Origin of the sequence: Latilactobacillus fragifolii, from assembly GCF_905332535.1 — a bacterium.
GTDB classification, from domain to species: domain Bacteria; phylum Bacillota; class Bacilli; order Lactobacillales; family Lactobacillaceae; genus Latilactobacillus; species Latilactobacillus fragifolii.
Window position 1 is genome coordinate 1 of sequence record NZ_CAJOCF010000007.1, and the last position, 57,671, is coordinate 57,671.

59 protein-coding genes (1 of these 59 running past the window's edge) are annotated in these 57,671 nt (G+C 42.2%); 35 read left to right on the forward strand and 24 right to left on the reverse strand.

Annotated features, from left to right (window positions below; all coding sequences use genetic code 11):
- Positions 1-442: 442 nt before the first annotated feature.
- The 8 genes from J7Q78_RS08165 to rpmH form a co-directional block, all read right to left on the reverse strand.
- Complete coding sequence (locus J7Q78_RS08165; RefSeq protein WP_154242956.1) at positions 443-2,068, reverse strand: ABC-F family ATP-binding cassette domain-containing protein; 1,626 nt, start codon at positions 2,066-2,068, stop codon at positions 443-445.
- A gap of 124 nt (positions 2,069-2,192) precedes the next feature.
- Entirely contained in the window at positions 2,193-4,085 is a 1,893-nt protein-coding gene (gene mnmG, locus J7Q78_RS08170) for a tRNA uridine-5-carboxymethylaminomethyl(34) synthesis enzyme MnmG (RefSeq protein WP_208422957.1), read from the reverse strand.
- A 30-nt stretch (positions 4,086-4,115) separates the two neighbouring features.
- Positions 4,116-5,504, reverse strand: coding sequence for a tRNA uridine-5-carboxymethylaminomethyl(34) synthesis GTPase MnmE (mnmE, locus tag J7Q78_RS08175; RefSeq protein WP_208422958.1), 1,389 nt, complete (start codon positions 5,502-5,504; stop codon positions 4,116-4,118).
- Positions 5,505-5,662: 158 nt separating this feature from the next.
- Positions 5,663-6,385 carry an RNA-binding cell elongation regulator Jag/EloR gene (gene jag / locus J7Q78_RS08180; RefSeq protein ID WP_208422959.1) on the reverse strand — a complete coding sequence of 241 codons (723 nt, stop codon included), beginning with the start codon at positions 6,383-6,385 and terminating at the stop codon, positions 5,663-5,665.
- Positions 6,386-6,481: 96 nt separating this feature from the next.
- On the reverse strand, positions 6,482-8,275 hold the full coding sequence (locus J7Q78_RS08185) for a M3 family oligoendopeptidase (RefSeq protein WP_208422960.1): 1,794 nt from the start codon (positions 8,273-8,275) through the stop codon (positions 6,482-6,484).
- Between the two features lie 188 nt (positions 8,276-8,463).
- Positions 8,464-9,243, reverse strand: a complete 780-nt coding sequence (yidC, locus tag J7Q78_RS08190) for a membrane protein insertase YidC (protein WP_173011612.1) — start codon at positions 9,241-9,243, stop codon at positions 8,464-8,466.
- A gap of 67 nt (positions 9,244-9,310) precedes the next feature.
- The gene (gene rnpA, locus J7Q78_RS08195; protein WP_154242950.1) at positions 9,311-9,673 is read right to left on the reverse strand and encodes a ribonuclease P protein component; all 363 of its coding nucleotides are present in this window, start codon (positions 9,671-9,673) and stop codon (positions 9,311-9,313) included.
- Positions 9,674-9,738: 65 nt separating this feature from the next.
- Positions 9,739-9,879, reverse strand: a complete 141-nt coding sequence (gene rpmH, locus J7Q78_RS08200) for a 50S ribosomal protein L34 (RefSeq protein WP_004265830.1) — start codon at positions 9,877-9,879, stop codon at positions 9,739-9,741.
- A 570-nt stretch (positions 9,880-10,449) separates the two neighbouring features.
- Between rpmH and dnaA the strand changes: the two genes are divergently transcribed.
- The 12 genes from dnaA (at position 10,450) to dnaB (ending at position 24,988) form a co-directional block, all read left to right on the forward strand.
- A complete protein-coding gene (gene dnaA, locus J7Q78_RS08205) occupies positions 10,450-11,796 on the forward strand; it encodes a chromosomal replication initiator protein DnaA (protein ID WP_208422961.1) in 1,347 nt (448 codons plus the stop codon).
- A gap of 176 nt (positions 11,797-11,972) precedes the next feature.
- Positions 11,973-13,112, forward strand: coding sequence for a DNA polymerase III subunit beta (dnaN, locus tag J7Q78_RS08210; RefSeq protein ID WP_154242948.1), 1,140 nt, complete (start codon positions 11,973-11,975; stop codon positions 13,110-13,112).
- Between the two features lie 237 nt (positions 13,113-13,349).
- Positions 13,350-13,577, forward strand: coding sequence for a S4 domain-containing protein YaaA (gene yaaA, locus J7Q78_RS08215; RefSeq protein ID WP_154242947.1), 228 nt, complete (start codon positions 13,350-13,352; stop codon positions 13,575-13,577).
- 6 nt (positions 13,578-13,583) lie between these two features.
- On the forward strand, positions 13,584-14,717 hold the full coding sequence (gene recF, locus J7Q78_RS08220; protein WP_208422962.1) for a DNA replication/repair protein RecF: 1,134 nt from the start codon (positions 13,584-13,586) through the stop codon (positions 14,715-14,717).
- A 45-nt stretch (positions 14,718-14,762) separates the two neighbouring features.
- Positions 14,763-16,724, forward strand: coding sequence for a DNA topoisomerase (ATP-hydrolyzing) subunit B (gene gyrB / locus J7Q78_RS08225; protein ID WP_208422992.1), 1,962 nt, complete (start codon positions 14,763-14,765; stop codon positions 16,722-16,724).
- Positions 16,725-16,782: 58 nt separating this feature from the next.
- The gene (gene gyrA, locus J7Q78_RS08230) at positions 16,783-19,350 is read left to right on the forward strand and encodes a DNA gyrase subunit A (protein WP_208422963.1); all 2,568 of its coding nucleotides are present in this window, start codon (positions 16,783-16,785) and stop codon (positions 19,348-19,350) included.
- 243 nt (positions 19,351-19,593) lie between these two features.
- Entirely contained in the window at positions 19,594-19,890 is a 297-nt protein-coding gene (gene rpsF / locus J7Q78_RS08235; protein WP_208422964.1) for a 30S ribosomal protein S6, read from the forward strand.
- Between the two features lie 39 nt (positions 19,891-19,929).
- Positions 19,930-20,442 carry a single-stranded DNA-binding protein gene (ssb, locus tag J7Q78_RS08240; RefSeq protein ID WP_208422965.1) on the forward strand — a complete coding sequence of 171 codons (513 nt, stop codon included), beginning with the start codon at positions 19,930-19,932 and terminating at the stop codon, positions 20,440-20,442.
- 30 nt (positions 20,443-20,472) lie between these two features.
- On the forward strand, positions 20,473-20,712 hold the full coding sequence (gene rpsR, locus J7Q78_RS08245) for a 30S ribosomal protein S18 (protein WP_004265822.1): 240 nt from the start codon (positions 20,473-20,475) through the stop codon (positions 20,710-20,712).
- A 220-nt stretch (positions 20,713-20,932) separates the two neighbouring features.
- Positions 20,933-22,963, forward strand: a complete 2,031-nt coding sequence (locus tag J7Q78_RS08250; protein ID WP_208422966.1) for a DHH family phosphoesterase — start codon at positions 20,933-20,935, stop codon at positions 22,961-22,963.
- A gap of 21 nt (positions 22,964-22,984) precedes the next feature.
- Positions 22,985-23,437, forward strand: a complete 453-nt coding sequence (gene rplI / locus J7Q78_RS08255; protein WP_154242941.1) for a 50S ribosomal protein L9 — start codon at positions 22,985-22,987, stop codon at positions 23,435-23,437.
- A gap of 147 nt (positions 23,438-23,584) precedes the next feature.
- Positions 23,585-24,988: a replicative DNA helicase gene (dnaB, locus tag J7Q78_RS08260; protein WP_173011591.1), complete on the forward strand. Its 1,404-nt coding sequence runs from the start codon at positions 23,585-23,587 to the stop codon at positions 24,986-24,988.
- A 56-nt stretch (positions 24,989-25,044) separates the two neighbouring features.
- Here the strand turns inward: dnaB and J7Q78_RS08265 are convergent, their stop codons facing one another.
- Positions 25,045-26,391, reverse strand: coding sequence for a nucleobase:cation symporter-2 family protein (locus J7Q78_RS08265; protein ID WP_407929563.1), 1,347 nt, complete (start codon positions 26,389-26,391; stop codon positions 25,045-25,047).
- Positions 26,392-26,759: 368 nt separating this feature from the next.
- Between J7Q78_RS08265 and rsmG the strand changes: the two genes are divergently transcribed.
- From rsmG to J7Q78_RS08310, 9 genes are all read left to right on the forward strand, one after another.
- The gene (rsmG, locus tag J7Q78_RS08270; protein WP_208422967.1) at positions 26,760-27,500 is read left to right on the forward strand and encodes a 16S rRNA (guanine(527)-N(7))-methyltransferase RsmG; all 741 of its coding nucleotides are present in this window, start codon (positions 26,760-26,762) and stop codon (positions 27,498-27,500) included.
- Complete coding sequence (gene noc / locus J7Q78_RS08275) at positions 27,500-28,378, forward strand: nucleoid occlusion protein (protein ID WP_208422968.1); 879 nt, start codon at positions 27,500-27,502, stop codon at positions 28,376-28,378. The genes rsmG and noc overlap by 1 nt, the downstream gene beginning before the upstream one ends.
- Before the next feature lie 12 nt (positions 28,379-28,390).
- Positions 28,391-29,158, forward strand: coding sequence for a ParA family protein (locus J7Q78_RS08280; protein WP_004265824.1), 768 nt, complete (start codon positions 28,391-28,393; stop codon positions 29,156-29,158).
- Complete coding sequence (locus J7Q78_RS08285; RefSeq protein ID WP_208422969.1) at positions 29,148-30,023, forward strand: ParB/RepB/Spo0J family partition protein; 876 nt, start codon at positions 29,148-29,150, stop codon at positions 30,021-30,023. Before J7Q78_RS08280 ends, J7Q78_RS08285 begins: the two co-directional genes overlap by 11 nt.
- 18 nt (positions 30,024-30,041) lie before the next feature.
- Entirely contained in the window at positions 30,042-30,290 is a 249-nt protein-coding gene (locus J7Q78_RS08290) for a DUF951 domain-containing protein (protein WP_208422970.1), read from the forward strand.
- 23 nt (positions 30,291-30,313) lie between these two features.
- Complete coding sequence (gene ychF / locus J7Q78_RS08295) at positions 30,314-31,414, forward strand: redox-regulated ATPase YchF (protein ID WP_154242935.1); 1,101 nt, start codon at positions 30,314-30,316, stop codon at positions 31,412-31,414.
- Positions 31,415-31,436: 22 nt separating this feature from the next.
- Positions 31,437-32,114 carry a DUF1129 domain-containing protein gene (locus tag J7Q78_RS08300; RefSeq protein ID WP_208422971.1) on the forward strand — a complete coding sequence of 226 codons (678 nt, stop codon included), beginning with the start codon at positions 31,437-31,439 and terminating at the stop codon, positions 32,112-32,114.
- A 39-nt stretch (positions 32,115-32,153) separates the two neighbouring features.
- The gene (locus J7Q78_RS08305) at positions 32,154-32,918 is read left to right on the forward strand and encodes a prolyl oligopeptidase family serine peptidase (RefSeq protein WP_208422972.1); all 765 of its coding nucleotides are present in this window, start codon (positions 32,154-32,156) and stop codon (positions 32,916-32,918) included.
- 371 nt (positions 32,919-33,289) lie between these two features.
- The gene (locus J7Q78_RS08310; protein ID WP_208422973.1) at positions 33,290-33,967 is read left to right on the forward strand and encodes an HAD hydrolase-like protein; all 678 of its coding nucleotides are present in this window, start codon (positions 33,290-33,292) and stop codon (positions 33,965-33,967) included.
- Here J7Q78_RS08310 and nrdI read toward each other — a convergent pair.
- Positions 33,964-34,431, reverse strand: a complete 468-nt coding sequence (gene nrdI / locus J7Q78_RS08315; RefSeq protein ID WP_208422974.1) for a class Ib ribonucleoside-diphosphate reductase assembly flavoprotein NrdI — start codon at positions 34,429-34,431, stop codon at positions 33,964-33,966. The genes J7Q78_RS08310 and nrdI overlap by 4 nt on opposite strands.
- Positions 34,432-34,533: 102 nt before the next feature.
- Here nrdI and J7Q78_RS08320 point away from each other — a divergent pair, with 102 nt between their 5' ends.
- The gene (locus tag J7Q78_RS08320) at positions 34,534-35,394 is read left to right on the forward strand and encodes a hypothetical protein (protein WP_208422975.1); all 861 of its coding nucleotides are present in this window, start codon (positions 34,534-34,536) and stop codon (positions 35,392-35,394) included.
- Positions 35,395-35,423: 29 nt separating this feature from the next.
- Here J7Q78_RS08320 and J7Q78_RS08325 read toward each other — a convergent pair whose 3' ends face one another.
- Together J7Q78_RS08325 and J7Q78_RS08330 are read right to left on the reverse strand one after the other, a co-directional pair.
- Entirely contained in the window at positions 35,424-36,050 is a 627-nt protein-coding gene (locus J7Q78_RS08325; protein ID WP_208422976.1) for a DUF421 domain-containing protein, read from the reverse strand.
- 10 nt (positions 36,051-36,060) lie between these two features.
- Complete coding sequence (locus J7Q78_RS08330; RefSeq protein ID WP_154242928.1) at positions 36,061-36,504, reverse strand: DUF3290 domain-containing protein; 444 nt, start codon at positions 36,502-36,504, stop codon at positions 36,061-36,063.
- A gap of 110 nt (positions 36,505-36,614) precedes the next feature.
- Here J7Q78_RS08330 and J7Q78_RS08335 point away from each other — a divergent pair, with 110 nt between their 5' ends.
- Both J7Q78_RS08335 and J7Q78_RS08340 read left to right on the forward strand, forming a co-directional pair.
- Positions 36,615-36,980, forward strand: a complete 366-nt coding sequence (locus J7Q78_RS08335; protein ID WP_235688089.1) for an iron-sulfur cluster biosynthesis family protein — start codon at positions 36,615-36,617, stop codon at positions 36,978-36,980.
- Between the two features lie 108 nt (positions 36,981-37,088).
- Entirely contained in the window at positions 37,089-37,949 is an 861-nt protein-coding gene (locus J7Q78_RS08340; protein ID WP_208422978.1) for a DegV family protein, read from the forward strand.
- A 39-nt stretch (positions 37,950-37,988) separates the two neighbouring features.
- Here J7Q78_RS08340 and J7Q78_RS08345 read toward each other — a convergent pair whose 3' ends face one another.
- The 11 genes from J7Q78_RS08345 to J7Q78_RS08395 form a co-directional block, all read right to left on the reverse strand.
- Positions 37,989-39,314, reverse strand: coding sequence for a hemolysin family protein (locus J7Q78_RS08345; protein ID WP_407929564.1), 1,326 nt, complete (start codon positions 39,312-39,314; stop codon positions 37,989-37,991).
- Between the two features lie 270 nt (positions 39,315-39,584).
- The gene (locus tag J7Q78_RS08350) at positions 39,585-40,436 is read right to left on the reverse strand and encodes an aldo/keto reductase (RefSeq protein ID WP_154242924.1); all 852 of its coding nucleotides are present in this window, start codon (positions 40,434-40,436) and stop codon (positions 39,585-39,587) included.
- A 116-nt stretch (positions 40,437-40,552) separates the two neighbouring features.
- Positions 40,553-41,761, reverse strand: coding sequence for a DUF2075 domain-containing protein (locus tag J7Q78_RS08355; protein ID WP_208422980.1), 1,209 nt, complete (start codon positions 41,759-41,761; stop codon positions 40,553-40,555).
- 80 nt (positions 41,762-41,841) lie between these two features.
- Positions 41,842-42,207, reverse strand: a complete 366-nt coding sequence (locus J7Q78_RS08360; RefSeq protein ID WP_208422981.1) for a hypothetical protein — start codon at positions 42,205-42,207, stop codon at positions 41,842-41,844.
- A gap of 25 nt (positions 42,208-42,232) precedes the next feature.
- Complete coding sequence (locus tag J7Q78_RS08365) at positions 42,233-42,892, reverse strand: ABC transporter permease (RefSeq protein ID WP_208422982.1); 660 nt, start codon at positions 42,890-42,892, stop codon at positions 42,233-42,235.
- A complete protein-coding gene (locus tag J7Q78_RS08370) occupies positions 42,889-43,824 on the reverse strand; it encodes an osmoprotectant ABC transporter substrate-binding protein (protein WP_154242920.1) in 936 nt (311 codons plus the stop codon). The genes J7Q78_RS08365 and J7Q78_RS08370 overlap by 4 nt, the downstream gene beginning before the upstream one ends.
- A 10-nt stretch (positions 43,825-43,834) precedes the next feature.
- Positions 43,835-44,461 (reverse strand): ABC transporter permease, encoded by a 627-nt coding sequence (locus tag J7Q78_RS08375; protein ID WP_208422993.1) that lies wholly within the window; start codon positions 44,459-44,461, stop codon positions 43,835-43,837.
- A gap of 17 nt (positions 44,462-44,478) precedes the next feature.
- On the reverse strand, positions 44,479-45,639 hold the full coding sequence (locus J7Q78_RS08380) for a betaine/proline/choline family ABC transporter ATP-binding protein (RefSeq protein ID WP_208422983.1): 1,161 nt from the start codon (positions 45,637-45,639) through the stop codon (positions 44,479-44,481).
- Between the two features lie 157 nt (positions 45,640-45,796).
- Positions 45,797-46,984, reverse strand: a complete 1,188-nt coding sequence (locus J7Q78_RS08385; RefSeq protein WP_235688090.1) for an MFS transporter — start codon at positions 46,982-46,984, stop codon at positions 45,797-45,799.
- A gap of 12 nt (positions 46,985-46,996) precedes the next feature.
- On the reverse strand, positions 46,997-48,154 hold the full coding sequence (gene queG / locus J7Q78_RS08390) for a tRNA epoxyqueuosine(34) reductase QueG (protein ID WP_208422984.1): 1,158 nt from the start codon (positions 48,152-48,154) through the stop codon (positions 46,997-46,999).
- A 44-nt stretch (positions 48,155-48,198) separates the two neighbouring features.
- Complete coding sequence (locus J7Q78_RS08395) at positions 48,199-48,987, reverse strand: tyrosine-protein phosphatase (protein WP_208422985.1); 789 nt, start codon at positions 48,985-48,987, stop codon at positions 48,199-48,201.
- Positions 48,988-49,107: 120 nt separating this feature from the next.
- Between J7Q78_RS08395 and J7Q78_RS08400 the strand changes: the two genes are divergently transcribed.
- The 10 genes from J7Q78_RS08400 to J7Q78_RS08445 all read left to right on the forward strand — a co-directional run bounded on the left by J7Q78_RS08400 (position 49,108) and on the right by J7Q78_RS08445 (position 56,026).
- Positions 49,108-50,052 carry a magnesium transporter CorA family protein gene (locus J7Q78_RS08400; protein WP_154242915.1) on the forward strand — a complete coding sequence of 315 codons (945 nt, stop codon included), beginning with the start codon at positions 49,108-49,110 and terminating at the stop codon, positions 50,050-50,052.
- A gap of 106 nt (positions 50,053-50,158) precedes the next feature.
- The gene (locus J7Q78_RS08405) at positions 50,159-50,647 is read left to right on the forward strand and encodes a universal stress protein (RefSeq protein ID WP_208422995.1); all 489 of its coding nucleotides are present in this window, start codon (positions 50,159-50,161) and stop codon (positions 50,645-50,647) included.
- Positions 50,648-50,721: 74 nt separating this feature from the next.
- Positions 50,722-51,261 carry a DNA-3-methyladenine glycosylase I gene (locus J7Q78_RS08410; RefSeq protein WP_208422986.1) on the forward strand — a complete coding sequence of 180 codons (540 nt, stop codon included), beginning with the start codon at positions 50,722-50,724 and terminating at the stop codon, positions 51,259-51,261.
- Positions 51,262-51,351: 90 nt separating this feature from the next.
- On the forward strand, positions 51,352-51,843 hold the full coding sequence (locus J7Q78_RS08415) for a hypothetical protein (RefSeq protein ID WP_208422987.1): 492 nt from the start codon (positions 51,352-51,354) through the stop codon (positions 51,841-51,843).
- 23 nt (positions 51,844-51,866) lie between these two features.
- Positions 51,867-52,703: an ATP-binding cassette domain-containing protein gene (locus J7Q78_RS08420; RefSeq protein ID WP_208422988.1), complete on the forward strand. Its 837-nt coding sequence runs from the start codon at positions 51,867-51,869 to the stop codon at positions 52,701-52,703.
- Positions 52,690-53,424: a hypothetical protein gene (locus J7Q78_RS08425; RefSeq protein WP_208422989.1), complete on the forward strand. Its 735-nt coding sequence runs from the start codon at positions 52,690-52,692 to the stop codon at positions 53,422-53,424. The genes J7Q78_RS08420 and J7Q78_RS08425 overlap by 14 nt, the downstream gene beginning before the upstream one ends.
- 129 nt (positions 53,425-53,553) lie before the next feature.
- Positions 53,554-54,489 (forward strand): 2-dehydropantoate 2-reductase, encoded by a 936-nt coding sequence (locus J7Q78_RS08430; protein ID WP_208422990.1) that lies wholly within the window; start codon positions 53,554-53,556, stop codon positions 54,487-54,489.
- Between the two features lie 17 nt (positions 54,490-54,506).
- Positions 54,507-54,974: a universal stress protein gene (locus J7Q78_RS08435; RefSeq protein ID WP_154242907.1), complete on the forward strand. Its 468-nt coding sequence runs from the start codon at positions 54,507-54,509 to the stop codon at positions 54,972-54,974.
- 24 nt (positions 54,975-54,998) lie between these two features.
- On the forward strand, positions 54,999-55,727 hold the full coding sequence (locus J7Q78_RS08440; protein WP_208422991.1) for a hypothetical protein: 729 nt from the start codon (positions 54,999-55,001) through the stop codon (positions 55,725-55,727).
- Positions 55,728-55,810: 83 nt separating this feature from the next.
- On the forward strand, positions 55,811-56,026 hold the full coding sequence (locus J7Q78_RS08445) for a P8 family protein (protein WP_154242905.1): 216 nt from the start codon (positions 55,811-55,813) through the stop codon (positions 56,024-56,026).
- Between the two features lie 93 nt (positions 56,027-56,119).
- Here the strand turns inward: J7Q78_RS08445 and J7Q78_RS08450 are convergent, their stop codons facing one another.
- On the reverse strand, positions 56,120-57,310 hold the full coding sequence (locus tag J7Q78_RS08450) for an SAM-dependent methyltransferase (RefSeq protein ID WP_154242903.1): 1,191 nt from the start codon (positions 57,308-57,310) through the stop codon (positions 56,120-56,122).
- 155 nt (positions 57,311-57,465) lie between these two features.
- On the opposite strand from J7Q78_RS08450, the gene J7Q78_RS08455 reads away from it, so the two are divergent.
- Positions 57,466-57,671, forward strand: partial view of an AI-2E family transporter gene (locus tag J7Q78_RS08455; RefSeq protein WP_154242902.1) — the 5' end (the start) only. The gene runs 835 nt beyond the window's last position; only the first 206 of its 1,041 coding nucleotides appear in the window; it begins with the start codon at positions 57,466-57,468; its stop codon lies beyond the right edge, outside the window.

Consider the following 57,671-nt stretch of genomic DNA (forward strand, 5'->3'; position numbering starts at 1 on the left):
TCTTGTTTTGTTACTTAATTTATTTGCTAGCGAAATTGACTTCGCAAATATGTTTTGTGCCCCGAAGGGCGACCCTACACATTTGGTTTGTCGAAACTTTGTTCAGTTTTCAAAGGTCTACTGTGTTAAAACAGCTTTTTAAGTTTATCACAAAACTTGATAGCCGTCAACATCTTTTTTATTAACAATCACTTAGAAGTTATGACTTCGTAAGCAACATATAATATGTTATCACATCTCTAATTAAATAACAAGCGTTTCTCAAAACTTTTTATTTAATCGACGATACCGTTTATCACTAATCAGATCGCTTTTGACAACTTTATTAGTATACCAACTTACAGCCCGCGATGCAAGGATTTTCTGTAAACAAATAACCATTATCTTATAACAAAAAAGGACCCTAGCTATGCTAGCGTCCTTCCCTTCAATTTTCTACTATTTAAACGTAGAGATTTTTAACTTGTTTTTGTAATTCTGGATGTGCTAAAAATTCATCATAGTTCGTTTCAGCACGTTCGACAACGCCATTTGCTGATACTTCAATGATATGATCCGCAATAGTTTGAATAAACTGATGATCATGTGATGTAAAAACTAACGCACCCTTAAAATCAATCAAAGCATCATTCAATGAAGTAATTGATTCCAAGTCCAAATGGTTAGTTGGATCATCTAATAATAATGTATTAGATTTTTGCAACATAATCTTTGATAGGATACACCGGACTTTTTCTCCACCTGAAAGGACATTAATCTCTTTTGTCACTTCATCCCCTGAAAAGAGCATCTTTCCTAAGAAACCACGTAAAAAGGTATTGTCGTCTTCACCTTTAGCGGCAAATTGACGTAACCAATCTAAGATGATGAGTTGATCATCATTAAAAGCCGAGTTCGTATCTCTTGGTAGATATGATCGTTGACTCGTCACACCCCATGTCACCGTTCCTTCGTCAGGTTGTACTTCACCGGCTAAAATCTGCATTAAGACAGCAGTAGCAACGTCATTCCGTGACACAATGGCTGCTTTTTCGTCCGGTTTCACTGAAAAACTAATGTTATCTAAAACTTTAACACCGTCGATTGTTTTTGAGACATTTTCAACCCGTAAAAGGTCATTTCCTAATTCGCGTTCAAAATCGAACTTAATGAATGGGTATTGACGGGAAGAAGGTTGAATATCTTCTAATGTAATCTTCTCTAATTGTTTCTTACGAGAGGTCGCTTGTTTTGATTTTGAAGCATTTGCACTAAAACGCGCGATAAATTCTTGCAATTCTTTGATTTGTTCTTCTTTTTTGGCATTAACGTTTGATTGTAACTTAGCTGCTAACTTACTTGATTCTAACCAGAAGTCATAGTTCCCAACAAACAGCTTGATGCGCCCAAAGTCGACATCACACATCATTGTACAGACTTGGTTTAAGAAATAACGGTCATGGGAAACAACAATTACGATATTCGGGAAGTCTGCTAAGAAATCTTCTAACCATTCAACTGAGGCACTGTCCAAACCGTTCGTTGGTTCGTCCAATAATAGAATATCCGGTTTCCCGAAGAGCGCTTGACCAAGTAAAACCTTAATCTTTTGCCCTTCCATTAATTCACTCATTTTCACATGGTGTAAAGATTCATCGATGCCTAAGGCTTGGAGCAATTGAGCAGCTTCTGATTCAGCATCCCAACCGTTCATTTCTGCAAACTCAGCTTCTAAATCAGCAGCCTTCATCCCATCTTCTTCAGTGAAATCAGCTTTAGCGTATAAGGCATCCTTAGCTTGCATTACTTCATATAACTTCTTGTGACCTTGGATCACCGTCTCTAACACTTCGAATTCTTCAAAGGCGTAGTGATCTTGATTCAAACTCGACATCCGTTCATTAGGACCCATTGAGATGTGGCCTGATGATGGCTGTAACTTACCTTCTAATAATTTTAGAAAAGTTGACTTACCCGCACCATTGGCACCGATTACGCCATAACAATTTCCAGGTGTAAACTTCAAATTAACATCTTCATATAACTTACGCCCAGAAAGCGTTAAGCTCATTTCACTAACAGTTATCACTTAATTCCCTCACTTTTCTTCCATGACTCTAAAAAGCCAACCGTTTCATGTGAAACGGCTGGCTTTCTACCATTGACAATATATGCTTAACTCTAACATATCTAATGACTAGTTATCAACTGGCCTATTTGACTTTGGCAATCTTGCCTTGTTGAATGTATACACTTAAAATCCCGATATCGGCCGGATTGACACCACTAATTCGGCTGGCTTGTGCGAGTGTTTCGGGTTGAATTTTTTGTAATTTTTGGCGACCTTCTGTGGCAAGTCCTTCAATCGCATCATAATCAATATTGGCTGGAATTTTCTTAGCTTCCATCCGTTTTAACTTCGCAATTTTAGCTTTTTCTTTATCGATGTAACCAGCATATTTGATTTGAATTTCAACTTGTTCCACAACCCGGTTGTCGATTCCTTCGACTGCTGGGATAAATTGAATTAAATCAGCATACTTCACTTCTGGTCGTTTCAAGAAATCACTGGCTAAAACACCATCTTTAAGTGGCGCTTCCCCTTTAGCAGCTAAAAAGGCTTGGATTTCTGGCGTTGGTTTCAACCGAATGGTTGCTAAACGCGCTAATTCGGCTTCAACCGCTGCCTTTTTCACTTTATAACTATTAAAGCGATCATCGTTAATTAAGCCTAATTCATGCCCCTTTTCAGTTAAGCGCAAATCAGCGTTATCGTGCCGAAGCATCAAGCGGTGTTCCGCACGTGATGTTAATAGTCGGTAAGGTTCATTAGTTCCCTTAGTAACCAAGTCATCGATTAACACACCAATGTAAGCTTCACTACGGTCTAAAATGAATGGCTCACGACCCATTTGTTTAAGGGCCGCATTGATGCCGGCCATCAAACCTTGGCCAGCAGCTTCTTCATAACCGGAGGTCCCATTCATTTGACCTGCTGTATAAAGGTTTTCGACTACTTTAGTTTCAAGGGTTGGTTTTAATTGCCATGGTTCAACAACATCATATTCGATTGCATAACCTGGACGCATCATTTGAGCATTTTCTAAGCCTTCGATGGAGTGAATCATCTTGTGTTGGATTTCTTCCGGCATTGACGTTGAGAAATCACCAACATAATATTCTTCTGTTTCACGACCTTCTGGTTCCAAGAAAATTTGGTGCCGTGGCTTATCCGCAAAGCGGACGATTTTATCTTCAATTGATGGGCAGTAACGTGGCCCCACTCCTTCAATCACGCCGGTAAACATTGGTGCGCGGTCGAGGTTGTCGCGAATCACTTGATGCGTTGCATCATTCGTATACGTCATCCAGCAAGAGAGCTGATCTTTAAGATAGGCACTATCAGGTGTTTCGAAACTAAAGTGGTTCGGTTCCTTGTCACCGGGTTGTTCTTCCGTCTTCGAAAAATCGATGGTTGTCCCGTCCACTCGTGGCGGTGTCCCTGTTTTAAAACGGGTCAACACAAAGCCATTATCTTCAAGACTTTCTGAAAGTTTAATAGAAGGAATTGAATTATTCGGACCAGATGAATATGTTAGTTCCCCGATAATAATCTTTCCACGAGAAGCTGTCCCGGCCGTTAAGATAACACTATCAGCACTGTAACGGGCCCCTGTATTAGTGATAATCCCTTTGCAAACACCATCTTCAACAATTAAGGATTCGGCAATCCCTTGACGAAGTGTTAAATGTTTCGTTGTTTCAATTGTCCGTTTCATCGCCCGGTGGTAAGCATGCTTATCGGCTTGGGCGCGTAACGCGCGGACAGCTGGACCTTTCCCCGTATTTAGCATCCGCATTTGAATATAAGTTTTATCAATGTTGCGCCCCATTTGTCCACCCAAGGCATCAATTTCACGGACTACAATCCCTTTAGCAGGCCCCCCCAATGATGGGTTACATGGCATGAAAGCCACCATGTCTAAGTTAATCGTTAATAGTAATGTTTCACGGCCCATTCGTGCAGCAGCCAAAGCCGCTTCAGAACCTGCATGGCCGGCGCCAACAACAATTACGTCGTAGTGCGCTGCATCATATTCTCGCATGTTTTGTTCTCCTTTAATATGGTTCTAGTTCTATTTCCCTAAACAGAATTGACTGAAAAGTTCCGTAATTAATTCATCTGGTGCTGAGTCACCAGTAATTTCACCAAGCTTGTCCCAACAATTAGTCATATCGATTTGCACTAGATCAACTGGCATCCCAGCAGCGATGCCACTGATGACTTCATCTAACGATTGTTGTGCTTGATTTAATAAACCAATCTGGCGGGCGTTGGTAATCATTACCGTACTTTGACTATTTTCAATGCCACCAAAGAAGCGTTTGGCGATTTGGGCTTCCAGATCAGTTACCCCCTCACTTGTTAAAATTGAGGTTTGAATAATTTCGTCTGCGCTCACTAGTGTCTTAAGTTCATTTAAATCTAACCGGTTTGGTAAGTCGGTTTTATTCAAAATAATAATTCGTTTCTTATCAGTTGTCGCCGTAATTAACTCGCGATCTTCAACTGTCAAGGGCTCGCTTTGGTTTAAGACCAGTAAAATCAGATCGGCCTTGGTAATTGCTGCGCGACTTCTTTCGACCCCAATCTTTTCAACCTTATCTTCGGTATCATGAATCCCTGCTGTATCAACAAGTTTCAATGGTACCCCACGGACGTTAACGTATTCTTCCAAAACATCACGCGTGGTTCCGGCAACATCTGTCACGATTGCCTTATCTTCATGTAACAGATGATTTAGTAAGCTTGATTTACCAACATTAGGCCGGCCAACAATTGCCGTTGCCAATCCTTCGCGTAAAACCTTACCTTGTTGCGCTGTTTGAAGTAGTTCACCAATCCGCCCTTTAACCAATTCAGCTTTTTCAAGTAAAACGCGCGTTGTCATCTCATCAGTATCGTATTCTGGATAATCAATATTGACTTCGACTTGCGCTAATACTTCTAAGATTTCTTGACGCAAGTTCTTAATCAGGTGTGCTAAACTCCCGTCCAATTGGTCTACAGCGACTTGCATCGCCCGATCAGTTTTAGCGCGGATCAGGTCCATCACAGATTCGGCTTGCGTTAAATCAATCCGCCCGTTTAAAAAGGCCCGCTTCGTGAATTCACCAGGTTCAGCCATTCGAGCACCGTAGCTCATCAATAATTGTAAAATGCGATTTGTTGCGACGATGCCACCATGACAGTTAATTTCAATCACGTCTTCGCGGGTAAACGTTTTGGGAGCCCGCATCACGGAAACCATAACTTCGTCAACAACTGCATTGGTTTTAGGATCAATAATGTGGCCATAATTAATAGTGTGGCTTGCCACTTGATCAAGATCTTTGCCACGATAAATGCGTTTAATAATGGCTAAACTCTCATCCCCTGAAAGACGCACAATTGAAATCGCCCCCTCACCAGGCGGTGTTGAGATCGCCGTAATCGTATCAAATTCTGTGACTGTCGTTGGCATTTTAAATGCTTCCTTTCCAAAATAGTTGCATAAAAAAAGCGCTTAGCGTCCACTCCTCCCGTCATTCCGTAAGGGGTGGACAAAGCACTTTCACTACTTTATCGATATTTAATTAATTTCATTATACACGATTTTTTTAGAGCGTCAATTCACAACACCTAAAATGGCCGCGCTAACTCCACTACGATTGACCGGCGATTGCCTTGGCCCTCAGAATGGGTTTGAACATGGTGATTGGCAGCTAGATGACCATGCACAATTTTTCGTTCAAAAGCTGGCATTGGTTCTAAAAAGACTGGTTTACCAGTCGCAACAACTTCACGAGCCGCTTTATCGGCAAGGCGACTAATAATTGCGGCTCTTCGTTGACGGTAATCACCGACTTCTAAGATAATCGTTTGTTTCCCCTTCATGTGATGGTCAAAATAGGTCTGTGCTAAGTATTGAAGCGCGTTGATTGTCTTACCGTGCTTGCCAATCAATAGACCTTCTTTATCAGTTTTTAAATGATAAGTCGTACTGTGATGATCGTGGGTCACATGAATGCTAACCGGGGTGCCAATTTGAGCCGTGATAGCTTCCAAATAGGCGCTTAATTTTGTTTCCGTTTCCGCATCACTTTTCTGTTTTTGCGGCGTAGTGGTTGAATGGTCAATTGGGGTTGGTTCAACTGGGGCGGAAACTGGGGCGGGAACGCTTTGTTTAGGCTGACTTTGTTCATTGGGCGTCAGCCGGACAACTGCTAGGCGCCGGCCAAAACCGAGAAACCCTTTTTTACCGGCTTCTAATACATCAACACTCACTTCTTCCCGCGTTAGGTGCATGGCTTGTAACCCTTCATTTATCGCTGCTTGAATATCGCTACCTTCATATGTTGGCATTTCAAAACCTCCAATCAATTTGGGCACTCTAATTAGTGTGAGCGCCCGATTCCCGTTTATTATACCATGATATACCAATTTAAAAATAGCATGGCATTATCCAAGGTAAGCCGCTGTTAAAACTAAGAATTGTTGCACATCTGCTGCGATACTATCTGCCGCTGCTTGCCAAAAAGTACGCTGCGTTAAATCAACACCGAGATGTTTTTGTGCTAATGCTTCAGTTGACATATTGGCAGTATCACGTAACAGTGCAATATAATCTGCTTCAAAATTGGGCATCGTCTGGGCTTTGGTGTAAATCCCCATTGAAAAGAGATAACCAAACGTATATGGGAAATTATAAAACGGTACGTCATCAAAAAAGAAATGCTGTTTATCCGCCCAGAATAATGGATCATAATCACTCAACGCCTCCGCATAGGCTTCTTTTTGTGCTGCTAGCATTAGTGCCTTTAAATCAGCAGTGGTTTGCAACCCGTTTTGGCGCGCTGTATAAAAACGTTCCTCAAATAAAAAGCGCGCATGAATATTCATAAACATATCAATCGCATTCGTGATTTTTTGATCCAATAAATTAATCTTAGCTGCTGGGCTTTGCGCCGCTTTAACCGCCGCATCGCTGACAATTAGTTCCGCAAAGGTTGAAGCTGTTTCTGCAACATTCATCGCGTAATCTTGTCGCCAACTTGGCAAATCATTAATCATCATCGTATGGAACCCATGCCCTAATTCATGTGCCAATGTGGCGACACCGTTTGGGGTCCCATCAAACGTCATAAAAATCCGAAAATCATTAGTTTCAGGTAAATCGGTCATATAACCACCAGGTTGTTTACCTGGCCGATTTTCAGCTTCAATCCAACGATTTTCAAACGCAGTTTGCGCCACTGAAGCCATTTGGGGACTGAAAGCTTTAAAATTCTGCATGATAAAAGCGGCAGCTTCATCATACGTGTAGGTTTGTGGGTGGAAATCCCCCACAACCACTGGGGCCCACGTATCATACCAAGCAAGCTGATCTTTTCCCATCAACGCCGCCTTCCGGTTTAAAAAATCAACAAGCGGCTTTTTATTTTGACTAACGACCGACCACATCGCTTCTAAGGTTGCGGGTTGCATGCGACTTGCTGCTAACGGTTTTTTCAAAAAGTCTGTCGTCCCGTGTGCTTGATAATCCGTTAAGCGGAAACCAGCCAAATGATTTAAAGTGCCCGTTAATAATGGTGAATAGCGATCCCACATCTGATACCACTTTTGAAATACTCGTTGGCGAACCTTAGGATCTGGATCAGATTCAAACTTATTCTGTGCTTGCCCCGCCGACAAAGTCGTCTCACCATCTTGCACCTGAATTTCAGCAACCAATGCGTCGTAATGTTCACTCCAACCGGTTAGCCCATCCAATGCGAATTGCTTGATTAATCTTTCCGTTGTTTCATCTAAAAGTTCAGCGCCGTTCGTTCGTTTTTCACTTAAATTGAACTGAATCGCCTGGAATGCAGGTGTCGCTAAAACGGTTTTAAAGTCAGCATCCGTCAATGCGACTAATTTTTTAGTGAGTGCAACATCAATTTGGTTGGCTTGGTTAGCAAGCGCATTGATTCGTCCCATCATCGGTGCGACTTGCGGGTTACGTTCGTCCGTTGATTGAATCATATTTACGAAACTACCCGTTTGTTTTAACCCGGCTTCAATGGCTTGTAATTGGGTCGTGATTTGGGTCAGCATTGTAAATTCGGGCTGATCGTCAGCATACGTCCAACGCTGGACCGATGCTAATAACGGGGCCATTTGCGCAGTCAAATCCGCCAATCGTTGCGCCAACGCGGGTGAAGCAAGCCCCCCTGCAAAAATTGGTTCTAAATGCCATTGTTCTGAATAGGTCATCTGTTTGTCCTCCACTTTTAAATGATTGCGCTTATTATAGCGAAAATTCATATCAAGCGCGATTAATTCACCTAAACCCATTAAATATTTTGACTATTAAATCAGAAATATAAACAACTATGATAACGCGCCCAATATTGAACCACCAAAAAAAGCCGGTGCCCAATATTGGGCACCGGCTCTTTTGTCTAACGTTTTTTCATTGCTTTCTTACGTGCTTTAGCAAGTGCTTTTTCACGCGCACGCTTCTCTTTTTCTTTGGCTTCACGTTCCCGACGAATCTTGAATGGATTTTGAATAACCATTGTTTGACCCACTGAAAAGGCGTTCGTTACCACCCAGTAAATTGAAACGGCAGACGCGATATTCATTGCCATCACAAAAATCATGATGGGCATTACCCATAACATTGCCGATGAGGCAGCGTTCTTCGTTGGTTGAGCCATCATTGTTAAATAAGATGTCCCAAACGTAAAGACGGCTGCTAAGATAGCCATAATAAAGTAAGGATCAGCTTTACCAAGTTGCATCCATAAGAACGTGCCACTCTTTAAAGCAGCGGTCCGATAGATAGCTTGGTACAAAGCAATCAACACTGGCATTTGGACCACTAGTGGTAAACAGCCCACAACTGGATTAACGCCCGCTTTTGCGTATAGCTTTTGCGTTTCTTCACGTAATTTTTGTTGTGTCTCGGCATCTTTAGAAGCATATTTCTTTTGAAGCGCTTGAATTTCTGGTGCAACTTCTTGTTGTTTGAGCATGCTCTTGCTTTGCCACCAAGTTAATGGCAAGATAATCACCCGAATGATGATGGTGAAGGCCACAATTGCCCAACCATAACTGCCACCAAAGATGTCTGCTAACCATAAAATAAAGCGGGAAAAGTTATAAATAACATAATGATCCCAGAAGCCAGTACTGCTACTGTCAACCGGTGATGTACTACATCCCGCTGCGATTAGCATGAATAAGACCAGACTGGCCACTAATAATAGCCGTTTGCGATTTTTTGAACTCACTGTAATCCCTCACTTATTTAGAAGCGGAATCTGCTTCTTCCTTTAATAGCTTTGCTAATTTTAAGACATGCACTAAATTCTGTTTGGTTTCCGCCATTGTTAGTTGATTAGCGCCACGTCTTGCGATCACTAAAAAGTCGACAGTCTGTGGTAACTCTGGCTTCAACTCCAACAAGCTCTGGCGAATGTAACGTTTAACCCGATTACGCATTACTGCGTTACCCACTTTTTTACCTACGGACAGGCCCACTCGAAAATGCTTTTGACCCGGTTTTTCCAATTGATAAACCACAAAATTACGGTTTGCAACTGAATGACCGGCTTCAAAAACCGTTTGAAACTCCTGTTCTTTTTTGACGCGGTACGACTTTCTCATAATTCACTCCGGCATTTCATTTAATTAATTGAGGATAATAAAAAAACCACTGAAGCATCAGTGGCCTATGCAGATAATACTTTTCTGCCTTTAGCACGGCGTCTTGCAAGTACCTTGCGACCGTTCTTAGTATTCATACGTTTCATGAAACCATGAACACGTTCTTTATGGCGTTTCTTTGGTTGGAAAGTTCTCTTTGTAGTCATTATATTGGCACCTCCTAATTGACTATGTCTATTGTTCCCATATCTGAGAAACAACGGATGATAAATACCACCTACGACATTCACTAAAATATAATAGCATATTTCAATAAAAGTTAAAACACTTTCCATAAAAAAACAGGATAAATATTCTTATCCACAAAAAAATAAATCATCGACTTTCTTGTGGATAACTATTTATCACAAACCAGGCGCATTTTGCCATGCACAGATTACTGGGTGATTTATCCAGAAAATCACAGGGTGTTATTATGTTATCCACAAGTTGATTTTAAGGTGTGTATAAGTTGCTGAAATCTTTTATTAGTGAGCATTGAATGCCCACATACTTTTGTGGATAAGTATCAAAAATGCCATTTTTTTTTGTTTTCCACAGTTGCTTTTAAAAGTTATCCCCGGCAGTGTGTTCAAGTGGATAACTTTTAAATTGATTCTTGTGGATTTTGTTCTTGTTGTGGAAAACTTTTTTTTAGAATGCTAGAATGTAGATAGTCTTTCTTTATTGAGCTTTTTTCAATAAAGTGGTTATTTTACGTAAGGAGGACACGCTACATGCCTGATCTTCAGGAACTTTGGAACTATTTGCGGGAAGAATTCCAAAATGATTTAACCCCCGTCGGTTTTAATGCTTGGATTAAAACTGCCAAACCGCTTGCTTTTAGAGCCAATGAAATACTGATCGAAGTGCCATCTCCTCTACACAAAGAGTACTGGGAAAGTAATTTGGCCACTAAGGTCGTTGAAGGGGCCTATGAATTCGCAGAAATTGAATTGACCCCTATTTTTCTGTTACCAACCGAAGCCGAGCAACTTCAAGCTGAAAAACCAGCTGAAGAACGTAGCCTGACCAAAGCTGAAACCCCAACCTTTTTACGCGAAACGCATTTAAATAATAAATACACGTTCGATACGTTTGTCACTGGGAAAGGTAATCAGATGGCTCATGCGGCAGCACTCGTTGTTTCAGAAGAGCCCGGCGTTTTATATAATCCCCTCTTTCTATATGGTGGTGTTGGTTTAGGTAAAACCCATTTGATGCAAGCTATCGGTCACCAGCTATTACTCGCTAAACCTGATACAAATGTCAAATATGTGACAAGTGAAGCTTTTGCCAATGATTTCATCAATTCGATTCAAACTAAGAATCAGGAAAAATTTCGTCAAGAATACCGTAACGTTGATTTATTATTGGTCGATGACATTCAATTTTTTGCTGATAAAGAAGGGACGCAGGAAGAATTTTTCCATACCTTCAATGATCTTTATAATGATAAAAAACAAATCGTCTTAACATCTGATCGGTTGCCTAATGAAATTCCTAAGCTCCAAGAGCGGTTAGTTTCACGCTTTAAATGGGGCTTGTCCGTCGACATTACTCCCCCTGATTTGGAAACCCGAATTGCCATTTTACGAAATAAAGCCGACACAGAACGCCTCGAAATTCCAGAAGATACTTTAAGCTACATCGCTGGTCAAATTGATTCTAACGTCCGCGAACTTGAAGGTTCACTGGTGCGCGTCCAAGCTTATGCAACAATGCAAAATGCTGAAATTACAACTAGTCTTGCCGCCGATGCCCTTAAGGGTTTAAACCTCAATGGTAAATCGAGTCAACTCTCAATTGCTAAGATTCAATCCGTAGTCGCTAAGTATTACAGCCTTTCAGTCACTGATTTAAAGGGGCGCAAACGCGTTAAAGAAATTGTGCTCCCACGACAAATTGCTATGTACTTGGCCCGCGAAATGACCGACAGTTCGCTTCCCAAAATAGGCCAAGAATTTGGGGGCAAAGATCACACCACGGTTATGCACGCACACGAACGGATCAGCCAAGCTTTAACAAGCGATCAAAATCTAAAAGATGCCATCTTAGATTTGAAGAATACCTTAAAAGGCTAAATGGGGGCTGTGGATAAAGCCAAAAGTTATCCTGAGAGTTGTCCTCAACTTATCCACAAGTGGAAAACTACTAACTCTTTTGCTTTTCGCCGTTATCCACAAGTTTCACAGGCCCTACTACTATTACTTAAAATTCTTTTATAATATATATATATTCTTTCGGAGGTTTAACATCTATGAAATTCTCAATTAACCGCACCCTATTCATTAAATCGCTTAATGATGTGCAACGAGCCATTTCAGCTAAAACGACGATTCCTATTTTGACAGGGTTAAAACTGGTTCTTTCCCAAGAAGGACTTACTTTAACCGGTAGTGATGCGGATATTTCAATTGAAGCAACCCTTGCTAGCAATGATGAAAAAAATCAATTGATCGTGGAACAAACCGGTGAAATTGTTTTACCAGCCCGCTTCTTTAGTGAAATTGTCAAAAAATTACCTGAAGATCAGATGACGGTGACTGTTGGTGACAACTTCCAAACAACGATTCGGTCAGGTAAATCAGAATTCACGATTAATGGCTTAGATGCGAATAGTTATCCACACCTACCGGAAATTGCCGGGCAAAATCCGTTTAGTATCAGTACTGACGTGCTCAAACAAGTTATTCACCAAACCGTCATTGCCGTTTCTAACCAAGAAAGTCGGCCAATCTTAACAGGGGTTCATTTGGTTTTAAACGATGGCGAAATGTTAGCCGTGGCGACAGATAGTCATCGTCTTGCACAACGGAAGCTAACTGTTTCGGTGCCAAGTGATGTGAACTACGATGTCATTATTCCTGGAAAGAGCTTAATTGAACTTTCAAGAACATTAGCAGACGATGTTGAAACCGTCGAAATTCGGATTGCTGAAAATCAAGTGCTCTTCAAGGCTGGTAACTTAGCCTTCTATTCTCGTTTATTAGAAGGCAATTACCCTGATACTGCGCGTTTAATTCCGACTTCTTCAAGTACGCAAATCGAATTCAATGCACCAGTTCTATTAGCTGCGATCGAACGGGCCTCATTGTTGTCGCATGAAAGTCGCAACAATGTTGTTCGATTGACCTTAAATACGACGGATAATACGGCAATCATCTATGGGAACTCACCAGATGTTGGGAACGTTGAAGAAGCACTCCAATTCGAAAATTTAACGGGTGAGGATCTTGAAATTTCATTTAACCCCGATTATATGAAGGATGCGCTCCGGTCATTTGGGCAAACAACCGTCATGATTAACTTTACGGCGGCTTTACGCCCATTTACATTAGTGCCAAGTGAAGATCAAGAACATTACATTCAATTAATCACACCAGTTCGGACATTCTAACGACCAAAAAACGCCTCATCCAAAAATGGGGCGTTTTTTTTGCGCTAAAATTAAAATAAATTCGTTTACAGCGTTTTCGGATTAAGTGAGTAGGATAAGGTTAAAGTAATCAAAAACGCTCAGAAAGCATTTTAGCTATGTTTATTTGTTTTTAAGGCAAAAAAAGTCTATAATTATAAGGTATAACGGATCGGTATTTGCGCAGTAATTAATATCGTTAAGAATGGTGGGTTGAGTATGGCACAAGAAATTAAACTTGAAGCCGAATATGTTACACTCGGGCAACTCCTTAAAGAGGCCGGTGTGATTGAAACAGGCGGGCAAGCAAAGTGGTTCTTAAAAGAAACAACGGTTTTAGTAAACGGAGAACCTGACGATCGTCGTGGCCGGAAGTTGTATCCGGAAGACGTCGTTGAGGTCCCTGATAATGGCCAATTTGTCATTAAACAACAAGAAAGACTGTAGACGACTATGTATTTAAGCGAACTCCAGCTTGATCATTATCGAAATTACGAGCAAGTGGATGTCCATTTCTCACCAGATATTAATGTCTTGATTGGGGAAAATGCACAGGGGAAAACGAACTTGCTAGAAGCCATTTATGTGCTAGCTTTGGCCCGTTCGCACCGGACAAATAATGATCGCGAACTAATACAATGGGATGGTGAATATGCAAAGATTACCGGCGTGGTCCAACGTCAAATTGACCATATCCCATTGGAATTAGTGATAAGTCAAAAAGGTAAAAAAGCGAAGTTTAATCATTTAGAGCAGGCTAAGTTATCCCAATATATTGGCCAATTAAACGTTGTCTTGTTTGCACCGGAGGATTTAAATATCGTGAAAGGTTCGCCAGCTGTCCGGCGACGCTTTATCGACATGGAATTCGGTCAAATGAGTGCGAAATACTTGTATAATATTTCGCAATACAAAGCGATTTTGAAACAGCGGAATCAGTATTTGAAACAGCTACAGCGACGCCAGGCTAAAGACTTAGTCTACCTAGGCGTGTTGTCCGACCAGTTAGCCGCTTATGGAGCGGAAGTCACGGTTGCGCGACGTGCATTTTTGCAACAAATGGAGAAATGGGCCCAGAAGTTGCATCAAGAAATTACTAAAGAGCGGGAAGTTTTGACGTTTAAATATCAAAGTCAAATGCCAGATGACCAACTGACACGGGATGTCGAAGGGATATACCAACAGTTTCAAGCGCTATATGAAGCGCAGCAAACACGAGAAGTCGAACAGGGCACAACATTGATTGGTCCCCACCGCGACGACGTGTTATTTTTGGTTAATGGTAAGGATGTGCAGTCATTTGGCTCCCAAGGCCAACAGCGGACAACTGCGTTAAGTGTTAAATTAGCGGAAATTGACTTGATGAAAGAACAAACTGGTGAATATCCCGTCTTATTATTGGACGATGTGTTATCCGAGCTTGATGATTTACGCCAAACACACTTATTGAAGACGTTCCAAAACAAAGTACAGACGTTCTTAACGACAACTAGTCTTGAAAATGTCAAAAAAGAAATTATCAGTGCGCCACGGGTGTTTACCGTAACAAATGGCACCGTGACAGTGGCCGATGCAGCAATAAATTAGTCAAAAAACGATCAAACGGAGGTTTTTTTCTTGGCAGATGATCAAATGAATCAAGAGACAGAAGCACAAATGAAAGCAAAAGAAGAACGCGCTAAAGCTTATGATGCCAGTCAAATTCAGGTGTTAGAAGGCCTGGAAGCCGTTCGTAAACGACCAGGGATGTACATTGGGACAACGAGTTCTCAAGGGTTGCATCATTTAGTTTGGGAAATTATCGATAATGGGATTGATGAAGCACTGGCTGGTTTTGCGACAGAAATCAATGTGGTTGTTGAACCTGACAATAGTATTACCGTTACCGATGATGGCCGGGGCATTCCAGTTGGGATTCAAGCCAAGACTGGCAAATCGGCACTAGAAACCGTCTTTACGATTTTGCATGCTGGTGGGAAATTTGGCGGTGGCGGCTACAAGGTATCTGGTGGACTGCATGGTGTTGGGGCTTCAGTTGTGAATGCCTTGTCAACGGAATTGGATGCAGTGGTTACCCAAGGGGGGAAACGCTACTATATCGATTTCAAACGGGGGAAAGTGCAAACGCCAATGAAGGTAATTGGTGACGCACCAGCCCATGAACATGGCACCAAAGTTCATTTTGTACCCGATGCTGATATCTTTACCGAAACAACGGTGTATGATGATAAAATTTTGACGACTCGGATTCGGGAATTGGCCTTTTTAAATAAAGGCTTGAAGCTAACGTTTACCGATAAACGGGCCGAAACACACGAAAAACTTGAATTCCACTATGAAGGTGGGATTAAAAGCTATGTTGAGTTCTTAGATAAAAAGAAAGAAACCCTTTTAGATGAACCAATCTATGTTGAAGGTGAACAAAACGGAATTACCGTGGAAGTTGCTTTGCAATATACGGATGATTATCGAACAAACTTAATGACCTTTGCCAATAATATTCATACTTACGAAGGTGGGACGCACGAATCTGGCTTTAAAACGGCGCTCACGCGGGTCATCAACGACTATGCAACAAAGCAAAACATCTTAAAACCCAACGACGCGAACCTTTCAGGGGAAGATGTCCGTGAAGGTTTAACAGCTGTCGTCTCCGTTAAACATCCAGATCCTCAATTTGAAGGTCAAACGAAGACGAAGTTAGGCAATGCCGACGCACGGACAGTGACTGATCGGATGTTCTCTGATCATTTCACGAAGTTCTTGATGGAAAATCCATCGATTGCCCGCCAAATTGTCGATAAAGGTTCGTTGGCCGCTAAAGCCCGGTTAGCGGCTAAACGTGCCCGGGAAGTTACCCGTAAGAAAAATGGCCTTGAAATTTCTAACTTACCAGGGAAGTTAGCCGATAATAGTAGTAAAGACCCTGCCATTTCAGAATTATTCATTGTCGAAGGGGATTCTGCTGGGGGCTCAGCCAAATCAGGCCGTTCACGTTTGACGCAAGCCATTTTGCCAATTCGGGGGAAAATCCTGAATGTTGAAAAAGCTAGCATGGAAAAAATCTTAGCGAATGATGAAATTCGAACCCTATTTACAGCAATGGGGACTGGTTTTGGTCAAGAATTTGACGTTTCTAAAGCCCGGTATCATAAGTTAATCATCATGACTGATGCCGATGTCGATGGCGCCCATATTCGGACGTTACTTTTAACGTTATTTTACCGTTACATGCGACCAATCGTTGAAGCCGGCTACGTGTATATCGCACAGCCGCCTTTATATCGGGTTAAACAAGGGAAAATGATGCGCTACATTGATTCTGATGAAGAGTTACAAGAAGTGTTAGGGACGCTCCAACCAAGTCCTAAACCGGAAGTGCAACGCTACAAAGGGTTAGGGGAAATGGATGCTAGCCAATTATGGGAAACAACCATGGATCCTGAAAACCGCCGCATGTTGCGGGTTAACGTTGAAGATGCCGAAGAAGCGGATCAAATTTTTGAAATGTTAATGGGTGATCGGGTTGAACCTCGCCGGATTTTCATTGAAGAAAACGCCGTTTATATGGATCCAAAGAGCATCGATGCATAGCGTGTTCGCCACTTAAACGGACACATTGAAAGACTGACTGAGAGGGGTTTATAGATTAATGGCAAACGAAATTGGCCAAGACGGTCGGATTGAAAACGTCAATTTATCCAAGACAATGCGTAAATCATTCCTAGAATATGCAATGAGTGTCATTGTTGCGCGTGCCTTACCAGACGTTCGTGATGGGTTAAAACCTGTTCAACGCCGAATTTTATATGGCATGAATGAATTAGGGGTCTCCCCCGAAAAGCCGTATAAGAAATCTGCCAGAATTGTTGGGGATGTTATGGGGAAATACCATCCACATGGGGATTCAGCAATTTATGAAGCTATGGTGCGGATGGCACAAGATTTTAGTTATCGTTATATGTTAGTGGATGGTCATGGGAATTTCGGCTCTGTCGATGGTGATGGTGCTGCTGCAATGCGGTACACCGAAGCTCGGATGAGTAAGATGGCTGTCGAAATGTTACGTGATATCAATAAGAATACAATTGATTATGTACCGAACTACGATGAGTCAGAACGTGAACCCGCTGTTTTACCAGCCCGGTTCCCGAACCTACTCGTTAACGGGGCGACTGGGATTGCGGTTGGGATGACAACCAATATTCCACCGCATAATTTAGCCGAAGTGATTAGTGCATTACACATCTTGATGGATAATCCAGATGCAACAACTGCTGACTTGATGGACGCCTTACCTGGTCCTGATTTTCCAACTGGTGGGTTAGTGATGGGGAAATCTGGTATTCGCCATGCGTATGAATCCGGTAAAGGGACAATCACCCTTCGCGCTAAAGTGGATGTTGAGGTCCAAAAAAACGGTAAAGAACGGATTATCGTCACTGAAATTCCATACATGGTTAATAAGGCCAAGTTGGTCGAACGAATTGCGGAACTAGCTCGCGACAAACGGCTTGAAGGAATTACCGATTTAAACGATGAATCGGACCGTGATGGGATGCGCATTGTAATTGATGTGCGCCGTGACATGAGTGCTTCAGTAGTTTTGAATAACTTATATAAATTGACACCATTACAGACGTCATTTTCATTTAATATGGTGGCGATTGTTGATGGTGCCCCAAAAGTATTGAGTTTGAAAGCAATCTTGGAACACTACTTAGTGCATCAAGAAGAAGTCATTCGTCGCCGGACTGCATTTGATTTGAAAAAGGCTGAGGCACGGGCACACATTTTAGCTGGGTTACGGATTGCTTTAGACCATATTGATGCGATTATTCAGATTATCCGTGGTTCCAACACAGGTGATGCGGCTAAGGTCTTGTTGATGGAGCGCTATGATCTATCAGACAAACAAGCGCAAGCCATCTTGGATATGCGTTTAGTCCGCTTAACCGGTTTGGAACGCGATAAAGTTGAAAATGAATACAATAATTTGATGACTTTAATTGCCGATTTGAAAGATATTTTAGCCAAACCAGAACGAATTAAGAAGATTATTTACGATGAATTACTTGATATTCAAAGTAAATTCGGCGATAAACGTCGGACAGAATTATTGGTGGGGGAAGTGCTTAGTCTTGAAGACGAGGACTTAATCGAAGAAGAAGATGTTGTGATTGCTTTAACGCACAACGGCTATATCAAACGATTACCAGCCAGTGAATTCAAAGTTCAAAATCGTGGTGGTCGTGGGATCCAAGGGATGGGCGTCCACGATGACGATTTTATCGAACACTTGCTTTCGACTTCGACCCATGAAGTGCTCTTATTCTTCACCAATACCGGGAAAGTATATCGTGCTAAAGGGTATGAAATTCCAGAATATGGGCGCACTGCTAAGGGGATTCCAATCATTAACTTGTTAGGGATTAATTCTGATGAACGTGTTCAAACTGTCGTTAATGTTGGTAAAGAAGTTCAAACTGAACAATCGCTCTTCTTTATTACCCGTTTGGGGACGGTTAAACGGACAGCTGTTTCTGAATTCGCCAATATCCGTAGCAATGGGCTGAAAGCCTTGACTTTGCATGAAAATGACGAATTAAGTAACGTCTTAATGACTGATGGACAACAAAACATCTTTATCGGAACGCATAACGGTTACGCTGTGTCCTTTAGTGAAACAGCTGTTCGCTCAATGGGGAGAACTGCTGCTGGTGTGCGGGGGATTCGGTTACGTGAAGGCGACTATGTTGTCGGTTCTGACTTACTCATTCCAGACCAAGAAATCCTTGTGATTTCCGAAAAGGGTTACGGTAAACGGACACCAGTTGCTGATTATCCAATTAAGGGCCGTGGTGGTAAAGGGATTAAGACTGCCAATATCACTAAAAAGAATGGGCCATTAGCTGGGGTGGCAGCCGTCACTGGTGAAGAGGATATTCTCTTAATCACTGATACTGGCGTCTTGATTCGCTTCAAGGTCGCTAACGTTTCACAAACTGGGCGGGCCACACTTGGTGTACGTTTAATCCGGGTGGATGACGAAGCGAAGGTGGCAACAATGGCGAAAGTTGAAGCTGAACCAGATGACGCTGAAACACCAACCGTACCAAGTGATAACGTCACTGATACTGGCTTAGCACAAGTTGATGAATTACTTGCACGAGCTGAAGCCGATCAAGCGGCATCAGATGATCAAGATTCAGAAAATTAAGTCAATTAAAAAAATAAAAATCGTTTCTGCGTAAATACACTTGTAACAACTGTTACCAAGCGTGTTAGTGGCAACGATTTTTTATTTTAGATTGTATTTTAACGGCCGTTATGATAGAATTTTATCTTGTGAGTATCTGTGATTTAGACACAGGGTCTAAATCGTGAGGCTAATTTTTATTAGTCAGTTACTCCTTGTTCTTACACAGGTAAGAACCTAAAGTCCATAAGGAGGTGAACAGTCATGGCTCAATCAAAATACGAAATTACTTACATCATCTCAACAACAATTGATGAAGAAAGTAAAACAGCCCTTGTCAACCGTTTCGACGGCATCTTAAAAGACAACGGCGCTGAAGTGATTGATTCAAAAGACTGGTCAAAACGTCGTTTAGCTTATGAAATCAACAATCAAAACGAAGGCATTTACCATATCGTAAATGTTTTAGCTGATAATGATGAAGCTTTAAACGAATTTGATCGTCTAGCTAAGATTGATGACGCAATTTTACGTCATATGATCGTTAAACGCGAAGACTAATTTTGAATTGTAATTATTGAATAGAGGGGAGCTGACAGAATGATTAATCGAGTTGTACTCGTTGGTCGGCTAACACGCGATGTTGACTTACGTTACACGTCTAGTGGTGCTGCTGTTGGGACTTTCTCAGTCGCAGTAAATCGTCAATTCACGAATGCTAATGGTGATCGTGAAGCAGACTTTATCAACTGTGTCATCTGGCGTAAATCAGCGGAAAACTTCGCTAATTTCACTAAGAAAGGCTCACTAGTCGGAGTTGATGGCCGTCTACAAACGAGAAATTATGAAAACCAACAAGGTCAACGGGTATACGTAACCGAAGTGGTCGTTGATAACTTCTCATTGTTAGAATCACGGACAACAACGGAGCAACGGCAAAGTGATGGCGCAAGCCAAAACTTTAACAGTAATCAAAGCAATGGTAGCCAACAATCTGGATTTACCAGCCCTCAACAATCGGGTAATCCATCAGCTGCTAATAATACTCAAGCCGATCCATTTGCAAATAATGGCCAAGCAATTGATATTTCAGATGATGATTTACCTTTCTAAAATAAACTGTTTTGGAAGGAGGAACTTTCAATGGCTCAACAAAGAAGAGGCGGCAACCGTCGTCGTCGTAAGGTTGATTTCATCGCTGCTAACCACATCGAATATATCGACTACAAAGACACTGATTTATTGAAACGTTTTATCTCAGAACGCGGTAAGATTTTACCTCGTCGGGTATCTGGTACAAGTGCTAAAAACCAACGTCGTTTGACAATTGCAATCAAACGCGCACGGATTATGGGCTTATTACCATTCGTTACAGAAGACTAATCAGTCAACCAAAAGACCTACTAAACAGTGTTTAGTAGGTCTTTTTTTGTGTGCGCTAATAGGGGAACATGGGATTAAATTCCGGATTCAAAGCGGTAATTATAGGGCAATTGTGCTAAAATGAAGGTAGCATTTTTTAAGTTTTAGTAAAGAACCAACCACACAGACTCAATGATAGATGAACAAGAATCAGAATGGGATCTAGAATTAAGGAGTTTACATGAAAAATAAGTTTAAACAATTAAAATTACCACAGTTTTTAGATGATACTCGCCTGCGAACCGTTGCGCTTATTTTGTTGGGCCTCACAGCGGTTAGTTTGGTATTTGCTGCGATGTTAGATTGGCTCATTGCCCTGATTTTATTCGTATTATTAATTGGGACAGTGATTACCGTATTGTATGCGATCGAAACGGTTACTGAGAATACAGCTAAGTATGTTTCGGACTTGTCGTATCGCATTAAACGTGGCGAGCAAGAAGCTTTAATCAAGATGCCAATTGGGATTTTATTGTACAATGAATTAGGTGAGATTCAATGGACCAATCCTTATTTGCAGAAGTATTTTGGCGATAAAGAAGTTTTAGGTAAGCCGCTTAAAGAAGTCGATTCTGAATTGGCCGCATTAGTTGCGCAAAACGAAGAAGCTACTGAGACCAAAATCGTCCATTGGGGCGATAATCAGTTCCAAATCATTATCCAAGAAAATATTGGGGTGGTTTATCTACTCGATATTACACGCTATGCGGCCATTGAAGACCGTTATAAAGATGAACAAGTAGCCATTGGGCAAGTATTTCTAGATAACTATGATGAAATCACCCAGACAATGGATGATCAAGCTGTTTCTAATCTAAATAACTATGTCACTAACGAGTTAACACGCTGGGCTAATCAATTTCAGATGTTTTTGAAACGCGTTGACGATGATCATTTCTTCGTTTTAGCGTATGCCAAATCATTACACGCCGTTGAGCAAGAGAAGTTTAAGATTTTGGATGAAATTCGCGAAGAAACATCCAAACAAAACTTCCCATTAACGTTAAGTGTTGGGTTTGCGTATGGTGAACCCGATTTAGCTGTGTTAGCAACGACTTCACAGAGTAATTTGGATTTAGCTCTTGGTCGTGGTGGTGATCAAGTCGTTGTCAAAGCGAGTGAAGGACAAGCGCGTTTTTACGGTGGTAAGACCAACCCGATGGAAAAACGGACGCGGGTTCGGGCGCGGATGATTTCGCAGGCATTGCAAGAAATCTTCAAACAAGTGGATGAAGTCTTTGTTATGGGCCATATTCGTCCAGATATGGATGCATTGGGGGCCTCATTTGGGATTCGCCGGATTGCCGAAATGAACGGTAAGAAGTGTTACGTAGTCGTTGATCAAAATAATATTCATACGGATATTCAACGCCTTTTGGAGGAAGTTAAAGCGTACCCTGAAATTGCGGTGGAAGTGTTGTCTCCCGAAGAAGCGCTCGAAAAAGCAACGACTAATAGTTTATTGGTGATGGTCGATCATTCCAAACCATCAATCACAATGGCACCTAAGTTGTACGCGAAGCTTGCTCAACGGACGATTGTCATCGATCACCACCGTCGTGGGGAAGAGTTCCCAGAAAATCCAATGTTGGTTTATATCGAGCCCTACGCCTCTTCAACGTGTGAGTTAGTGACGGAAATGTTTGAATATCAACCGCAAAATGTTGCGAACATTAACAAGTTCGAAGCGACAACGATGTTAGCTGGGATTACGGTTGATACGCAGTCGTTTTCAATGCGGACTGGGACCCGGACGTTTGACGCAGCCAGTTACTTACGTTCAGTTGGTGCCGATGCTTCAATGGTCCAACACTTGTTAAAAGAAAATGTCGATAATTACATTCAAAAGAATCATTTAATTGAAACCATTGAAATGGTTGAACCAAATATGGCATTATGTGTGGGTGAGGACAATCGGACTTATGATCCGGTCATTGCAGCACAAGCAGCAGATACTTTGCTGTCATTGTCCGGTATTGAAGCAGCGTTTGTCATTGTGAAACGCCCAGATGGCATGATTGCTATTTCAGCGCGGAGTCTAGGCGATGTGAATGTTCAAGTGATTATGGAAAAACTAGGTGGCGGCGGTCATCTTTCCAACGCGGCAACCCAGATGGCAGATACGACTGTTTCGGAAGCTAAGGCGCAGCTATTAACGGTTTTAGCAGAGTTATTTGATCCGGAAACGGACGAAGAAGCAACAAACGATTAATGAGATAAGGTGGTTAGAATAATGAAAGTTATTTTCTTAGAAGATGTACGAGGCAAAGGTAAAAAAGGCCAAGTGAAAGATGTGCCAGATGGTTACGCTCAAAACTTTTTAATTAAAAATGGGAAAGCAAAACCGGCAACACCAGCTGCTATTAGTGCTTTAAAAGGTCAACAACATGCTGAAGCTAAAAACGCAGCTGCCGAATTAGCCGAAGCAAAGGTATTAAAAGCTAAAATTGAAGACGATAAAACAATCGTTGAAATTCAATCTAAAGCGGGGACGGATGGCCGGCTATTTGGTTCAATTCCAAGCAAGCAAATTGCCCAAGCATTGGCGCAACAGTATAAGATTAATGTCGATAAACGAAAAATTGACTTACCAGAACCAATCAAAGCGCTTGGTTACCGGAATGTTGATGTCCGAATCCACCCTGAAGTGACAGCCACGATTCGGGTGCACATCGTAACTGAGTAATAAAATGAATGATTAAAAAGACCGTGATTAGCACACCACTATCACGGCTTTTTTTAATTGCTGATTGGTCGGTGTCTGTTGCTAGTCACCGATATTTTGAGTAAACTAGGGAGTAATTGAAGTCGATTAACCAAAGGAGTAAAAATGGTGAATAATGAACTAATTGAACAAGTACCGCCGCAGAATAATGAGGCGGAACAGGCCGTTTTAGGGGCCGTCTTTATTAGTGGCGATGCGCTCGTCGAAGCAATGGAATATGTTACCGCCGACGATTTTTATCGTAAAGCCCACCGTTTGATCTTCGAAACGATGGTTGAATTAAACGAACGGGGTGAAGGCATTGATGCGGTTACTTTAAAGAGTGCCCTTGATGCACAGAACCAATTAGAAGATATCGGGGGTATCGGTTATTTAGCTGAGTTGGCTGAGGCTGTCCCAACGGCTGCCAACGTGGTTTACTATGCGAAAATTGTTTCTGAAAAAGCGATGTTACGCCGCTTAATCCAAACCGCTCAAAACATTGTAGCAAAAGGTTACGCGCAAGATGAAGATGTTACGGATATTTTAGATACCGCTGAAAAGGAGATCATGGACGTTTCCGAACGTCAAAACAAGGCCGGTTTCAAACCAATTTCAGATGTCTTAACGAGTTCAATTGAACAAATAGATAAGTTATATCAAAATGAAGAAGAGATTACTGGGCTGTCGACGGGATACCGCGATTTAGATAAGATTACCGCGGGTTTACATGAAGATGAATTAATTATTTTGGCGGCCCGTCCCGGGGTTGGGAAAACCGCGTTTGTTTTGAATATTGCGCAGAATATTGGGACGAAAACCAATGAGAATATTGCAATTTTTAGTTTAGAAATGGGTGCCGAGCAACTTGTTAACCGGATGTTATGTGCCGAAGGGAGTATTGACGCTAATCATTTAAGAACAGGGCAACTCGACGAACTTGAATGGCAGAATTTAATCGTGGCCATGGGGAGTCTTTCTAAAGCAAATATCTATATTGACGATACGCCCGGCGTGAAAATGGCTGAAATTCGGGCGAAATGCCGGCGTTTAGCTAAGGAAAAAGGGGGCGTTGGGCTCATCGTCATTGATTATTTGCAATTGATTGAAGGGTCCGGCCAAGAAAATCGGCAACAAGAAGTCTCGGCGATTTCACGGCAATTGAAGAAATTGGCCAAAGAATTACGAGTACCAGTCATTGCGCTTTCCCAACTCTCTCGTGGGGTTGAACAACGACAAGATAAACGACCGGTCCTTTCAGACATTCGGGAATCCGGATCAATCGAACAGGATGCTGATATCGTTGCTTTCTTATATCGTGATGATTATTATCGTGATGAACCTGGAGAAGATAGCGATGATTTCGGTGGTGGCAATTCGCCAGCACCGGCGACCCAGCAGTCGGATAATGCAGATGTTGGGGAAGTTGAAGTGATTATCGAAAAAAATCGTGCAGGTGCACGGGGAACCGTCAAATTACTCTTTGTTAAGACGTTTAATAAGTTCTCATCAATTTCGTACGCAGATCAATAAATACATTAAAAAGGGGGCGGACAATGTTGTCCGCCCCCTTTTTTGCGTGAGACTAATTATTTTTGTTCAGCATGTTTTGCAGCCATTAATGAACGATAGTTGAATAGTAAGTTTAAGATGACAGCGCTGAGACTACCGACTACTAAGCCGTTACCTAGAATGGTGCGAACACTGGTTGGTAATGATTGGAGAAGCGTTGGATGAATTGCAATCCCTAAGCCTAAGCCGATTGAAACGGCAGCGACGAGTAAGTTACGGTTATCATCAAGATCGACTTTGTGTAACATCTTAATACCTTGAATGCCAACCGTTCCGAACATAACGACCATAGCCCCGCCTAAGACGGCACTTGGAATAATGGTTGCGACTGCTCCAATCTTAGGCAATAACCCTAAGATGATTAAGAAAAATGCTGAGTAGTAAACTGGCTTTTTCGTTTTTATGCCTGATAATTGAACGATTCCAACGTTTTGTGAGAACGTTGAGTAAGGGAATGTGTTGAACAAGCCCCCTAAGATTGCGGCAATCCCTTCAGCACGGAACCCCCGTTTAAGATCATTGCTAGTAATGTCGCGACCAACAATCTCACCAAGGGCGAAGAAGACGCCGATTGATTCAATCATGGTAGTTAGAGCAGCCAATGACATTGAAACGATTGAGGACCATTCAAAGCGTGGAGTTCCAAAGTAGAACAATTCAGGTAATTTGAACCAACTTGCTTGCCCCACTGGCTCTAATGAAACAATCCCGATAGCAGCAGCAATTAAGGTGCCCGCAATAATCCCAATTAAAATGGCGATTTGTTGGATGAAGCCGTGTCCCCAAATGCTAAAAATAAGAATTAAAGCAATCGTTGAAAAGCCGGCAATTAGGTTTGGGGTACTCCCAAATGATTTAGCGGCAACATCGCCACCCCCTAAGTTTTGGAAGGCAACAGGAATCAATGTGAACCCGATTAATGTAATGAGTGAACCTGTGACAACTGGTGGGAAGAGCCAACGCAAACGTGCGAATAAGCCAGAAACTAATAAAATGAAAATGCCGGCCCCAATAATACTACCGTACATAACATCAATTCCAAGCTGGCTGTTAGTGCCAATGGCGGTTAATGGGCCAACGTACTCAACAGCACAACCGAGGACAACTGGTAAGGCAATCCCGGTCAGTGGGGTCCGTTTTAATTGTAACAAGGTCGCCACCCCACACATGAAAATATCGACTGAAACGAGGTAAGTCATTTGTGCGGCATTAAAGTGTAACGCGGCACCGACTAGTAATGGGATTAAAACATCACCAGAATACATCGCTAGAAGATGTTGTAAACCGAGAATGGCCGCTTTAATATGGGGAAGCTTTTCATTATGATTAATTGGCTGTGCTGAATTTGAGTGTATGTCTGCCACGAGGGTCCCTCCAAGAAAATAGTTAAAATTTAGTTAACATTTAGTTTAGCACACGCCAATAGTGACTTCAATTAGAATTTAGGTAAAAAACGAATATAATATTCTTAAATAATATCAATAGTTCGTCTTTATCCTAAAGCATATCGGTGGCTCGATTACAAAAGGGCTTTCTTACTGAATGATTCGCTTAAAACGGGTAACAATTGTTCTTAAATTACCAATTATACCGTTTCACATGAAACGGTAGTCTGAAAAATAGGAAGAATCTTGTTTTTTTCGGGTAAGTACGTTAAACTAAAAGGTATATGTGAAACAATAATGTTCCACGAATTGAACGCCTACTTTTAAAGGATATTTAAGGAGAAATAATGACACCAGCGGGTTTTGCAGCAACGTTAAAAACATATAACATTCAAGTTTCACAAGCACAGATGAAGCAGTTTGAATTGTATTTCAAACGGCTTGTGCAAGTGAATCAACAAGTTAATTTGACGGCTATTACGGAACAAGAAGCAGTTTATCTCAAGCACTTTTTCGATTCTGTCACGCCTACGCTATATTTTGAAAAATTACGCACCGATCCTTTAACTATCTGTGATATTGGTGCGGGCGCTGGGTTTCCTTCGTTACCAATCAAAATTCTCTTCCCGCAATTGAAGATTACGATTGTTGATTCATTAAATAAACGGATTCACTTCTTAGGGGAATTGGTCCGTGAATTAGGCTTATCTGACGTGACGTTGGTCCATGATCGGGCCGAACTGTTCAGTAATCCGAAGAGTGCGTATCGGGAACAGTTTGATATCGTGACTGCCCGGGCGGTTGCTTCATTAAATGTATTGGCAGAATTTTGTTTACCAGCTGTTAAAATTGGCGGGCAGTTTATCGCATTAAAAGCGAGTCAAGGTGCTTCTGAATTAGCAGAAGCTAACTTCGCAATCGAAACCTTGGGTGGCCAGTTTGCACAAGACATTGCCTTGACGTTACCAGAAACAAATGATCAACGGCATCTCATCGTGATTGATAAAGTCGCATCAACCCCTGCTAAGTATCCACGGCGGGCTGGTGTGCCAGCTAAAAAACCGTTAATGGCTAAGGAGGAAAAATAATGGCACTCTCATTTTTTAATAAGAAAAAAGACGATAAAAATATTAATCAAGTAATCAAAGTGCCGGTTTCAGCAATTGTACCTAACCGGTTTCAACCACGAAAAGTATTTAACGCGGATAACATTGCCGAATTAGCAAGTACCATCGAACAACACGGCTTATTACAGCCGATTATCTTACGGGAATATGAAGATCAAAAATATGAAATTATTGCCGGTGAACGACGTTTTCGAGCGATTCAAACCCTCAAATGGGCTGAATTACCAGCTATTGTGCAAACCATGGATGATCACGAAACAGCTTCAATGGCCTTGATTGAAAACTTACAACGTGAAGAATTAACCGCCGTTGAAGAAGCTCAAGCTTACAAGGACCTAATGAAATTGAACGATTTTACGCAAGCGAGCTTGGCCGAAAAGATGGGCAAGAGCCAATCATTTGTTGCTAATAAGTTGCGTTTGTTAAAGCTCTCACAACCTGTTCAAGAAGCGATTATGAATCACGAAATTTCTGAGCGCCACGGTCGCAGTCTTTTACGTTTGGATGAATTTAAACAGCAAATGATTTTACACCAAATTTTAGCTGAACAATTAACAGTTAAGGATACCGAAGCGTTAGTTAATCAGACGTTGAAGCCTGAAATAGAACCAACGGAAGAGACAGCTGATTCAACAAATGACAACTTAAATGAAGCAACCACTAAGGCTAAAAAAGCGAATGATAAAGCCAAAAAAGCAATTGCGCATGATACACGCATTGCCGTCAACACCATCAAAAAATCAGTTCAAATGGTTGAACAAAGCGGGATTGCTGTCAAAGCCACCGAAGAAGAACAAGATGATGTTTATCGGATTATGATCGAAATTCCAAAGCAATAAGGGAGGCTCATTATGGCACACGTTATTTCAATTGCAAATCAAAAAGGTGGCGTTGGTAAAACGACGACGACGATTAATCTGGGCGCTTGTTTGGCGGATGCTGGCAACCACGTGTTAATCATTGATTCGGATGCACAAGGAAATGCGACAAGCGGCATTGGGGTGCAAAAATCCCAAGTCGAAAAGGATATTTATGATGTTTTGGTCGATGAATTTCCATTAAAAGAAACAATCATTAAAACGTCACATAAGAACTTAGATATTGTACCAGCAACAATTCAACTTGCAGGCGCGGAGATTGAACTGACATCACAGATGGCGCGTGAAATGCGCTTGAAGTTAGGGTTAGAGCCGGTCTTAGCTGATTATGATTACGTTTTGATTGACTGCCCACCGTCATTAGGACAGCTTTCAATCAATGCTTTTACGGCAAGTAATTCAATCATGATTCCAGTTCAAAGTGAATACTATGCTTTAGAAGGATTGAGCCAATTATTAAACACTGTTCGTTTGGTGCAAAAACATTTTAATCCCAACTTAGCAATTGAAGGGGTGTTGTTGACGATGTATGATGCGCGGACGAATTTAGGGGCCCAAGTGATTGAAGAAGTGCGTAAGTATTTTGGTGATCGAGTTTACGATACAATCGTGCCACGGAATACGCGTTTAGCAGAAGCACCTAGTCATGGCGTATCAATCATTGATTATGATCCCAAATCACGGGGCGCTGAAGTTTACCAAAATTTGGCAAAGGAAGTGTTAGCAGCTCATGGCAACTAGAAATGGCAAAGGATTGGGCCGCGGTTTGGATGCAGTATTTTCTGCGTTTGAAGGTCCTAATAAAAATCGGACGGATGAATTAGTCGAAGAAATTGCACTTGATGACATTCGGCCCAATCCCTATCAACCGCGTAAGACATTTGATGAAGCGGCTTTAGCTGAATTAGCTACGTCAATTAAGAAATCGGGCGTTTTTCAACCAATTATTGTGCGCAAAAGTATTAACGGTTATGAATTAATTGCTGGTGAACGCCGGTTCCGTGCATCGAAGTTAGCCGGAAAAACAACGATTCCAGCTATCACCCGTCAGTTTGATGAATCCGCAATGATGGAAATTGCGGTCTTAGAAAACTTGCAACGTGAAGATTTAACACCGTTAGAAGAAGCCCAAGCTTACGATACACTTTTGAAAAAATTAAATCTGACGCAAGCAGAAGTTTCAGAACGATTGGGTAAAAGCCGGCCATATATTGCTAATTACTTGCGTTTATTGGGCTTACCCAATGATGTGAAGACGTTATTGCAAAACGGGGCCCTCTCGATGGGGCAGGCGCGGACGTTACTATCATTGAAGAAAAAAAGTCAGATTAGCGCCTTAGCGAGACGCACGATTGATGAAGGCTTAACAGTCCGGCAACTGGAACAGTTAATTAATCAAATGAACCAAACAAAAGCCACGAAAGTGACGAAGACGAAGATTAAATCACCGTATATTCAAGCAAGTGAGAACCAATTGATTGATAAATTCGATACTAAGGTCAATATTGCAATCAATAGCAAGGGACGGGGAAAGATTGAGATTGATTACAGCACAGTCGATGATTTAAACCGGATTCTGGCATTGTTAGATGTGAATATCGATTAAAGTGAGGAGTCGAGCTAGATGTATACATTAGGCGATCTCGTTCAGATGAAAAAACAACATGCCTGTGGCACCAATCGCTTTGAAGTGGTGCGACTAGGGATGGATATTCGAATTAAGTGCATGGGGTGTGGTCACGCCGTCTTATTACCGCGCCGTGAATTTGAAAAGAAACTCAAGAAAAATTTGGTGCCCGCAGCACAAGTCATTGTTGCGAATGAACCACACTATCAAGAGCTGAAACAAGGTCCCAACCAAACTAATTTTTAAAGTAAAGGAAAGTGTAAAAAACTATGTCATTAACTGCAGGAATTGTAGGATTACCCAACGTCGGAAAATCAACGTTATTTAACGCCATCACAAAAGCAGGCGCCGAAATGGCAAACTATCCATTTGCCACAATCGATCCGAACGTCGGGATGGTTGAAGTCCCTGACAAGCGTTTAGATCGGATTCAAGAAATTATTCCGGCTAAAAAGATTGTGCCAACAACTTTTGAATTTACAGATATTGCTGGGATTGTTAAGGGGGCTAGCAAGGGTGAAGGACTCGGAAACAAGTTCTTGGAAAATATCCGGCAAGTCGACGCAATTGTGCATGTTGTCCGGGCCTTTGACGACGATAATATCACCTCTGTTACTGGAACGGTTGACCCGTTAGACGACATTGAAACAATCAACCTTGAATTGAGCTTAGCTGATTTAGAAAGTGTCACAAAGCGCTATGCGCGTGTCGAAAAAATTGCGCGGACAAAAGACAAAGATGCTTTAGCGGAATTCGAAGTGCTTAAAAAAATTAAACCCGTTCTTGAAGAGGGCGGGGCCGTCCGGTCTATTGATTTTAATGAAGACGAGGCTAAATTAGTTAAAAGTTTCTTCTTATTAACGTCAAAACCCGTTTTATATGTTGCAAACATTGCTGAAGATGCGATGGCTGATCCTGATAGCGTGGACTATGTTAAACAAATTCGTGCTTTCGCAGCTAAAGAAGGCGCAGAAGTAATTGCCATCTCTGCAAGAACTGAAGAAGAAATCGCTTCATTAGATGATGCTGACAAAGCCGAATTCTTAGAAGCCGAAGGGGTCACTGAATCAGGTTTAGATAAATTAATCCGAGCATCCTATCACTTATTAGGGCTTGCAACCTTCTTCACCGCTGGGGGGAAAGAAACCCGGGCATGGACTTTCCGCCAAGGCATGAAAGCCCCACAAACCGCTGGGGTAATTCATTCCGACTTCGAACGGGGCTTTATCCGGGCTGAAACAGTTTCGTTTGCTGATTTAGATCAATATGGGTCGATGCAAGCTGTTAAAGAAGCTGGCCGTTTACGCTTGGAAGGTAAAGAGTACATGGTCGAAGATGGCGACATCATTGAATTCAGATTTAACGTTTAATTATAATCAAGGAGGAAGACAATTGGCTAAAAATGACCAACCAGTAGTAACCGCAGAACCAGTTGATATTGATGGATTAGAAGCAAAACTCAGTAAGAAAAATGCGGACTATTTATTTAAATTCAAACGCGCATTAAAGGCTGAAGAAGTGTCTGCCGAACGCCAAACTGAAATTTTGGCAGCGATGCTACCAGAAATGTTGGCAGAACAACATAAGGGTAAACCAGCAACGCAATTATATGGTCCAGTAACAACTAAGATTAATCAATTGTTGCACGCGCCCCAAAAGCCTAAACAAACATCACTTCAGCTTCAAATGCTTGATAATGGCTTAATCTTTTTAATTATGTATTTGGCCTTTAATGGCATTGCAGCTTACTTCTCAAAAAAAGGTTCAGCAACTAGTATTGGGATTACATCAATTGTCATTACAGCTGCACTTGCTGGCGTTATCATGACTTATCCAATGCGCTATACGCAAATGCCAAAGGAACAACGACCACCATTTTGGAAGATGGCCCTTGTTGTAATTGGGTTAACATTAGCCTTTGTTGCAGCATACGGTGTGACAATCCTGATTCCAAGTTTCTTAAATCCAGTCTTGCCACCACTTGTGCAAATTGTGATTGCGGCAATTTTAATCGGCGTTCGGATTTACATCAAACGCCGATTTAAAATTACAGGTTCATTCTTTGGTTAATATTACCTGGGAAATAATGGCGATTGAGGAGGATTTGAGATGATTAGCACTGAAGAACGGCAAATTGGGGCAGTCAGTACGTTGATTGTGGCCCCAACTGGTCAAGAAAAAGTTTTATTACCAACGGTCTTTGTATATCACGGCTGGACGCATCGTAAGGAATCAGAATTAATGGTTGCGCACTTTTTAGCCAAGGCAGGTTTTCGCGTGGTCTTACCGGATGCGAAGTATCATGGTAAGCGACATGGTAGCCAGCTTTTTTCTGAGTTAATGTTTGAATTTTGGGACATCGTGATGCAGTCGGTCACCGAATTTGGTGAATTGGTTGCAGCTTTAAGTCATGAAGGAGTGGTTGATCCGGAACAAATCGGTGTCACTGGGACTTCGATGGGCGGGATTACAACGGATGCAATTCTTACCCGCTATCCGAATGTCAAAATTGGGGTTGATAAGATTGGCGCACCAATGCCGGTGGCACTTGCTAAATGGCAAGTCAGTCAATTACCCGATGCTTTGCAAACCAAGTATCAAGCGGCTATTGCGGCTACTTTATCACGATTAGCAGCCTATGATTTGTCATTACACGTTGACCAATTAGCAGGGCGGCCTTTGCACTTCTACCATGGGACAGCAGATACGATGGTCCCGTACCAATTCACGGCAGATTTTGTGGATCAGATTAAGGCACAACCTAATCCAGCAACGGCGCTAGTATCGTTAACGACGGAAGAAAACGGACAACACAAAGTGTCAGATGAGGCACAACTTAAAACTGTGACGCTCATGCAACAGTACCTACTTTAAAAATATGAAAAGCCGCTAGAACGTAAAGTTCCGGCGGCTTTTTTTATTCGAACACAAAAAAACCAGTCTTGGGGAGACTGGTTTTTAGTAGATCCGAAGATCTAAAAAGGAGTAAGGGGTACACGTATTATTTTGGGGGAATAATACGTGCGTGGTAGATTGTGTCTACCTTAATTTTACTTTGGAGGAGTAAAATGAAAAAGTTAAGTAGTATGAAATAGAAAAGATTCGCTTTTCTATACTCAATACTATAATGGGAATTTGTGAAGATTTTGTGACCAGCGGTTTATAGATTTATGAAAAAAGTAATAAGGAAAGTTTAAGGCCCAAAGAGTATGCTAAAATGAAGGTACTTTATAAGAGATAGCGAGATGATTGATATGATAAAGGGGACCGTTTTATTTGATTTGGATGGCACGATTGCTGATTCACAAGAAGGTATCGTGAATGCCTTAGAATATATGATTGAAGAGTTATCCTTACCGACAAAAACCAAAGCGGAATTGGTGACGTTCATTGGCCCGCCCCTCAATGAAACGATTATGCGGGAATTTGGGCTGAACGAAGATGCTACACAAGCAGCCATCAAAGTTTTCCAAGCGTATTACGCGCCGAAAGGGTTATATGAAAATCAACTCTATCCTGGCATACGTGAGGCGCTAGCAGCATTGCAAGCACAGGATTTACAACTGGCGATTGCTACTTCGAAACCAGAACCGTTTGCTAAGAAGGTCATCGATCATTTAGAGTTGAGTGATTACTTTAGGGGCGTTTTTGGGGCAAGTGTCGATGAAATAACCCGGGTTAAAAAAGCGGATGTCATTACCTATGCTTTATCAGAACTTGGCTTATCACCACAGACCGCCCCATTATTGATGGTTGGTGATCGCCAAAATGATATCTTGGGTGCTAAACAAAATGCAATGGATGCTGTCGGGGTTAGCTATGGGTTCGGGACAATCCCAGAACTTAAAAAGGCGGGGGCTGTCCAAATTGTCCAACACCCCACCGAGTTAATCACCTCATTACCGGCTAATCTTAAAATTTAGGCATGTTGTTGCGCGTTAGTAACCATTAAGGTATAAATCCGCGCGACGTCCTTAGAATTACCACGAAGCTCGTAATCGGCGATAAACGGTGCGTCGAATTGTTGGGCATACCGTTTGGCGGTTAAGCAATATTGTTCGTTAAAGTTGCGGTTACCACTGCCGATAACGCCGTAGCAAAGGCGCGCGTTTTGCCCATAAGCGATGTACTCGCCTAAACTATTGGTCATCAATTCTTTAACGCCGTTATCAATGCCATTGCCACCGTCTAAGTAAGTTGGTACGAACGCATAAAATGGTTCAGTCTCCGCTTTAAATGGGGTGGCATCTGAAATTTCCCTGATGGTAATGGTTGGTAACGCCGGATTATTGGCATGTTGTTGCGCTGCGTAGTCCTGTAAGTCCGTTACAAATGAACGTGTATTACCAGCAATTGAAATATAGAGAATCACTAAATTTTTTAACATTGAATGGCCTCCTGTGACTGATAAGTTCACTTTAGCATTTAATGATTGAGAATCCTAGTCTTGAAGTTTAATCGGGTTCGTGAATAGAAAGGTGTATAATCAATGGAACCAATTAGTCGTTTGAATCAAAATCAACCAAGAGTACGGCCGCATCGTGGCTTAAGTCGCTTCTTGACGGTCTTAATTTTTCTTTGCGTTTTCTTGGGGGTTGGTGGCGTGATTCTCAGCCAGACCATCTTAGAAGAATCGTTTACGCAAAAACAACTCAGTGAACCAAAGACGTTAGCAACGATGACTGACAAGATTAACACGGTCTTATTAGATGCAGCACAAAAAAATGGGCTACCAACTGAAGTCCAAGTCCAACTTTTAACCAAGGCCGATGTGAAGACCGACTTAACGAAGACCATCCACAATGTTTATACGGGGCAAGAGGCACCATTGCCGACAACGCAGATGATGGGGCAATTAGCCGGGCATCTAGAAGCAGTCGTTCCTGAGAATGCCCTAACGAAGGCGCTCATTTCAACGGCTGTTGCCGCAGTACAACCACCATTACAGACCTATTTGACAAATCAAATTGAAACGCCTTATTTAACGCCACTTGCTGCAGGAATGACCGTTGCTAAAAACGTCGTGCATATCTTGACGTGGGTTGCGATTATTATGGGAATTGTCCTAGTGTTAGTGCAATGGGGGCTAAGTGGTCAATTCCGGTATGTATTAGGGAGCGTTGGTGCGAGCTTTGCCTGGAGCGGCTTATTTTTGGCATTAGGGACGGTTGTCATTAAATACAGTGGCATTGTCGAACAAGTGGCTCAAAAAGCGGGTGCGTTTAATCAAACCGTGAGCGATTATGGGACGACGGTCTTAGACCATGGCTTACAGACGAGTACAATCGTCTTAATTGGTGGTGCGATTGTCTGGCTTGTTGCAGGGCTTTTCCAAAGATTATGGCATTAAAAAAGATGACCTTTGCGGGTCATCTTTTTTTAATAGGGGGTAATCACAATTTCGTGGTTCAAGTAGTTGGCCATGTAGATCTGTTGAAGGCTGTAGCCTTGCTGTTGAATATCAGTGAGGAGCCACTCTTCGGACTGATCAAGTAATTCGAGGGCTTCGCGATTGATTTGACCATCCATAATCAGCGGATATTTGATTGTGGCGTCGCCCTTTTGCGTAATGGTCAATTGCCCGTTTTGTTCTAAAATTGCGCGACTAACAGTGCGAAGATCACTAACTCCGGCAATTCGCAGCTTAAATGACAGATCCTGTGCTGATAAGCCATTCTTAGCAGCCGTTTGAACATCAATGTGGCCGTTTTTAATAATCGTTTGCGGATTACCAATTACCCAACGTTTAATAAAGCGATTGTGAGTTGTTAGAAACTTCATTGTGAAGACAATTAAGGTCCAGATGAGTAAAACGAGTAAGAATTGGAGGAGTGAGATATCGGCGTTATAAATCATACCGCCGACAATCCCCCCAAGAACGTAATTTTGGAGCTGATCAATCCCACTGCTAGGTGCTAAATTGCCCTTACCAGAGAGATTAATTTGTAACACTAAACAGAAGAAACCGAAAATTAATTTAATGGTGATATCGAAATAAGATGGCATAGTAAACTCCTTAATCTTGGTAGGTGATGTCTTGGTTGATCAACTGCGCTTTTTGGAGTTGATAACTGGTAAAATTGTTATCAAATACGACTTGATAGTCTTGGTGATTGACGCGCACCACCATATTCTGTTGAAGCGAAGTCGTGTTAACAGCGATGGTTTTAAGACGCGCTTTCTGAGTGGTTGCCACACTCTTAATGAATTGAACCATCTGGGCTTGTTGCGAGTGAGCGGTGTTGAGCTGTTGAATGCGCGTATATTGAATGCCGGCAAGTAAAATGCCCACTAAGCCGAAGATAATCAGTAAATCACGGTACTTTGAATCTGAGCGGTGGCGAAGATACTGGATAAAAAAGATGATGATTAAGCTGGCGGTGATCACTGACAAACTTAATTTAAGATAGAATTCGAAATCATTCTGGTTGCTAAAGTATGAATACCGATAAAAAAGCATAATGACCTCCTTAATAAATGGTTAAGCCTATTGTAGCACACTGGCTGAGCAGATAGATTGTGTCAAATTTAAAACGGCGGTAGACTGAAAGCATGAAAGGGATGGTTGATATGGCATTAAAAATAACACCTGCAGCAGTTGCGAAAATCAAGGATAAGATGACACCGGGGCAAAAAATTTTGTTGGACTTGGATGATGGTGTTGGCCCATTTTCAAACGTTGGTTATTGCGCGCTGGATACGAACTTTAGATTGCTATTAGTACCTGCGGATGCTGATATTAAAGATTATCCAGACGAATTTGAATCAAACTTAGGGGCTGTTTACTACAAAGATTATGCAGCCGGCTATTTCGATGAACATGAAGTATTAGACGTTAACGAAAAGAATCAAATGTTAACCTTGAGTAATAATAGCGGCTTAATTGATGGTCATATCGCAATTGTCGTATTTGAAAGTGAATCAATGGTGCATTAATGACTTTGGTGGCGGACAAAAGATTGTCCGCCGCTTTTTTATTGTTAGTTTGTACTTTATCGATATTGGTGAGATAATGTCAAAAACAGTTTTATTGAGGAGTCTGACATGAAAACAGCGATTGTGACTGATAGTGCGGCGTATTTAGATCCACAAGTTGCCGCCGATCATGATATTACTGTGGTACCAATTACCGTTATTTTTGGACAACAAACTTATTTGGAAAATATTGATATCACGAGTGAAGCCTTTTATACTAAAATGCGCACCACTGAAAAATTACCAACTACTTCACAAATTACAATGGGACAGATGCAACAGGTTTTTGATCAATTGATTAAAGCGGGCTATGATGAAGTAATTTGTATTCATCTTTCAAGTGGTATTACGAGCTTTGTCAATAATCTAACCGCCTACGCGCAGTCGGTTGAGGGGATTGCGGTATATCCTTTTGACACCAAGATCACGAGTGCCGGTGAAGGGTTCTTGGCCTTGGCCGCTGCGCGGTTAGTTGCCAAAGGTGAACATGCGGCAACAATCATACCGAAGTTGGTGGCTTTACGGGCAACAATGGGTGTTTATTTTGTTGTGGATGATTTGAGTCATCTCTTGCGAACGGGACGGATTTCGAACAGTGCGGCCTTTGTTGGCAATCTTTTACGGATTAAACCAATCTTAAGTTTTGATGATGCCGGCCAAATTGTCGCCTTGACGAAAGAACGCACTAAAAAACGGGCGTTCCAAAAGGTACTGGCAGATTTTAAAGTCGCGGTCGAATCTGTAGATTATCCGGTACGCGTTAGCGTGATTGATGGGAATAATCCGGAAGAAAGTGCGCAATGGGTGGCAACATTGACGGAAACATTCCCAGGAATGCCGATTGAAACCAGTCATATTGGGCCCGTGGTCGGGGTGCACACCGGCGAAAAAGTAATGGGACTTATCTGGAGTCGTGATTATCTCGCATAAGCAACAAAAAAAGACTTGCGTATCGGCGCAAGTCTTTTTTTAATTGGTTTCGATGATTGAACTGTTGGCGCTATTGGGTTGGGGGTCACTTGTGACCTCAAACCAGTCGATATAACCGCGATTGAATTCGACTACTTTTAATGTGAATTGATTGATATGAATGATCGCACTTTGTTGTAAGTCGGTGAAGTTTTCTAAGACATAACCAGCCAGGGTTACGCTATCTGAGGCTTCGAAGGCATCGATTTTTGTCTTGAAGAAACGTTCAAAATCATAGAGTGTCGTTTTCCCGCTAACACGGTAACGGTTATCATCTTCTTTAATGATGTATTCATCAGAAACATCGTCAATTTCGTCTTTGACGGTTCCGAATAATTCTTCGTAAATATCTTTATCAGTAACAATCCCACTAGTTCCACCGTATTCATCAACGACGACGACGATTGGGGTTTGCTTATTGATCATTTGATTTAATAAACTGTGAATAGGTGTTGCCTCTGGTACTGAGATAATTGAACGGAGTAATTTGCTGACGCGGATTGAATCATCGACTTGTGCTTGGCGCACTAAATCATACGCGTAGACGTAGCCGAGAATCTTATCCTTATCGTTTTCAGCAACCACTGGGAAACGGCTAAAGCCTTGTTGTAAGTAGTCTTTTAAAACATCTTTAACTGTGTCAGTGATATCAACAACGTAGAGACTTGTACGATCGACCATCACATCTTTGGCAATTCGATCATTAAAGTCAAATGCCCGTTGCATGTAGACTAAATCGTTACGATCTAATTCGCCACCGGTGACGGCGTTTTTAGAAAGACTGATGATTTCTGCTTGGGAAAGGACATCGCTCCCTTCTTCAGCGGGTGAAAAGCCAATTAACTTCACAACGCCCGTTGCGGAAATATTGAGTAACCAAACAAATGGATAGAAAATGATGTGACAGTAATGGAGCGGTTTAGCAACTGCCATTAACATCTGCATTGGGATATCGATACTGATATTTTTGGGCACGATTTCCGTGAAAACCACTTCTAGATAGGTTAAAACTAATACGCCGGCCACCGCGCCGATGATGTGTAAGCCGCCGTTTGAAATTAGGTGCGTGAGTCCGAGTAAATCGACTAGGATGGTTTCGACGGTTGATTCACCAATCCAGCCCAAAATAATCCCGGCAACACTGACCCCCACTTGGGTGGTTGATAGATACTCATTTAAGTTCTGTGTCATTTTAAGCGCAAGCTTTAATTTTTTAGGACTACCATTTCCCGAATGGATGGCATCTTCTAAAGCACTTGGCCGGGTTTGGACAAGTGCGAATTCAGCAGCCACGAAGAAGGCGGCTAAAAAGAAGGTGACCAACATAACGAATAGATTAGTGAATAACTCACCACTTGACAAAATAATTCCCCATTTCTTAACAATCTAGTTCTATTTTACCATTCTCAAGCTTGAAACGGTAAATAACGTCGGGCTTTAGTCCGATTTTACCGGATTCAATAATAATGAAAATACCATAATTTAGGTAAGAGGTAAACTAAATTGTTAAATATCTAAACTAAAACCAGTTTTGTTATCTTTTATCGATGATCGCTATTTAAAAAAGCCACTGGATAAGTGGCTTTTAAAGGGGCTCTAGAATGTTGCAGTATCAGGATCTTGTGCGTGACCGACAACGCCGTCAAGCGCATCAATTACGGCCATATCTTCGTCTGCTAATTCGAAGTCGAAAACTTGGGCATTTTGTTCAATGTATTCAGCGTGGACAGACTTCGGTAATGGTAAAAAGCCGTGTTGTAAGGACCACCGCAAAGCAATTTGTGGAATTGAACGTTGGTATTTGTCTGCTAATTCTTGCATTTCTGGGACACTGAAAATTTTACCGGTCCCAAGCGGGCTATAAGCTTCTAATAACATGTTATGTTCGCGTGAGTATTGGGCTGTTTCTGGTTCTAATTCACCAGGTGCTAGGAAGAGTTGGTTGACCATTGGTTGCACGCTTGCAGTCTTTTTGAGTGCTTCTAAGTGGTGCACGCGGAAGTTGCTAACACCGATGGCCCGGACTTTACCAGCTTTGTAGAGGGTCTCCATTGCCCGCCATGTTTCGGCGTTGGCTGTTTCCCAATTTTCACGGTAATCAATTGGGTTGGGCCAGTGAATCAAGAGCAAATCAACATAGTCGGTTTGTAATTTCTTGAGTGATTCTTCAAAAGAGCTGATGGTTAAATCATAAGTGTGATTACTATTCCAGATTTTAGTGGTTAAGAATAAATCAGAACGATCAACGCCACTAGCTTTGATGGCCTCACCCACACTACCTTCGTTTCCGTAAGCTTGGGCAGTATCAATGTGGCGGTAGCCTACCTTGAGGGCCTCTTCAACAGCAGATACAGCTGTTTGGCCATCTGGTGTTTGCCAAGTCCCAAAGCCAATTTTAGGGATTTGCACGCCGTTTGTGAGCGTGTATGAACTAGTTAAGTTAGACATCTTAAAACACTCCTTTATCAGTTTAGAAATTTCTAATTATAGTTACAGTTTACTTGTTTTCAATCCAGATAGACAGAAAACAGGCTTATTATTCCCCAGGAAATAAAAGTGGTTCATTATAAGCTAAGCAATTTGGATTGGAGTACAGGGTCCACAGCGTAGAGGTAGAGACCGTTTCTAGCACGACTCATCAGAACATAGAGACTGTTGAGAATAATTTGGCGCTTAGCGGCTTCTGGATCAGTGAGTTGCGTGGCACCAGCAAACGCCGCTTGGTCTTCGTAATATTCAGGGCGAATGACTAGCCGTTCGGTTTGCGGATCGTAGCTGACAGATGGGCCGATGATTACGCCAGCGTAGTTGAGATCAAAGCCTTGAATGGTGTAAACAGACCCCACTTCGTCAATACTATCTTCTCGCTCCGCCCAGTACGTTTTGGCGGTTGGTTGATAACGATCCCAACGTAATTTGAATGTTGGGGTTTCAACGAAGTGGTCGTGGCCATCGTTGAGTGTCGCGGGGAAGTCATAGGTGGCGAGCATTCGTGCAAGGCCACTTGTTTGATTTTTAAAGCGAATTATTTTGTAGAGTTCGTTAGCATCGGCGAACACTTTGAATTCAAAGTGTGGATCATGTGGGATAGGAGCCACTTGTCGCTGATGGAAGGCTTGCACCCAATTTTCGACACTTGGGTGGGCTTGCATGCGAAACTGGTGGGTGAGTTGTGCAATTTGGTGTGAATCAGCCATAACTCGCTGACGTAATTGTTGCAGTTGCCAGTAGCTCTTTACCTTGAGCACTTGTTGCTCATCAAAAATCAGAATCATAATCCGACTATGCCTTCGAATCTCATCAAGTTGATTCGTTTGAGTGAAGTGGTTATAAGGATCAGGTTTGGTTAACAGTAGATGGGCCTCATCTACGAGGACGATATCCGCTGGTTGTTGTTGTTTGGCTGCCTGATTGATGAATGTCGTCGGACGTTGAAAATCTTTTTTCAATAAAACGGGGGCAGTGGATGTGCCGCTTTTATAGAGTTTCAGCATTTCTGGGTGGTTGACCAATAGGACGTTGTGACTGCCATAAAGCGGCGACGTTGGCGTTTGACGTGCGAGCGTCTGTAGTGCCCTGAAGACGCTACTGAGAATGACACTCTTACCCGTGCCTGCTGCACCTTGGATTAAGAAGGTTGCATGTTGAGCTTGTGCGTTTGCTAAACAGAATTGGATGACTTGTGTTTGTAGTGCTTTTTGTTCAGCCGTTAATTGATTGGCAGGCCGATTGAGTTTGTAAAGGGCGCTATTTTGGCGCTGTGCATTTGGCAAAATAAAGACTCCTGTTCATTCATTTCAATAAAAAGAGCCCTAGTAGATGCAGAAATAACATCGTCTAGGACAGGGGTTTGTTAATCGACAAAAATTAATTGGAATTCGTGGTGGGTTAAATCAAGGTTCACAGAGACATGGCGGTTGAGGTCAGCCACGATTTTGCGGGCCAAGGTCACTCGTTCTTCGAAACTGCTGGCAAGTGCAGCAAATTCAGTTTGTTTAAAGTCGTAATTTTCAGTGATAAAAATCGCGTCTGTTACGTATAACAGATTATTTTCATCATGGCGGGACCCGCTCCTTAAAACCGCGTCGATATAATGATAAAGTTGAGTTGGTGCAAAATTTAATGGTTGGTCTAAAACGGTTTTAATCTGAAATTCAGGTAAATCGTCAACCATTTGTGCATTGAGCGTAACTTGCGTTAATGCTTGATACAATTTCATAGTAACACCTTCCTAATGTTGAAATTTAAGACCGAGCTTGTGGCGCTTCTAAATGGCGTTGAATAAAACCTAATGTTATATCAGCGATAATCGCCATCAAAGCTGTTGGTAACGCACCGGCGAGGATTAAAGCGCCACCGTTAGTCGCATTAGTCCCCCGGATGATGATATCGCCAAGACCACCGGCACCCACAAATGCGCCGATGGCTGTAATCCCGATGGCGACCACTAAGGCATTGCGAATCCCTGCCATAATGACCGCCAATGATAAGGGGAGCTCAACCATCCGTAACAGTTGCCAACTGGTCATGCCCATCCCGATTCCGGAATCGATAATATTATCAGAAACATTTACCATTGCGGTGTAAGTATTTTTGATAATCGGTAGCAAAGAGTATAAGAAAACCGTTGCAATAACGGTTCGTCTGCCAAGTCCTAAGCCAAGCATAATGATTGAGAGCATTGCTAGTGAAGGGACTGTCTGGATGACGTTCGCTACGCCAATTATAACATTACTAAGCTTTTTCCGGTGAGCAATAAAAATTCCTAAGGGAATCCCAACTAACGCGGCAAGTAAGACGCCATAAATCGAAATCAAAAAATGCTGACTAAATTGCCGTAAAACGTAACTCCCATTGTGTTGAAAATAATAGGCGAGTTGCTGCCAAGAATTTAAATTAGTCATTTAGCGGCTCCTTTCCGGAAATAATTATGTTCCTGAAGAAATTGCTTTGCAACCACCGCCGGTTCTAGCAAATCGTTATCGACTTTAAAATTAAGGGTCTGCATGGTATCAAGATCAATTTTACCATCTAAGCGGTGTAACAGTGGCGCTAATGCCGGTTGCTCTTTAAGAATTTGATCAGTCGCCACTACGCTAGCATCGTATGGTGGAAAGAAGTGCCGATCGTCTTTTAAGACTTTTAAAGCATAACTTTTGATTCGGCCATCAGTTGAGTAGCCTAAGACGACGTCCATCTTACCAGCCGCAAGGGCACTGTAGACCAGCCCAATTTGCATTGGCGCAACTTTCTTGAAATCATAGCCATATGTTTTTTTAAATGCAGGGTAGCCATCACCTTCATGGTTTACCCAAACGGAATCGACACCGGCTGTTAGTTGATCGGCCACTTTACCGAGATCGCTGACGGTTTCTAAATGATATTTTTGGGCGGTTGCTTGCGTCACCATAAAAGCATAGGTGTCCGCAAATCCGTAAGAAGGAAACCATGTCTGGTTATAACGGTCTTTGAAGGCTTTTTTAACGATTTTTTGGGCTTTTTCAGGGTCTTTAGTGGGCTTCATTTTTAAAGTCCCAGTAAGCTCGGTCCCGGCATAGCGACTAGCAGCAATGTCGGCGTCACCACGAATCAGGGATTCATGTGTAACCGTTGAAGAGCCCAGATTATTGATTAAAGTCACTTTATTTTGGGTTTCATGAGTAATCAACTCGCTCAGGATATTAGCGAGAATTTGTGACTCAGTTGTGCTTAAAGAGCTAATGCGAATCGTTTGTGATTGATGGTTTAAAATACCAAGTGACCGACAGCCACTCAACAGAAGGAGACTGCCCACTAATAGTCCGCAACTAGTAATGAATTGGCGTATTTTATGCATAGGAACCTCCTTATCTGATTGCAGCGGGGGTCAGTTGTTTTTCCAACCGGCCTAAGCCAAAATCGACTAGCAATGCTAATAATGTAACGGGAATCGTTCCACCAATGATTAGATCCGGTTTGAAAAGATTCAAACCGTTGAAGATCAAGTCGCCAAGCCCACCGGCGCCAATATATGAAGCAAGGGTTGCCCAAGCAATCACGTAAACGGCAGATAGGCGAATCCCGGCCATAATAACCGGGGTTGCCATGGGGATTTCCACTTGCATAATTGATTGAACCGGCGTCATGCCCATGCCTTTGGCGCTGTCTTTTAGGATTGGGTCAACATCGTTCATACCAATGTAAGTGTTCCGTAAAATAGGAAGTAGTGAATAAATAAAGAGGGCGATGATTGCTGGTACTTTGCCAATCCCAAAGAGCGGAATCATTAAGGCTAATAGTGCCAACGAGGGGATAGTTTGGAGCATGCTGGCAACTGCAATAGTGACCCTGGCGGTTTTAGGAAAGCGCGTGAGGGCAATCCCAAGGGGGACTGCAACCAGGATGCCGAGGACTAAGGCGATTGTGGAAATGTAGAGTTGTTCCCAAGTTTTAATCAGTAAATCAGAGCCATGTTCTGTTAAAAAAGTGAGCATCATCGCTTCCTCCCTTTCTATTGTTGGTCGGATGCTGGTTCAGCTTCGTCAGTAGCACCCCAAACAGCATCGTAAACGACATCGACTAAGGCTGTCCGAGTGACAATGCCAACAAGTTGGTGGTCATCGTTGACAACGGGCACGTATTTCCAGCCCCGTTTAAGAATCCGTTCGATGGTGTCCCGGACTAAATCATTTTCGTTTACGTAGCTTATCTTGGTAGACATAATGTCACCGACGCTAGTTGCATTTTTATAACGATGGTCGATAGTTTCAATATCGACGCGCCCCTTTAAATGCTGATTTTCATCGACAACCAATAAAGTATCGACTCGGCGTTGGCGCATCAAGCGAATCGCATCGACTAATGATTTACCTGGTGTGATAGCCACCGGACGCTTAAGCATGATTTGACCAACAGTTTCAACATTTGGTTTGGCTTCAAGCAAACGATCATGGCCGATCAAGTCTTCGACGAACTGGTTGGCCGGATTACGCAAGATTTCGTTGGGCGTTCCCATTTGGATGATTTGTCCGTTATCCATGATGGCAATCCGTGATGCTAATTTGAGTGCTTCGTCCATGTCATGGGTGACAAAGATAATCGTTTTACCAAGTTCTGATTGAAGTTGTTTTACTAAATCTTGAAGTGCTTCGCGGGTAATTGGATCAAGCGCCCCGAATGGTTCATCCATCAAAATAATATCTTGTCCGGCTGCCAGTGCGCGAATAACCCCGATTCGCTGTTGTTGCCCGCCTGATAACTGGCTTGGATACCGGTCTAAAAATTCCGCTGGCATTTCTACTAATTTTAGTAATTCGCGTGCCTTTGCATACCGTTTTTCTGGCGGCCATTTTAAGAGCTTAGGGACAATCGTGATGTTATCTTCAATGGTCATGTGCGGCATTAGGCCAATATTTTGAATAACGTAACCAATTTTTCGGCGTAATTTAACAGGATCGACATTGGCGAGATTTTCACCATCTAAGGTAATCGTTCCTTTGGTAGGATTAATCATGCGATTGATCATCCGCATGGTGGTTGTTTTCCCAGAACCAGACGTACCAATCAAACAAATAAATTCACCTTTATCGACAGTCAAACTGATGTCATCAACAGCTTTGTTACCACCGCGATAAAGCTTTGAAACGTGATCAAACATTAGATAATGGGTCATAAGGAACCTCCTGTTGTACTAATTGAAAAATCAGCGCTATCTAATGAACATGTTAGGGACGTAACATGGCGCTGTCAATGAATACGCTTTACGAATAGCTGTGAAAAAGCCGGTGTAACGGAATTAAGAACGTTACACCGGCTTTTGATTAGCCTATTTATTGAGCACGATACAAAATGAAGTGGGCGAGTAAAGCGAGTAACTGATAAGCTAATGCTAAAAGACAAACAGCGACCCACCCATTGAAGCTCCAAGCCATCGCTCCCAAGAATGATCCGGAAGCACCACCCATGAAATACGCGAACATGAAGACGGTATTGTTGCGACTGCTAGTGGCTTCACCAAGCATTTGGACTCGGGTTTGATTGGCAACTTGGCCACACTGATTACCGACATCTAATAAAACAATCCCGAACATGAGAATCGGCATGAAGTGTCCCCAGAATAAAAATAGAAGGTAACTGATCGTCATCATAAATAAGCCAATAGCGATAATAAACCGTGGTGATTTAACATCGGCCAAGCGTCCGATAATGGGGGCAGCTAAAGCACCAGCTGCTCCAAGAATTGCCAATAGACCAACGGTACCACTACCGAGATGATAGGCGGGACTGGCCATATAGAAGATGAGCGTTGACCAGAAAATACTAAGTGTTCCAAACATGAAAAAACCGTTGATGGCTGCTTCGCGCAACAGCCGTTGGTGTGCAACGAGTCCGGGAATTGAGCTAATTGTTTGCCAGTAACTTGGGCCGTTTTTAGGGCGGGCATCCCTAGGTAATTTGAAGGCTGCTAACAAGATTAAAAGGGCAATGGCAATGGTGGCGATGAGGTAGACCCAACGCCAATTAATGTAACTGCTAATAATGCCACTAAAACTGCGAGACAAAAGTACCCCCATTAGAAGACCACTGAGAATTGTGCCAAGCACTGCGCCCCGCTTTTGTGGTTGGGCGAGGACGGCTGCATATGGAATGATGATTTGAGGGACAACTGAGGTGAGCCCAATCAGCAAACCAGTCAGGGCAAAGAAAATGAAATTTGGGGCTAAGTAAGCAGCTAATAGGGATAGTAAGGATAAGCCAAGCATCCGCAAGATAAGTTGGTAGCGGCTCATCACATCACCAAATGGCACGATGAGTAACAAACCAAATGCGTAACCAACCTGTGTTAGCATTGCAACGGTCCCGACTGCACCATTTGTGACGTGAAAAGTGGTTGCCACGAGTGCTTGAATCGGTTGGATGTAGTACAGATTAGAGACAGCAACACCGGTAATAAAAGCCATCAAGAGAATTAATGGCTGCGTAAGGACTGTTTTTTGCGAAGCACTATCTGATGACATACTGGGGAGGACCTACCTTTCTGAATAACGTTCTTTGAGAATTTGAAGGGCATTATCGAATTCAACTTGGGCTTCGGGTTCTTCTTCGCGCTGTGCGGCTTTTTCTAAAAAGTCGAGCATCTCCGGTGTCACGTCACGGACTAATTGACTGAGCGCCCAAGCCGCAGTGCCACGAATGACTGGTCGGGGATCAGTATCGATTAGTGCTAGCAATTTCGGAATTGCTGTGCGGTCTTTGACATTGGCAAGCGCGATGATTGCGTTCCGCTGAAGGGGCTTTTTACCACGCCACGAACCAGCAAGGTGTCCAAATTGAAGTTTAAACTGTTTATTACTAATGGTTAACATGGGTTGCAACTCGGGCATTATGGATTCAGGATCGGGCTCCATATCGGGATGAAAGTGAAAGTCTTTGCCCTTATTAAACGGACAAACTTGTTGGCAGATATCACAGCCGTAAATGACACTACGAATTTTTGGTCTAAATTCTTCGGGCATGAATCCTTTTGTTTGTGTTTGATAGGATAAGCAACGTTTAGCGTTGAGTCGGCCATCGCCCATTAATGCCTGTGGTGGACAGTAATCGATGCAGCGCGTGCAGCTACCACATTGATTAGCCAACGGTGTGTCTGGTTCAAAGGGAATGTTGGTAATGATTTCACCAAGATAGACATAAGAACCGAATTCGGGCGTTATTAAGAGGCCGTTCAAACCAATGAAACCCAGTCCGGCCCGTTGCGCAACTGCCACATCACTTAATTCACCTGTATCGACCATCGGTTTAAACGTAATTTCTGCATCTGAATCAGCAAGCGTTTTGATGGCGCTAATCAATTGATTCATCTTGTCACGCAAAATATCGTGGTAATCAATGCCCCACGAAGCACGGGCAAAACTGCCACGTTTAGCACCAGTTCGCGCGGGTTTATTGGTAATTTTTGTTGGATAGGCGAGGGCAATCGCGATAATTGATTTGGGTTGATCGAAAATCAATTCTGGGTAAAGGCGTTCTTCAAGAATTTTATGTTCGAAGCCGGTCGAATGACCATTTGCTTTTTGTTCCTTCAGACTTGCTTCTAAATAATCAAAAGGCGCTGCTGATGTGAAACCAATTTTATCGATACCGATGGTCTTGCTCGCCTCAATGACTTGTTCTTTTAAAGTGGGCATTTAAAGCCACGCTCCTTTTCAGGGTTTCATGTGAAACAAACGGGTTATGCTAAATAAATTTTGCGCAGGTCAGCTAAGTCGTGTTGGCTTAACTGAAGATCGTGTGTTAAGTAGTTTTGTATCGAACCATTTGCAGCTTCAATCGCTTGTTTGGCCGTATCGAAGTAATCTTGATGAACCGTTAATAATGACTGATAACTCTGGAATACAGCTTGATTCTGTGTTTTTTGTTGAAGTTTTGTGAGCGACTGAGTCACAAAAGCAGCGGAAGCTTGATTCGTTAGTAAGTAGTCTGTCCGGATTGTTTCTTCTGGAACACCAAGGGCACTTAATAAGAAAACAGCGCCCATCCCGGTGCGATCTTTACCAGCTGTGCAGTGAAACAGGAGAGTTTGGTCTTCCTGATCGTTAGCAAGCAATAAATCAAAGAAGTGGCGGTAAGCCTGCTTGGAGTGGGCTTGATTAATTAAGTCGCCATAGACTTGAATCATGTGTTGGTGCCCACTTTGGGGGTCTGTACTGAACGCTTTAAAAAGATCAGTTTCAGATGCCGTACTAGCTGTTTCATCAATTTTAAAAACAGGTAAGGATTCATAGGTAGCATTTTCAGGGACCTTGTCAGGTGACTTGGCAATTTCTTCAGGCGAGCGAAAATCAATATCATAACGTACGCCATAATGAGTTAAATAAGTTAGATCATGTGAGGTTAAGTGGGCTAAACTAGCAGAACGTAAGACTTTGTGCCATTTAAGGGTCCGGCCGTCTTTTGTTTGGTAGCCACCCAATTCCCTAAAGTTATGACCTTTTTCAAGTGGCAAAATACGGGGAGGCATATACGTCAACTCCTTATCCAATGATACCAATATTGTAGCATATTTAAGGGGCAATCAACTTAACTTGTCAGTATGCGGGGGGAAACAGTATGATAGAAGTATTAAGAGTGGAGTGAGCAAATGATTACGTATTTTGAAATGACACCGGGGGGCCAGTTGGTTGAAGGAACCTCTGAAAAAAGTGCCGACTGGATACATTTTGAAGCACCAACCAAACATGAAATGCACCACTTCGCTAAAAAATACCACTTACCAGCGGTGTTATTTGAAGTGGCACAAGATATTAATGAAGTTGCACGTTATGAAACATTTACGACGCAAACTGGTGAAGTGTTGACGCATATTTGTTTATTGGTACCAGTTAAAACCCATGATTCAGAAGATCATGCGGAATACATTACGCGGCCTTTTTCGTTAATCATTAGTGGCCAGACATTGTTGACTGTCGGCCACCAACAGGCCGAACTTATTGATGAAATACTCACGTTAGAAGGCCTTGATGGCCAAATTGAAACAGTTGCCCTAAAGAGTGTTTCGGCCATCTACCAACGGTATCTAGCGGCATTAGCGGTCGTTGCCCAACAGATTGAACAACTAGAAGAAAATGTGCATGTTTCGACACGCAATCGGTTGTTGTATGCGCTCAAGTCTCTCAAAAAGAGTGTTGTATACCTGGATTTGGGGCTCAAGAGTAATCAACAGATTATTCCGCAAATTAAGGCCAGTCGCTTATTTGAACGTGTAGCCGGCCATACAGACTTACTGTATCGGATTGACCTGCAGTTTGCTAAGTCGGATAAGGCGATTACCACTTATCGTGAATTATTAACACAACTAAGCGATTTACTTTCAGATATAATCTCAAATCGCTTGAATAATATTATGAAGACACTGACATCACTTTCAATTATTCTAACGGTTCCGACAACGTTAGGTGGTTTCTGGGGCATGAACGTGCCAGTCCCATTAGCTGAGAGTAAGTTAGGGTTTCTCGTGTTATTGGGATTGTCATTAGTTATTAGTCTTGGTGTTGGTTGGTGGTTAAAAAAGAAAGATTACTTCTAACTTAAATTTTTCACGGAAGCGCTTAGCTTTTTTCCTTGAATTGTTTTTCCAAGCGGTATATGCTTGAAATGTAATTGGTGTGTATAGAGAAAGTGAGATGGACAACATGGTTCAAGAATATAAGAGAATACTCGTCCCAGTTGATGGCTCTGAAGAAGCTGAATTGGCACTAAATAAAGCAGTGCGGGTTGCTAAGATGAATCAGGCCCGCTTGGATATTTTGAACGTTTTGGATACTAAGCAATTTGCAGGGAGTTATAGTGGCATGCTTTCAGGAGACGCTATTTTTCAAATCTCTGAAGATGCACAGAATTATCTCAATAGTTTAAAATATGATATCCAAACTAACGATGGTTTGAAAGATGTCGAAATTCATGTGCGGTTTGGTAATCCTAAGAATATTATCGGGCGCGACTTTCCAGTAGAATATCAAACTGATTTAATCATGATGGGCTCAACTGGCTTGAATGCTGTCGAACGGATGTTGATGGGGTCTGTAACAGAATATGTTAACCGCACAGCGGTCTGTGACGTGTTAATCGTCAAGACTGACGTTGAAAATCGGCCCTATCAAAAAGCAAGTGAGAAAAAATAGATAACAATTTCAAAGGCTAAAAAGAGTGAATCCTTTTTAGCCTTTTTGCGTAGTTTAATTTAGGAGGGGTCACAATGGCAAAAGTTGATTGGATGGATGATTCACCCGAATTATTGGCATATTATCAAACGGAGTGGGGCCAACCAGAACATGATGATCAACGGTTATTTGAATTATTATGTATGGAAATGTATCAGGCTGGCTTGAATTGGCGAACCGTGTTGAAAAAGCGTGCCGCTTTTCGGCTTGCGTTTAAAAACTACGAAATCGCTAAAGTAGCGCAGATGACGCCAAGCAAAATTGAGCAGTTAATGACTAACCGCGCGATTATTCGTAACCGCGCTAAGTTGAATGCGACCGTCAATAATGCTCAAGCAGTCCTTGCGTTGCAAGAAAGCGAAGGGAGTTTTGATCGGTATCTATGGGGCTTTGTGAATGGGAAGCCGATTGTTAATCGGCGTCGGACTTGGGCGGAGGTCCCCGCCAAATCAGAGCTATCGACACAAATTAGCAAGGATTTAAAACGGCGGGGCTTTCAATTTGTCGGACCAGTCAGCATCTATTCGTTTTTACAAGGGGCTGGCTTGATTGACGATCATCTGATATCTGAATAACTTTTTGATGCAGTCAGTCGCGCTAATATTGCGGATGGTGTATTATGGAGAGATAGTATGCATTTAGATTAATTTAAAGGAGTCTCACATATGATACAGGATAACGTTCGCCAATTAGCAGATTGGTTAGAAGAAAATATGGCAGCAATTGCCGATCGTAAAGTGCAATTAAATCCAGAAACTGTTTTTGCTGTTTTGGATGATTTTGGCGTTTTAAATAACCCCGTCGTTAAATATTTTGATATTACAGAAGAAACCTATTATCAATCAGAGTCAGATCATAAATTAACTTTATCAGATGACCGCAAATTACTGATTGATGTGACCGATCGAATTATGGTCACCCATGTGGATGGCGTTTTAGCTGATAATAAGGTCAACTTTGAATACAGTCACGAAGCGGTATATGAAGATCAATACCTCGTTAAGCGCGATTTAGAAGTATTGACATATGGGTTGGCTGTCATTGGGGCAGTGGCTGCAACGGTTAAACATAACTTAATCCAAGCTGATTTGTCTAAAGATGCTGTGTTGAGTTTAGCTTTGGCTGCGCAAAACATCGCTAATTGGCAAGCAAAATAATCCAGTAAAGGTTGGCAAGTTAAATGGGAGCAGTGTTAGAATTGCGTGATTTTTCGCAAAAATATCAGCGACGACAACTTTTTAAACGCCTCAATTTGCGGCTTGATCGGCAAGCTTGTATCGCAATTACAGGGCAAAATGGCGCGGGTAAGACGACGTTGCTCAACGTATTAGCGGGCTTGACGAATATTGAACGCGGGACGCTTGAGATTGCACCGAAGATGCGAATTGGCTATATGGCTGAACAACTCGCACCAAACGGACTGACACCTAAGACTTATTTGCGGATGCTAGGAGAATTAGATCAGTTTAGTAACCGGAATTTAGAAGATCAGATTAATGAGTTAGCTTATGAATTTGGGTTAGCGGCGGCACTCAATAGACCGTTAAATCAATTATCACGCGGCAGCTTGCAAAAAGTGAACTTTGTGCAGGCGATTTTGCGCACCCCGGATATTTTATTGCTAGATGAACCCTTGGCCGGCCAAGATGGAACGACCCAGATGCGGATGATTCATTGGTTGAAAGACTACCGCCAAAAAGGGGGCGCCATCATTGTTGGCACTAACAATGCTTTTTTAATCGAACAGTTGGCCACCGAAATTTATGAACTAGATGCGATGCGGCTATTGCCGATTGAAGAATTGCCGCAACCGGAAGAAAAGGTGATGCGGTTAGAATTTGCAACTACACCACGGTCGCTCGCACTCCCGGCTACTTTACAGCAGTTAGCCTTAAAAATTGTTGATGGCACACGGTATGTCATTTTGTATGCAAATGTCAAAAATAGTGATGAATTAATTCAAGTCATGTTAAAAAGTGGTTTTAGTCTAAGGGGGTTACGTTATGAAGTCCTTTAGGGCACAGTTACGGTTGCATCAGAAAATGGTCTTTGATAATGGTAATCTCTGGGGCCCGTTGCTATTTTGGATAGTTGCTTTATTGGTTAATTATGCGGCGCAACCACAAGACTTTGTCGGTAGCCTCGCCACGTTAATGATGACGTTATTTGTCTTATTGACGTGGTTGACCTACAGTTACATCAACCAATTTCCACTCCAAATGGAAAAACTCTTAATATTAAAATTAAAGAAGCAGCGCCGATTTTATCTGAGTCTAATTAGTTACCTCATCTTATTGGGCTTATTCTTTGTTTCAATGGGGATAGGTAGCTTAGCAATTACGTATGTGCTTAATGGCCACCAAGCTTTCAATCGGACACTTAACTGGTGGGACTGGTTAGGCGGGGGCTTAATGTTGACGAGTATTTTACCCGTTTCAGTGATGACTGGTTTGTTCTGGCAACGCCGAATTTTAGTGAACCGCCGGATGGCTGGGACATTGACCGTTTTGATGGTGGTCCTCGGTAGCTTAGGCGAAGCGATTGTTAATTATTGGCACCCTTATCTTTATATTCTGGGGATTTTACCGCCCGTTTCGACAATGGCGCAACTCTTTAATACTTTGGGACATATCTCGTCAGTTGATATTTTATTATCATGGGCAATGAGTCTCGGTTATAGCTTAGTGCTATTATTGATTGGCCAATTAATTTTAAGAAGACGTAAATTTCTATTTTAAGAAGCTGACAGACCGCTAGCGGTTTGAAAGCTTCTTTTTAAGTTAAATTAAGCGGTTACGGGTGAAAAAAATTTAAAAATGTGGCATGATTAAAAAGAATTCAAATTCTAAAAGGAGCTTTTATAATCTATGACAAAAATTGCAATCGCTGGCTCAGGCGCAATGGGCAGTCGTTTTGGTTACATGCTACAATCAGCTGGAAATAATGTTGTGTTACTTGATAATTGGGCAGAACATGTTCAAGCAATTAATACCAATGGCCTAACGGTTGTAGAAGCGGGGCACGAACCCGTTCAGGTTCGAATTCCGGCTGCTTTGCCAACGGATATTAAAGAAGTTCAAGACGTCATTATTTTATTCACAAAATCGATGCAACTCGTTGATATGTTGCAAGCTATCAAACCCTTAATCGGTGCCAAGACAAAAGTAGTCTGTTTATTAAACGGTCTCGGGCATCCCGAAACGATTGAACAATACCTCCCTAAAGAAAATATCTTTGTGGGGATTACACTTTGGACGGCAGGTTTAACGGGCCCGGGCGCCATTACGTTGACAGGCTCAGGCAATGTTGAGTTACAAAACGTTGATCCAAACGGGAAAGAAGCGGCCCAAGCATTAGTCGCCTTGTTGAGTGCTGCCGGCTTAAATGCGCAATATAGTTCAGATGTGCTGTTTTCAATCTGGCGCAAAGCATGTGTCAATGGGACGTTGAACAGTTTATGTGCCTTGCTAGATTGCAATATCGCCCAATTGGGTCAAACCCCACAAGTCCAACAACTCTTGCGTTCAATTGTGGCAGAATTCTCAGCGGTTGCTGCAACAGAAGCTGTTGAATTAGATGTTCCAACAACGGTTGCCCATATTAGCAAGATGTTTGCACCAGAACAAGCGGGTGGTCATTACCCTTCAATGCATCAGGATTTAGTGCAACACCACCGTCTAACCGAAGTGGATTACTTAAATGGCTATGTGGCACGTAAAGGGGCTGAAAAACAGATTGCCACCCCAGTCAACCAATTAATAACCACATTAATTCATGCCAAAGAAGCATTATTAATTAAATAAATGAGGAGTCTTAACTTATGACTGAAAAACGCCAACTAAATATCGAAGTTGAATCAATGCACTATCAAAAATTATTAATTGCTATCGATGATGATGATACAACTTCATCAAAACGGGCTTTTAACTATGCTTGTACCCTTGCTAAGGCCTATCAAATTCCGCTAGGGATTGTCAGCATTTTGGAAACCGGGGATTTGAACATTTATCAGTCGCTTTCACCAAACGTGGTTGAAGGGCGTCGTCAAGAAATCGCAGCTGACCTAGATGTTTACGTTCAAAAAGCGAAAGAATTCGGAGTTGAAGATGTAACGCCAATTTTAAATGAAGGCAATCCAGGACACGTGATTGTTGAAGAAGTCATTCCTAGTTTCCAACCAGACTTGGTCATCTGTGGTTCGAAGACGAAGCCGTCTAAACATTTAATTGGGACCCATGCGAGCTACTTAGCGAAGTATGCACCATGCTCAGTCACCGTTGTACGGTAAAATAAGTATTTGGAGATCAGATGAATGATAGAATGTACACAATGCCATATTAAATACGGGCCTAAATTGCACCAGTGTCCCAATTGCGGCCAAGTGCACCAATCAACACAAGCAAAACAGCCAAGATCACCACTGCACCAGTACAATCAATTTTTAGTGCGGAGTTTAAAACAGCCACTAAAGGCGCAATGGCAGTGGGTCAACCCGTGGTTTGGCTTGGTCACGTTTGGTCTGGTGCTATTAATGAATACCGCAACAGCTAGCTTACTCATTGCTAGTTGGTCAGAACAAGTTGGTGCAGTTGCTGGCGTGATGGCATCTCAAGTCGTCTTGCGACAACGGCCCAATTTATTACCGCTTGATATGAAGGCCCTTGGTGGCCAATTGTTCATTCTGGTAGTTGTCGTGGGGATCGGCTTTTTTCTCAAGCGTTACTTATTGAAAAAGACGACAACCAACTTGCGCGCGTATCTAACGGAGATTAGTGCATACAGTAGCATTAGTGTTATTTTGGCATTCGGTGCGCTGTTGGCGGCTTTATGCTTCGGGATGAGCGCTATCTGGTTCGTCTTAATCATGGTTGCCGTCATGTACGTTAGTTTGAACATTGCGGTTGGGATTAGTTTATTTCAAACGCGATGGGCAGCTTTTGATCGCGTTTATGCCATCTTATTATTTGAAATTTTAACCCATGTTATCTTAGCAATTGGCATAAGCCAAATCGTGATTTTAAACCTGCTAACAGGGCTCTAAAAAATAAAAGTGCGTATTTTGGGACACTTTTTCAAAAGAGGTTTATTATTAGAGTTGTACAAAAGAAATGGGAGGTTTTTAATATGGCAGCAGCTATGGAAAAAACATTGGTTTTAGATATGAAGATGTCAGAAGCATTTGATTGGAGTGACGATAGCACAATCGTCCGTGATGCTTTGTGGGATCACTATATGGAAGCCAACGGCCGGAACACGGATAAAACCGTTGAGGCAATGAAACCCTATCTTAAGATGAGCGATGCAGAAGTCAGAGAAAAAGCAGAAGCGCTTTTAAAATAAGGCAATAAAAAAGCCCCGATAATCATTGTTGATTATCGGGGCTTTTTTTGTGAAACGTAATGCCTGTCGTTTAATCTAATGAAGGCTCAATTACTAAACGTTGTACATATAGTCTCTTGTCATTGGGAGGTCGCTTGCACTTGGTCCTTTTGATAATAGGTATTGAATGACGTCAATGTTCCCAGATTCAAACGATGAGGCACATGCTTGGAGATAGAGGTCCCACATACGAACGAATTCAGGCCCTGCTTTTGGCAAAATAACGTCTTTTTTGGCGTTAAAGTTAGCAGTCCAGATTTCTAGCGTTTTTTGATAGTGGCGCCGGAGGGGTTCCATGTCGGCAATTTGTAATCCGGCATTGATAATGTGTTGTGTATTTTCAACTAAGCCAGGAACGTAGCCGCCGGGGAAAATATACTTATTAATCCAAGCGTTACGTGCGCCACCTTGTTGACGGGTAATCCCGTGAATGAGGGCGATCCCGTCATCTGTTAGATAGTCAGCAACGTCTTGGAAGTAAGTACCAAGGTTTTCTTCACCAACGTGTTCAAACATCCCGACACTGGTAATGTAATCGAATGGGGCATGTTTGAGTTCACGGTAATCAACGAGTTGGACACTAGCAACATCGCTAAGGCCTTCGTCAGCGATTCGTTGTTGGACGAAATCATATTGTTCTTGGCTCAAGGTAATGCCGACAACTTTGAGGTGATATTCTTTAGCGGCAGTTAACATGAGGGTGCCCCAACCACAGCCGATGTCGAGCAATGTTCGATTAGGTTGTGGATTGAGCTTACGCAAAATATGATGCACTTTATTAATTTGCGCTGTCTCTAAATCATCAGTTGGGTTTTCAAAATAAGCACATGAGTAAGTCATTGTTTTATCCAACCAAAGTTGGTAGAAGTCATTGCCTAAATCATAATGGCTTTGGACATCTTTTTTACTTGCCTTTTCTGAATGGGATTGTTTCGGAATCAGATGAATATAGCGACTATTACGCATGAAACTGTCGGCGCTAGTGTAAGCCGCCGTTAATAGTTTTTGAAGTGGGGTATCTGTTGTATCACTTGTCACTTCAAGGTCGCCAGACATGTACGCCTCGCCAAGGGCTAATGACGCGTTGCTGGACAATTGTTTGATGGGAATTGCTTTTTTAAAAGTAATTGCTACTTCAGGCTCTCCAGAACCATAGGTTTCCGAGCTGCCGTCCCAATAATTGACGGTAACCGGGAAATCAAAAGAGTGTTGTAGTAATTTCTTGTAAAAAGTTTTTTCTAACATACCGAAAATCCTTCCTAGGTGTAAATTTGAAGTACCAGAGTAGTATACGACTATTTTTAAAAAGATGTAAGCCGCGACAATCAGAATTCTAGAATATCCAATTAGTTCGAAGTGTTGTAAAATAATGATATAGGATTGTCATAGGAGGAAATTGCGTGAGTTTATATCAAAAATTTGTAACGAATCAGCAGTTAAGACGGGTTGTGGTGCTCTTAACCCTGATAGGAGTTATCTATGTGTTACGTTCAATGATGAACATTATTTTGCTGACGTTCATCTTTACTTTTTTAGTGACGCAATTAGTACGAAAGGTTCAACGGTATTCAAAAATTCCGCCGGCCGCAGTAGTCGTGCCACTTTA

What these genes read in the sequence shown, in the direction of transcription:
- J7Q78_RS08335 (WP_235688089.1), top strand. Translation starts at nt 36,615, where the DNA reads ATGGCATTAAAAATAACACCTGCAGCAGTTGCGAAAATCAAGGATAAG.
- J7Q78_RS08365 (WP_208422982.1), bottom strand. Translation starts at nt 42,892, where the DNA reads ATGACTAATTTAAATTCTTGGCAGCAACTCGCCTATTATTTTCAACAC.
- J7Q78_RS08380 (WP_208422983.1), bottom strand. Translation starts at nt 45,639, where the DNA reads ATGACCCATTATCTAATGTTTGATCACGTTTCAAAGCTTTATCGCGGT.
- J7Q78_RS08185 (WP_208422960.1), bottom strand. Translation starts at nt 8,275, where the DNA reads ATGACCTATTCAGAACAATGGCATTTAGAACCAATTTTTGCAGGGGGG.
- rsmG (WP_208422967.1), top strand. Translation starts at nt 26,760, where the DNA reads ATGACACCAGCGGGTTTTGCAGCAACGTTAAAAACATATAACATTCAA.
- J7Q78_RS08440 (WP_208422991.1), top strand. Translation starts at nt 54,999, where the DNA reads ATGATAGAATGTACACAATGCCATATTAAATACGGGCCTAAATTGCAC.
- J7Q78_RS08310 (WP_208422973.1), top strand. Translation starts at nt 33,290, where the DNA reads ATGATTGATATGATAAAGGGGACCGTTTTATTTGATTTGGATGGCACG.
- queG (WP_208422984.1), bottom strand. Translation starts at nt 48,154, where the DNA reads ATGCCCACTTTAAAAGAACAAGTCATTGAGGCGAGCAAGACCATCGGT.
- dnaA (WP_208422961.1), top strand. Translation starts at nt 10,450, where the DNA reads ATGCCTGATCTTCAGGAACTTTGGAACTATTTGCGGGAAGAATTCCAA.
- recF (WP_208422962.1), top strand. Translation starts at nt 13,584, where the DNA reads ATGTATTTAAGCGAACTCCAGCTTGATCATTATCGAAATTACGAGCAA.
- J7Q78_RS08435 (WP_154242907.1), top strand. Translation starts at nt 54,507, where the DNA reads ATGACTGAAAAACGCCAACTAAATATCGAAGTTGAATCAATGCACTAT.
- J7Q78_RS08280 (WP_004265824.1), top strand. Translation starts at nt 28,391, where the DNA reads ATGGCACACGTTATTTCAATTGCAAATCAAAAAGGTGGCGTTGGTAAA.
- J7Q78_RS08350 (WP_154242924.1), bottom strand. Translation starts at nt 40,436, where the DNA reads ATGTCTAACTTAACTAGTTCATACACGCTCACAAACGGCGTGCAAATC.
- dnaN (WP_154242948.1), top strand. Translation starts at nt 11,973, where the DNA reads ATGAAATTCTCAATTAACCGCACCCTATTCATTAAATCGCTTAATGAT.
- nrdI (WP_208422974.1), bottom strand. Translation starts at nt 34,431, where the DNA reads ATGTTAAAAAATTTAGTGATTCTCTATATTTCAATTGCTGGTAATACA.
- ssb (WP_208422965.1), top strand. Translation starts at nt 19,930, where the DNA reads ATGATTAATCGAGTTGTACTCGTTGGTCGGCTAACACGCGATGTTGAC.
- J7Q78_RS08330 (WP_154242928.1), bottom strand. Translation starts at nt 36,504, where the DNA reads ATGCTTTTTTATCGGTATTCATACTTTAGCAACCAGAATGATTTCGAA.
- J7Q78_RS08370 (WP_154242920.1), bottom strand. Translation starts at nt 43,824, where the DNA reads ATGCATAAAATACGCCAATTCATTACTAGTTGCGGACTATTAGTGGGC.
- rpmH (WP_004265830.1), bottom strand. Translation starts at nt 9,879, where the DNA reads ATGACTACAAAGAGAACTTTCCAACCAAAGAAACGCCATAAAGAACGT.
- ychF (WP_154242935.1), top strand. Translation starts at nt 30,314, where the DNA reads ATGTCATTAACTGCAGGAATTGTAGGATTACCCAACGTCGGAAAATCA.
- J7Q78_RS08290 (WP_208422970.1), top strand. Translation starts at nt 30,042, where the DNA reads ATGTATACATTAGGCGATCTCGTTCAGATGAAAAAACAACATGCCTGT.
- yaaA (WP_154242947.1), top strand. Translation starts at nt 13,350, where the DNA reads ATGGCACAAGAAATTAAACTTGAAGCCGAATATGTTACACTCGGGCAA.
- J7Q78_RS08430 (WP_208422990.1), top strand. Translation starts at nt 53,554, where the DNA reads ATGACAAAAATTGCAATCGCTGGCTCAGGCGCAATGGGCAGTCGTTTT.
- J7Q78_RS08325 (WP_208422976.1), bottom strand. Translation starts at nt 36,050, where the DNA reads ATGCCATCTTATTTCGATATCACCATTAAATTAATTTTCGGTTTCTTC.
- noc (WP_208422968.1), top strand. Translation starts at nt 27,500, where the DNA reads ATGGCACTCTCATTTTTTAATAAGAAAAAAGACGATAAAAATATTAAT.
- J7Q78_RS08450 (WP_154242903.1), bottom strand. Translation starts at nt 57,310, where the DNA reads ATGTTAGAAAAAACTTTTTACAAGAAATTACTACAACACTCTTTTGAT.
- J7Q78_RS08250 (WP_208422966.1), top strand. Translation starts at nt 20,933, where the DNA reads ATGAAAAATAAGTTTAAACAATTAAAATTACCACAGTTTTTAGATGAT.
- mnmE (WP_208422958.1), bottom strand. Translation starts at nt 5,504, where the DNA reads ATGCCAACGACAGTCACAGAATTTGATACGATTACGGCGATCTCAACA.
- J7Q78_RS08345 (WP_407929564.1), bottom strand. Translation starts at nt 39,314, where the DNA reads ATGTTGGTCACCTTCTTTTTAGCCGCCTTCTTCGTGGCTGCTGAATTC.
- J7Q78_RS08375 (WP_208422993.1), bottom strand. Translation starts at nt 44,461, where the DNA reads ATGCTCACTTTTTTAACAGAACATGGCTCTGATTTACTGATTAAAACT.
- J7Q78_RS08320 (WP_208422975.1), top strand. Translation starts at nt 34,534, where the DNA reads ATGGAACCAATTAGTCGTTTGAATCAAAATCAACCAAGAGTACGGCCG.
- rplI (WP_154242941.1), top strand. Translation starts at nt 22,985, where the DNA reads ATGAAAGTTATTTTCTTAGAAGATGTACGAGGCAAAGGTAAAAAAGGC.
- J7Q78_RS08360 (WP_208422981.1), bottom strand. Translation starts at nt 42,207, where the DNA reads ATGAAATTGTATCAAGCATTAACGCAAGTTACGCTCAATGCACAAATG.
- rpsF (WP_208422964.1), top strand. Translation starts at nt 19,594, where the DNA reads ATGGCTCAATCAAAATACGAAATTACTTACATCATCTCAACAACAATT.
- J7Q78_RS08405 (WP_208422995.1), top strand. Translation starts at nt 50,159, where the DNA reads ATGGTTCAAGAATATAAGAGAATACTCGTCCCAGTTGATGGCTCTGAA.
- rpsR (WP_004265822.1), top strand. Translation starts at nt 20,473, where the DNA reads ATGGCTCAACAAAGAAGAGGCGGCAACCGTCGTCGTCGTAAGGTTGAT.
- J7Q78_RS08445 (WP_154242905.1), top strand. Translation starts at nt 55,811, where the DNA reads ATGGCAGCAGCTATGGAAAAAACATTGGTTTTAGATATGAAGATGTCA.
- J7Q78_RS08285 (WP_208422969.1), top strand. Translation starts at nt 29,148, where the DNA reads ATGGCAACTAGAAATGGCAAAGGATTGGGCCGCGGTTTGGATGCAGTA.
- J7Q78_RS08305 (WP_208422972.1), top strand. Translation starts at nt 32,154, where the DNA reads ATGATTAGCACTGAAGAACGGCAAATTGGGGCAGTCAGTACGTTGATT.
- mnmG (WP_208422957.1), bottom strand. Translation starts at nt 4,085, where the DNA reads ATGCGAGAATATGATGCAGCGCACTACGACGTAATTGTTGTTGGCGCC.
- yidC (WP_173011612.1), bottom strand. Translation starts at nt 9,243, where the DNA reads ATGCTAATCGCAGCGGGATGTAGTACATCACCGGTTGACAGTAGCAGT.
- gyrA (WP_208422963.1), top strand. Translation starts at nt 16,783, where the DNA reads ATGGCAAACGAAATTGGCCAAGACGGTCGGATTGAAAACGTCAATTTA.
- rnpA (WP_154242950.1), bottom strand. Translation starts at nt 9,673, where the DNA reads ATGAGAAAGTCGTACCGCGTCAAAAAAGAACAGGAGTTTCAAACGGTT.
- J7Q78_RS08385 (WP_235688090.1), bottom strand. Translation starts at nt 46,984, where the DNA reads ATGTCATCAGATAGTGCTTCGCAAAAAACAGTCCTTACGCAGCCATTA.
- J7Q78_RS08415 (WP_208422987.1), top strand. Translation starts at nt 51,352, where the DNA reads ATGATACAGGATAACGTTCGCCAATTAGCAGATTGGTTAGAAGAAAAT.
- J7Q78_RS08395 (WP_208422985.1), bottom strand. Translation starts at nt 48,987, where the DNA reads ATGCCTCCCCGTATTTTGCCACTTGAAAAAGGTCATAACTTTAGGGAA.
- J7Q78_RS08425 (WP_208422989.1), top strand. Translation starts at nt 52,690, where the DNA reads ATGAAGTCCTTTAGGGCACAGTTACGGTTGCATCAGAAAATGGTCTTT.
- J7Q78_RS08420 (WP_208422988.1), top strand. Translation starts at nt 51,867, where the DNA reads ATGGGAGCAGTGTTAGAATTGCGTGATTTTTCGCAAAAATATCAGCGA.
- J7Q78_RS08410 (WP_208422986.1), top strand. Translation starts at nt 50,722, where the DNA reads ATGGCAAAAGTTGATTGGATGGATGATTCACCCGAATTATTGGCATAT.
- J7Q78_RS08400 (WP_154242915.1), top strand. Translation starts at nt 49,108, where the DNA reads ATGATTACGTATTTTGAAATGACACCGGGGGGCCAGTTGGTTGAAGGA.
- J7Q78_RS08340 (WP_208422978.1), top strand. Translation starts at nt 37,089, where the DNA reads ATGAAAACAGCGATTGTGACTGATAGTGCGGCGTATTTAGATCCACAA.
- gyrB (WP_208422992.1), top strand. Translation starts at nt 14,763, where the DNA reads ATGAATCAAGAGACAGAAGCACAAATGAAAGCAAAAGAAGAACGCGCT.
- jag (WP_208422959.1), bottom strand. Translation starts at nt 6,385, where the DNA reads ATGCCAACATATGAAGGTAGCGATATTCAAGCAGCGATAAATGAAGGG.